Annotated in this window: 59 protein-coding genes and 1 riboswitch (2 of these 60 running past the window's edge); of the genes, 32 read left to right on the top strand and 27 right to left on the bottom strand. The window is 65.7% G+C overall.

All coding sequences use genetic code 11. The features are described from left to right. The 4 genes from gcvPA to NV382_RS17420 form a co-directional block, all read right to left on the bottom strand. On the bottom strand, positions 1–938 hold the 5' portion of the coding sequence (gene gcvPA, locus NV382_RS17435) for an aminomethyl-transferring glycine dehydrogenase subunit GcvPA (RefSeq protein WP_260598011.1). 421 nt of this gene lie to the left of the window's left edge; only the first 938 of its 1,359 coding nucleotides appear in the window; it begins with the start codon at positions 936–938; its stop codon lies beyond the left edge, outside the window. A 145-nt stretch (positions 939–1,083) separates the two neighbouring features. Next, entirely contained in the window at positions 1,084–1,455 is a 372-nt protein-coding gene (gene gcvH, locus NV382_RS17430; RefSeq protein WP_260598010.1) for a glycine cleavage system protein GcvH, read from the bottom strand. Then, the gene (gene gcvT, locus NV382_RS17425; RefSeq protein WP_260598009.1) at positions 1,452–2,603 is read right to left on the bottom strand and encodes a glycine cleavage system aminomethyltransferase GcvT; all 1,152 of its coding nucleotides are present in this window, start codon (positions 2,601–2,603) and stop codon (positions 1,452–1,454) included. Before gcvT ends, gcvH begins: the two co-directional genes overlap by 4 nt. 156 nt (positions 2,604–2,759) lie before the next feature. After that, a riboswitch (glycine riboswitch) is annotated at positions 2,760–2,860 on the bottom strand. 63 nt (positions 2,861–2,923) lie between these two features. Next, positions 2,924–3,577, bottom strand: a complete 654-nt coding sequence (locus NV382_RS17420) for a hypothetical protein (protein ID WP_260600464.1) — start codon at positions 3,575–3,577, stop codon at positions 2,924–2,926. Between the two features lie 110 nt (positions 3,578–3,687). On the opposite strand from NV382_RS17420, the gene ispH reads away from it, so the two are divergent. The 3 genes from ispH to rnhA all read left to right on the top strand — a co-directional run bounded on the left by ispH (position 3,688) and on the right by rnhA (position 6,229). Then, on the top strand, positions 3,688–4,644 hold the full coding sequence (gene ispH, locus NV382_RS17415) for a 4-hydroxy-3-methylbut-2-enyl diphosphate reductase (protein WP_418066706.1): 957 nt from the start codon (positions 3,688–3,690) through the stop codon (positions 4,642–4,644). A 173-nt stretch (positions 4,645–4,817) separates the two neighbouring features. Next, positions 4,818–5,774: a homoserine kinase gene (thrB, locus tag NV382_RS17410; RefSeq protein WP_260598007.1), complete on the top strand. Its 957-nt coding sequence runs from the start codon at positions 4,818–4,820 to the stop codon at positions 5,772–5,774. Further along, the gene (gene rnhA, locus NV382_RS17405) at positions 5,771–6,229 is read left to right on the top strand and encodes a ribonuclease HI (RefSeq protein ID WP_260598006.1); all 459 of its coding nucleotides are present in this window, start codon (positions 5,771–5,773) and stop codon (positions 6,227–6,229) included. Before thrB ends, rnhA begins: the two co-directional genes overlap by 4 nt. A gap of 111 nt (positions 6,230–6,340) precedes the next feature. On the opposite strand, the gene NV382_RS17400 is transcribed toward rnhA, so the two are convergent. Continuing rightward, positions 6,341–7,420, bottom strand: a complete 1,080-nt coding sequence (locus NV382_RS17400) for an NAD(P)/FAD-dependent oxidoreductase (RefSeq protein ID WP_260598005.1) — start codon at positions 7,418–7,420, stop codon at positions 6,341–6,343. A gap of 3 nt (positions 7,421–7,423) precedes the next feature. Beyond that, a complete protein-coding gene (locus NV382_RS17395; protein ID WP_260598004.1) occupies positions 7,424–8,368 on the bottom strand; it encodes an alpha/beta fold hydrolase in 945 nt (314 codons plus the stop codon). 47 nt (positions 8,369–8,415) lie between these two features. Here NV382_RS17395 and NV382_RS17390 point away from each other — a divergent pair, with 47 nt between their 5' ends. From NV382_RS17390 to NV382_RS17355, 8 genes are all read left to right on the top strand, one after another. After that, positions 8,416–8,892 carry an A24 family peptidase gene (locus NV382_RS17390; RefSeq protein WP_260598003.1) on the top strand — a complete coding sequence of 159 codons (477 nt, stop codon included), beginning with the start codon at positions 8,416–8,418 and terminating at the stop codon, positions 8,890–8,892. A 50-nt stretch (positions 8,893–8,942) separates the two neighbouring features. Further along, on the top strand, positions 8,943–9,977 hold the full coding sequence (cpaB, locus tag NV382_RS17385) for a Flp pilus assembly protein CpaB (RefSeq protein WP_260598002.1): 1,035 nt from the start codon (positions 8,943–8,945) through the stop codon (positions 9,975–9,977). Further along, positions 9,977–11,509 (top strand): type II and III secretion system protein family protein, encoded by a 1,533-nt coding sequence (locus tag NV382_RS17380; RefSeq protein WP_260598001.1) that lies wholly within the window; start codon positions 9,977–9,979, stop codon positions 11,507–11,509. Before cpaB ends, NV382_RS17380 begins: the two co-directional genes overlap by 1 nt. A gap of 23 nt (positions 11,510–11,532) precedes the next feature. Beyond that, on the top strand, positions 11,533–12,198 hold the full coding sequence (locus tag NV382_RS17375; protein ID WP_260598000.1) for a CpaD family pilus assembly protein: 666 nt from the start codon (positions 11,533–11,535) through the stop codon (positions 12,196–12,198). A 3-nt stretch (positions 12,199–12,201) separates the two neighbouring features. Next, positions 12,202–13,479: a CpaE/TadZ family protein gene (locus NV382_RS17370; RefSeq protein ID WP_260597999.1), complete on the top strand. Its 1,278-nt coding sequence runs from the start codon at positions 12,202–12,204 to the stop codon at positions 13,477–13,479. 58 nt (positions 13,480–13,537) lie between these two features. Beyond that, positions 13,538–14,515, top strand: coding sequence for a type II secretion system F family protein (locus NV382_RS17365; protein ID WP_260597998.1), 978 nt, complete (start codon positions 13,538–13,540; stop codon positions 14,513–14,515). Positions 14,516–14,555: 40 nt separating this feature from the next. After that, positions 14,556–15,548, top strand: coding sequence for a type II secretion system F family protein (locus tag NV382_RS17360; protein ID WP_260597997.1), 993 nt, complete (start codon positions 14,556–14,558; stop codon positions 15,546–15,548). 86 nt (positions 15,549–15,634) lie between these two features. Next, a complete protein-coding gene (locus NV382_RS17355; protein ID WP_260597995.1) occupies positions 15,635–16,342 on the top strand; it encodes a hypothetical protein in 708 nt (235 codons plus the stop codon). Between the two features lie 54 nt (positions 16,343–16,396). Here the strand turns inward: NV382_RS17355 and ppdK are convergent, their stop codons facing one another. The 3 genes from ppdK to NV382_RS17340 form a co-directional block, all read right to left on the bottom strand. Continuing rightward, positions 16,397–19,060 carry a pyruvate, phosphate dikinase gene (gene ppdK, locus NV382_RS17350; RefSeq protein WP_260597994.1) on the bottom strand — a complete coding sequence of 888 codons (2,664 nt, stop codon included), beginning with the start codon at positions 19,058–19,060 and terminating at the stop codon, positions 16,397–16,399. Between the two features lie 73 nt (positions 19,061–19,133). Further along, positions 19,134–21,530 (bottom strand): glycine--tRNA ligase subunit beta, encoded by a 2,397-nt coding sequence (gene glyS, locus NV382_RS17345; RefSeq protein ID WP_260597992.1) that lies wholly within the window; start codon positions 21,528–21,530, stop codon positions 19,134–19,136. Next, on the bottom strand, positions 21,527–22,393 hold the full coding sequence (locus NV382_RS17340; protein WP_260600462.1) for a glycine--tRNA ligase subunit alpha: 867 nt from the start codon (positions 22,391–22,393) through the stop codon (positions 21,527–21,529). Before NV382_RS17340 ends, glyS begins: the two co-directional genes overlap by 4 nt. Positions 22,394–22,572: 179 nt before the next feature. Between NV382_RS17340 and NV382_RS17335 the strand changes: the two genes are divergently transcribed. From NV382_RS17335 to NV382_RS17280, 12 genes are all read left to right on the top strand, one after another. After that, positions 22,573–23,490 carry a TraB/GumN family protein gene (locus tag NV382_RS17335; protein WP_260597991.1) on the top strand — a complete coding sequence of 306 codons (918 nt, stop codon included), beginning with the start codon at positions 22,573–22,575 and terminating at the stop codon, positions 23,488–23,490. An 83-nt stretch (positions 23,491–23,573) separates the two neighbouring features. Continuing rightward, on the top strand, positions 23,574–24,335 hold the full coding sequence (locus tag NV382_RS17330; RefSeq protein WP_260597989.1) for a TraB/GumN family protein: 762 nt from the start codon (positions 23,574–23,576) through the stop codon (positions 24,333–24,335). Positions 24,336–24,567: 232 nt separating this feature from the next. Further along, the gene (locus NV382_RS17325; RefSeq protein ID WP_260597988.1) at positions 24,568–25,266 is read left to right on the top strand and encodes a 50S ribosomal protein L25/general stress protein Ctc; all 699 of its coding nucleotides are present in this window, start codon (positions 24,568–24,570) and stop codon (positions 25,264–25,266) included. 198 nt (positions 25,267–25,464) lie between these two features. Continuing rightward, entirely contained in the window at positions 25,465–26,034 is a 570-nt protein-coding gene (pth, locus tag NV382_RS17320; RefSeq protein ID WP_260597987.1) for an aminoacyl-tRNA hydrolase, read from the top strand. After that, positions 26,031–26,636, top strand: coding sequence for a TIGR02466 family protein (locus NV382_RS17315; RefSeq protein ID WP_260597985.1), 606 nt, complete (start codon positions 26,031–26,033; stop codon positions 26,634–26,636). Before pth ends, NV382_RS17315 begins: the two co-directional genes overlap by 4 nt. 119 nt (positions 26,637–26,755) lie before the next feature. Then, entirely contained in the window at positions 26,756–26,932 is a 177-nt protein-coding gene (locus tag NV382_RS17310; RefSeq protein ID WP_260597984.1) for a hypothetical protein, read from the top strand. A 100-nt stretch (positions 26,933–27,032) separates the two neighbouring features. Further along, complete coding sequence (gene ychF / locus NV382_RS17305; RefSeq protein WP_260597983.1) at positions 27,033–28,130, top strand: redox-regulated ATPase YchF; 1,098 nt, start codon at positions 27,033–27,035, stop codon at positions 28,128–28,130. 3 nt (positions 28,131–28,133) lie between these two features. Next, on the top strand, positions 28,134–28,520 hold the full coding sequence (locus tag NV382_RS17300) for a hypothetical protein (RefSeq protein WP_260597982.1): 387 nt from the start codon (positions 28,134–28,136) through the stop codon (positions 28,518–28,520). Next, positions 28,517–28,837: a hypothetical protein gene (locus tag NV382_RS17295; RefSeq protein ID WP_260597981.1), complete on the top strand. Its 321-nt coding sequence runs from the start codon at positions 28,517–28,519 to the stop codon at positions 28,835–28,837. The genes NV382_RS17300 and NV382_RS17295 overlap by 4 nt, the downstream gene beginning before the upstream one ends. A gap of 324 nt (positions 28,838–29,161) precedes the next feature. Next, on the top strand, positions 29,162–30,319 hold the full coding sequence (locus NV382_RS17290; protein WP_260597980.1) for a hypothetical protein: 1,158 nt from the start codon (positions 29,162–29,164) through the stop codon (positions 30,317–30,319). A gap of 136 nt (positions 30,320–30,455) precedes the next feature. Next, a complete protein-coding gene (locus NV382_RS17285) occupies positions 30,456–31,712 on the top strand; it encodes an alkaline phosphatase family protein (RefSeq protein ID WP_260597979.1) in 1,257 nt (418 codons plus the stop codon). Between the two features lie 10 nt (positions 31,713–31,722). Next, positions 31,723–32,169: a MaoC family dehydratase gene (locus NV382_RS17280; RefSeq protein WP_260597978.1), complete on the top strand. Its 447-nt coding sequence runs from the start codon at positions 31,723–31,725 to the stop codon at positions 32,167–32,169. Between the two features lie 128 nt (positions 32,170–32,297). Here the strand turns inward: NV382_RS17280 and NV382_RS17275 are convergent, their stop codons facing one another. The 4 genes from NV382_RS17275 to petA form a co-directional block, all read right to left on the bottom strand. Continuing rightward, complete coding sequence (locus NV382_RS17275) at positions 32,298–33,020, bottom strand: hypothetical protein (RefSeq protein WP_260597976.1); 723 nt, start codon at positions 33,018–33,020, stop codon at positions 32,298–32,300. Positions 33,021–33,221: 201 nt separating this feature from the next. Further along, complete coding sequence (locus NV382_RS17270; protein ID WP_260597975.1) at positions 33,222–34,064, bottom strand: cytochrome c1; 843 nt, start codon at positions 34,062–34,064, stop codon at positions 33,222–33,224. A gap of 22 nt (positions 34,065–34,086) precedes the next feature. Continuing rightward, on the bottom strand, positions 34,087–35,385 hold the full coding sequence (locus NV382_RS17265; protein WP_260597973.1) for a cytochrome b: 1,299 nt from the start codon (positions 35,383–35,385) through the stop codon (positions 34,087–34,089). A 10-nt stretch (positions 35,386–35,395) separates the two neighbouring features. Continuing rightward, positions 35,396–35,980, bottom strand: coding sequence for a ubiquinol-cytochrome c reductase iron-sulfur subunit (gene petA / locus NV382_RS17260; RefSeq protein ID WP_260597972.1), 585 nt, complete (start codon positions 35,978–35,980; stop codon positions 35,396–35,398). A gap of 183 nt (positions 35,981–36,163) precedes the next feature. Here petA and NV382_RS17255 point away from each other — a divergent pair, with 183 nt between their 5' ends. From NV382_RS17255 to NV382_RS17245, 3 genes are read left to right on the top strand one after another with little or no spacing between them, the layout of a single operon-like run. Continuing rightward, positions 36,164–36,613 (top strand): tRNA (cytidine(34)-2'-O)-methyltransferase, encoded by a 450-nt coding sequence (locus tag NV382_RS17255; RefSeq protein WP_260597970.1) that lies wholly within the window; start codon positions 36,164–36,166, stop codon positions 36,611–36,613. Positions 36,614–36,652: 39 nt separating this feature from the next. Then, positions 36,653–37,492, top strand: coding sequence for an oxygen-dependent coproporphyrinogen oxidase (hemF, locus tag NV382_RS17250; RefSeq protein ID WP_260597969.1), 840 nt, complete (start codon positions 36,653–36,655; stop codon positions 37,490–37,492). 4 nt (positions 37,493–37,496) lie between these two features. Next, positions 37,497–38,090: a GNAT family N-acetyltransferase gene (locus NV382_RS17245; RefSeq protein WP_260597967.1), complete on the top strand. Its 594-nt coding sequence runs from the start codon at positions 37,497–37,499 to the stop codon at positions 38,088–38,090. Here NV382_RS17245 and NV382_RS17240 read toward each other — a convergent pair. Further along, positions 38,060–38,812, bottom strand: coding sequence for a hypothetical protein (locus NV382_RS17240; RefSeq protein WP_260597966.1), 753 nt, complete (start codon positions 38,810–38,812; stop codon positions 38,060–38,062). The two genes, NV382_RS17245 and NV382_RS17240, sit on opposite strands and share 31 nt — an antisense overlap. Then, positions 38,809–39,630: a hypothetical protein gene (locus NV382_RS17235; RefSeq protein ID WP_260597965.1), complete on the bottom strand. Its 822-nt coding sequence runs from the start codon at positions 39,628–39,630 to the stop codon at positions 38,809–38,811. The genes NV382_RS17240 and NV382_RS17235 overlap by 4 nt, the downstream gene beginning before the upstream one ends. A gap of 115 nt (positions 39,631–39,745) precedes the next feature. Here NV382_RS17235 and lipB point away from each other — a divergent pair, with 115 nt between their 5' ends. The 3 genes from lipB to NV382_RS17220 all read left to right on the top strand — a co-directional run bounded on the left by lipB (position 39,746) and on the right by NV382_RS17220 (position 41,700). Further along, the gene (gene lipB, locus NV382_RS17230; RefSeq protein WP_260597964.1) at positions 39,746–40,399 is read left to right on the top strand and encodes a lipoyl(octanoyl) transferase LipB; all 654 of its coding nucleotides are present in this window, start codon (positions 39,746–39,748) and stop codon (positions 40,397–40,399) included. A 102-nt stretch (positions 40,400–40,501) separates the two neighbouring features. Continuing rightward, positions 40,502–40,807 (top strand): hypothetical protein, encoded by a 306-nt coding sequence (locus NV382_RS17225; protein WP_260597963.1) that lies wholly within the window; start codon positions 40,502–40,504, stop codon positions 40,805–40,807. Positions 40,808–41,019: 212 nt separating this feature from the next. Beyond that, the gene (locus NV382_RS17220) at positions 41,020–41,700 is read left to right on the top strand and encodes a hypothetical protein (protein WP_260597962.1); all 681 of its coding nucleotides are present in this window, start codon (positions 41,020–41,022) and stop codon (positions 41,698–41,700) included. Positions 41,701–42,342: 642 nt separating this feature from the next. Here NV382_RS17220 and queE read toward each other — a convergent pair. The 6 genes from queE to NV382_RS17190 all read right to left on the bottom strand — a co-directional run bounded on the left by queE (position 42,343) and on the right by NV382_RS17190 (position 48,159). Then, positions 42,343–42,975: a 7-carboxy-7-deazaguanine synthase gene (gene queE / locus NV382_RS17215; protein WP_260597961.1), complete on the bottom strand. Its 633-nt coding sequence runs from the start codon at positions 42,973–42,975 to the stop codon at positions 42,343–42,345. 2 nt (positions 42,976–42,977) lie between these two features. Then, complete coding sequence (queC, locus tag NV382_RS17210) at positions 42,978–43,661, bottom strand: 7-cyano-7-deazaguanine synthase QueC (protein ID WP_260597959.1); 684 nt, start codon at positions 43,659–43,661, stop codon at positions 42,978–42,980. Between the two features lie 187 nt (positions 43,662–43,848). Then, positions 43,849–44,760 carry an Hsp33 family molecular chaperone HslO gene (gene hslO, locus NV382_RS17205; protein WP_260597958.1) on the bottom strand — a complete coding sequence of 304 codons (912 nt, stop codon included), beginning with the start codon at positions 44,758–44,760 and terminating at the stop codon, positions 43,849–43,851. A 32-nt stretch (positions 44,761–44,792) separates the two neighbouring features. Continuing rightward, entirely contained in the window at positions 44,793–45,716 is a 924-nt protein-coding gene (gene argF, locus NV382_RS17200; RefSeq protein ID WP_260597957.1) for an ornithine carbamoyltransferase, read from the bottom strand. A 139-nt stretch (positions 45,717–45,855) separates the two neighbouring features. Further along, positions 45,856–47,034 carry an aspartate aminotransferase family protein gene (locus NV382_RS17195; RefSeq protein ID WP_418066801.1) on the bottom strand — a complete coding sequence of 393 codons (1,179 nt, stop codon included), beginning with the start codon at positions 47,032–47,034 and terminating at the stop codon, positions 45,856–45,858. 261 nt (positions 47,035–47,295) lie between these two features. Next, complete coding sequence (locus tag NV382_RS17190; RefSeq protein WP_418066705.1) at positions 47,296–48,159, bottom strand: ABC transporter permease; 864 nt, start codon at positions 48,157–48,159, stop codon at positions 47,296–47,298. Between the two features lie 62 nt (positions 48,160–48,221). On the opposite strand from NV382_RS17190, the gene NV382_RS17185 reads away from it, so the two are divergent. Next, complete coding sequence (locus NV382_RS17185) at positions 48,222–48,929, top strand: GcrA family cell cycle regulator (protein WP_260597954.1); 708 nt, start codon at positions 48,222–48,224, stop codon at positions 48,927–48,929. 393 nt (positions 48,930–49,322) lie between these two features. Here the strand turns inward: NV382_RS17185 and NV382_RS17180 are convergent, their stop codons facing one another. Beyond that, complete coding sequence (locus NV382_RS17180) at positions 49,323–50,162, bottom strand: outer membrane protein (protein ID WP_260597953.1); 840 nt, start codon at positions 50,160–50,162, stop codon at positions 49,323–49,325. A gap of 147 nt (positions 50,163–50,309) precedes the next feature. Here NV382_RS17180 and parE point away from each other — a divergent pair, with 147 nt between their 5' ends. Both parE and NV382_RS17170 read left to right on the top strand, forming a co-directional pair. Continuing rightward, a complete protein-coding gene (gene parE / locus NV382_RS17175; RefSeq protein ID WP_260597952.1) occupies positions 50,310–52,292 on the top strand; it encodes a DNA topoisomerase IV subunit B in 1,983 nt (660 codons plus the stop codon). Positions 52,293–52,362: 70 nt separating this feature from the next. Continuing rightward, positions 52,363–53,682, top strand: coding sequence for a serine hydrolase (locus tag NV382_RS17170; RefSeq protein WP_260597950.1), 1,320 nt, complete (start codon positions 52,363–52,365; stop codon positions 53,680–53,682). 3 nt (positions 53,683–53,685) lie between these two features. On the opposite strand, the gene NV382_RS17165 is transcribed toward NV382_RS17170, so the two are convergent. The 5 genes in view from NV382_RS17165 to NV382_RS17145 are tightly spaced (each overlapping or abutting the next) and all read right to left on the bottom strand, a layout consistent with a single transcriptional unit that may run on beyond the window. Next, positions 53,686–53,943 carry a hypothetical protein gene (locus NV382_RS17165; protein ID WP_260597948.1) on the bottom strand — a complete coding sequence of 86 codons (258 nt, stop codon included), beginning with the start codon at positions 53,941–53,943 and terminating at the stop codon, positions 53,686–53,688. After that, positions 53,940–54,467, bottom strand: a complete 528-nt coding sequence (locus NV382_RS17160; RefSeq protein ID WP_260597947.1) for a GNAT family N-acetyltransferase — start codon at positions 54,465–54,467, stop codon at positions 53,940–53,942. The genes NV382_RS17165 and NV382_RS17160 overlap by 4 nt, the downstream gene beginning before the upstream one ends. Then, complete coding sequence (locus NV382_RS17155) at positions 54,464–55,258, bottom strand: LysR family transcriptional regulator (protein ID WP_260597945.1); 795 nt, start codon at positions 55,256–55,258, stop codon at positions 54,464–54,466. The genes NV382_RS17160 and NV382_RS17155 overlap by 4 nt, the downstream gene beginning before the upstream one ends. Next, a complete protein-coding gene (gene apaG, locus NV382_RS17150; RefSeq protein ID WP_260597943.1) occupies positions 55,255–55,653 on the bottom strand; it encodes a Co2+/Mg2+ efflux protein ApaG in 399 nt (132 codons plus the stop codon). The genes NV382_RS17155 and apaG overlap by 4 nt, the downstream gene beginning before the upstream one ends. Further along, a protein-coding gene (locus tag NV382_RS17145) for a trans-sulfuration enzyme family protein (protein ID WP_260597942.1) crosses the window boundary here: on the bottom strand, positions 55,650–56,004 show its 3' end. 854 nt of this gene lie beyond the right edge of the window; 355 of the gene's 1,209 nt are visible here — the last part of the coding sequence; its start codon lies beyond the right edge, outside the window — the gene reads right to left on this strand; its stop codon occupies positions 55,650–55,652. Before NV382_RS17145 ends, apaG begins: the two co-directional genes overlap by 4 nt.

Raw genomic sequence — 56,004 nt, 5'->3', positions numbered from 1 at the left:
AGCGTGAGCACGAAACCGCGGCGGCCATCGGCATCCACCGTCTCGCCGCACAGCCGGCCAGGCATCTGGCGGACATATTTGTCCTTGCAGCCGAACAGGCCGACATACGGCCCGCCGAATTGCAGGCCAACGCCGAGCGACTGGCCCTCGCCGACGACGATGTCCGCGCCCATCTCACCGGGCGACTGAATCGCGCCGAGCGCCACCGGCTCGGTGACGACGGCGATGAGCAGCGCCTTGTTGGCCTGGCAGGCGGCGGCGAGATCGGTGAGATCTTCGATCCGGCCGAGGATGTCGGGATATTGCACGACGACGCACGACGTATCGCCGTCGATCCGCGCGATCAGGCCAGCGATGTCGGTTTCTGCGGCCAGCGTCGGCGCCGTGGTTTCCAGCTGATCGCCGGTGAACTTGGCCATCGTCTGGGCAACGGAGACGTAATGCGGGTGCAGGCCGGACGACAGCAACGCCTTGCCACGCTTGGTGATGCGCCGCGCCATGCCGATCGCTTCCCAGCATGCGGTAGAGCCGTCGTACATCGAGGCGTTGGCGACATCGGTGCCGAGCAGGCGCGCGACCTGCGTCTGGAACTCGAACAGCATCTGCAACGTGCCCTGCGCGATTTCCGGCTGGTACGGCGTGTATGCGGTGAGGAACTCGCCGCGCTGGATCAGGTGATCGACGCTGGCCGGCACGTGATGCTTGTACGCGCCGCAGCCGAGGAAGAACGGGCCATCGCTGGCAGCGACGTTCTTGCGCGACAGCGCGGTCATGTGCCGTTCGACGGCGAGTTCGCTGGCGTGCATCGGCAGGCCCTCGATCGGTCCATCGAGCTGGGCGGCCTCGGGTACGTCGACGAACAGGTCGTCGATCGAGCCGGCGCCGATCACGGCAAGCATGTCGGTGCGGTCGTGGGATGTCAGGGGCAGGTAGCGCATTGAAACTACTCCTCCCCTCCCTGGAAGGGAGGGGGCGGGGGTGGGTAGCGTCCGGGAGTTACGGCTGACGCGGCACACGCGGTTGACGTGCCGCGGTCATCCACCCACCCCCAGCCCCTCCCTTTTCAGGGAGGGGAGCGAGAAGTTACAGTCCGGCGACGAAGGCGGCGTAGGCGGTTTCGTCCATCATCTGGTCGAGCTCGCTCGGATCGCTGAGCGTGAGCTTGAAGAACCAGCCGTTCGTCTCCGGCTCTTCGTTGACCAGGTTCGGCGTATCGGCGAGCGCGGCATTGCCTTCGAGCACGGTGCCGCTGGCCGGCGCATAGACGTCCGACGCGGCCTTGACCGATTCGACCACGGCGGCGTCGTCGCCCTTGGTCAGTGTCTTGCCGGCTTCGGGCACGTCGACGAACACGATGTCGCCCAATTGGCTCTGTGCATAGTCGCTGATGCCGACCGTGCCGACATCGCCGGTAACATCGATCCACTCATGATCTTGCGTGAAATAACGGCTCATTTTGGACCTCCTGCACGGACGTATTTGTGGGGGATGAAGGGCATGGCGGTGACGGTGCCGCTATGCAGCTTGCCGCGCTGCGACAGCTGGACGACGGTGCCGATCTCGGCCAGCGCCGGCGGCACATAGGCCATGGCGATGGCCGCGTTCAGCGAGGGCGCAAAGCCGCCGCTGGTGACACGCCCGATCTCGGCGCCGCTTTGATCGACGACCGTGCCGCCTTCGCGAACCGGCTGGCGGCCCTCGATGACCAGGCCGACGCGGCGCAGCGGCGGACCGCTTTCGCGCTCGGCCAGGATACGCGCGGCACCGGGAAAGTTGGCTTCCTCGCGGCGGCGCTTGCTGCCGATGGCGAAGTTCAATGCGGCCATGATCGGCGTCGTCTCAGGATCGAGATCGTGGCCGTATAGCGGCAGATCGGCCTCCAGCCGCAGCGAATCACGCGCACCAAGGCCGATCGGCCTCACCTCGGGCTCGGCGGTCAGCGCATCGGCAAAGGCGGCGGCATGTTCGGCATCGAGCGAAATCTCGTACCCGTCCTCACCGGTATAGCCCGAGCGGCTGATCCACAGATCGACATCCTGCCACGTGAACCGCCCGCCGGTCATGAACACGAGGGCCTCGACGCCGGGCACGAGCCGCGACAGCGCGGTGACCGCCTCAGGCCCCTGCAACGCGAGCAAGGCAGCATCGGCCATGTGATTGATCGTCACGTCATCGGGCAGATGATCGAGCAGGTGCGCAATGTCGTCATATTTCACCGCGCCATTGACGACCATGTAGATGCCGTCGTCCCAACGCGTGAACATCAGATCGTCGAGGATGCCGCCATTGTCGGCGAGCAGCAGCGAATATTTCTGCGCATTAAGCTTCACGCTGACCACGTCGGCCGGGATCAGCGCCTCGAGCGCGGCATCCAACCCATCGCCGGACAGGAACAGCTGGCCCATGTGGGAAACGTCGAACAGGCCGGCATGCTCGCGCACCCACAGATGCTCGGCCATGATGCCCTCATATTGGACCGGCATTTCGTAACCGGCGAAGGGCACCATGCGCCCGCCACGCGCGCGATGCCACGCATCGAGCGGGAGCAGCTCGTTCTCGATCTCGGGGCCTTCTTCGCCGCCGCCATTATCGTAATCGCTCAATCTCTGTCTCCGCAGCGGTGCAACGGCATTCCGGCGCGCGTGGCGCCCGCAATGCGTTGCCCCCTCTGTCACGGAACCTGAGAGCTTTGACCGTATGTTCGAGCATACGGCTTACACCTTCGGTGGCGCCCTTGCGGGCGCGCTTTCCAGAGTGTCTTGGCCCGCGCGGTCCTTGGTGCCTGAGAGATTCCGGGGCGGTTGCTCCTTCGGCGGCCAGCCGCCCTCAAAGGACGCCAGCACTCTCCCGCGCGTGCCCATGACGGTTGCCCGTCATCGACGCGACCGATGTGACGCGCCACGGCAAACGAGTCAACGCGGACTTAGCGGGTGGCGTTGTATTTCAGCTGCTCGTCGGTCAGCTGGAAACCGACCAAAGCCTCGAAACTGGCGCGCAGCACGGCCTGGCGCACATCGGGCGCGCTCAGCGGATCGATCGCCGCCGTGCTGTCGCCTGCCTTGCGCTTGGCGGTCAGCTTCTGACGCACGTCGTCGGGCAAGGTCGCGGCGCTACGCGCGACCACGGTGCTTGCCTGGCCGCTCGTCTGGCTGCGCGTCTGGCCCGCGTCGAAATGGACGGCGACCCGACCGATGCGCTTGGCCACCACGGCCGTGCCGCCGCGCACCACGGTGATGAAATAGGGAATCGTCACGTCGCGCGCCGCCGCGCCGCGCATCCGGTTGGCGCGCACGTCGAAGGTGACCGCGGTGACGATGTCGTTGCCGGATTCGGTGCAGGTCGATCGCACGTTGGTCATCAGTGCCGTCACGTCGATCGCGGCGGCATCGCGGCTGGCGGGCGGATCGAACAAGGTGATGTCGCCGGTCGATGCGGGAATGCCCACCGTCGGGCAAGCGGAACGCACGGCGGTGATGCCGACGCCTTCGGTGACGTCGATCTGGCCCTTGCCGGCGCACCCGGCCAGGGCGAGCGCGAGCATGATGGGGGCAAGAGTGTTGCGGGCTGTCACGGGCATGCGCACCTTGAAATAGAGAAAGGCGGGTGCCGTACCGGCTCCGCCACGATGATGCGGCACCATAGGAACCGGCTTTCCTGCGCGCAAGCAATGGCGTAGGGATCACACCCATGACCATGTTGCAGAAACCGGCGCTTGAATTGCTCATCGCCGCTCCGCGCGGCTTTTGCGCGGGGGTCGATCGCGCGATCCGCATCGTCGAACTGGCGATCGAGAAACATGGCGCACCTGTCTATGTGCGCCACGAGATCGTGCACAACAAATATGTCGTCGATACGCTGAAGGGCCAAGGCGCGGTGTTCGTCGAGGAACTGGACCAAGTGCCCGAGGGCGTGCCAGTGGTATTCTCGGCGCACGGCGTGCCGAAATCCGTCCCGGCCAATGCCGAGGATCGCGGCCTGACCTATCTCGACGCGACCTGCCCGCTCGTCTCCAAGGTGCATCGCCAGGCCGAACGGCTGGTGGCGCAAGGCAAGCACATCGTCTTTATCGGCCATGCCGGGCATCCCGAGGTGATCGGCACGTTCGGCCAGGTGCCCCCGGGGGCGATGACGCTGATCGAAACGGTTGCCGATGCCGAGACGTTCATGCCGCAGGACCTGACCAATATCGCGTTCCTGACGCAGACTACATTGTCGGTGGACGACACCAGGGACGTGGTCACCACGCTGCAGCGGCGCTTCGCCGCGATCCAGGCACCGCGGCCCGACGACATCTGCTACGCCACCTCCAACCGCCAGAATGCGGTCAAGGCGATCGCCGCGATGTGCGATGCGATGCTGGTGATCGGCGCGCCCAATTCGTCCAACTCGGTGCGGCTGGTGGAGGTGGCCGAGCGCGAAGGCACGCCGGCACGGCTGATCCAGCGCGCAGCGGACCTTGATCTGGCGTTTCTGGCCGGGGTCGGCACGCTGGGGATCACCGCGGGCGCCTCGGCGCCGGAAGTGCTGGTGCGCGAGTTGGTCGCGCGGCTGGGCGAGCATTTCACGATCAACGAACGCGAGGTCGAGACCAACCGCGAGACGATCTCGTTCAAGCTGCCGCGCGGGCTGGAAGCGGCTGCCTGAGGTCAGCCCCTCCACCCATCGTCACCCCGGACTTGTTCCGGGGTCCACTGCCGGGCAAGGGATGACGATGGAAATTTCAGCGCACGCTTTGCGGCACGGTGGCCGCCGGACCAAGTCCGGGGTGACTACCAGTGATTTTGGAACGCGCGCCTTGCGCAGCACTTTACGCTGAAATGGCCGTCTACACCCACGTCTCCGCCGAAGCGCTCGGCACCTTCCTGGCGCGCTACGATGCCGGCGACCTGATCTCCGCCAAAGGAATCGCTGAGGGAGTCGAGAACAGCAATTATCTCGTCGATACGACCACCGGCCGCTTCATCCTTACGCTGTACGAAAAGCGCGTCGAGACCGGCGACCTGCCGTTCTTCTTCGCCATGCTCGATCACCTAGAAGCGCGCGGCAGCCCGGTGCCGCCGGCAATCAAGGATCGCGACGGCGTGGCGATCCAGCACCTCGAAGGCCGATCGGCGTGCCTGATCAAATTCCTGCCCGGCGTGTCGCTGTCCAATCCCACCGCCACGCAGGCGCTGTCGGCCGGCAAGGCGATGGGCGCGATGCATGTCGGCCTTGCCGATTTCGCGATGGCGCGCGCCAACACGCTCGGCATCGACGACTGGCGCCCGCTGCTCGATCAATGCGGCCGCGCGATGGACGAGATCCGGACCGGCCTGTTCGATCGCATCTCGACAGCGCTCGATACGATCGAGGCACACTGGCCGCGCGCCCTGCCCGTCGCCACGATCCATGCCGATCTGTTCCCCGACAACGTGCTGATGCTTGGCGACCGGGTGACCGGGCTGATCGACTTCTACTTCGCCTGCACCGATATCCGCGCCTACGACCTCGCCGTGATGCACACGGCCTGGGCGTTCGATGCCGGTGGCCTGCCACTCGCCGCTGACGTCGGCCGCGGCGTGATCGCCGGCTATGATGCCGCGCACGGCCTCTCGCCAGAGGAGCGCGCCGCGCTGCCGATCCTGGCGCAGGGCGCGTGCATCCGCTTCCTGCTGACGCGCGCCTGGGACTGGCTCAACACGCCGTCCGATGCGTTGGTGACACGCAAGGATCCCTTGGCCTATCTGCGCCGGCTCGACACCTATATCGAACAAGGCGACAGCATCTTCGCATGACCGACACGACTGAAATGACCAAGGTGGAGATCGCCACCGACGGCGCTTGCAAGGGCAATCCGGGACCCGGTGGCTGGGGCGCGCTGGTGCGCTCGTCCACCGCGGAGAAGGAGCTTTCCGGCGGCGAGAAGCTGACCACCAACAACCGCATGGAACTGACCGCCGCGATCGAGGGGCTGAACGCGCTGAAGCGCCCGTGCCGCGTGACGCTGTCGACCGACAGCCGCTACGTGATGGATGGCCTGACCAAGTGGATCAAAGGCTGGCAGAAGAACGGCTGGAAGACCGCCGCCAAGCAGCCGGTGAAGAATGCCGATCTATGGCAGGCACTGCTGGATGCGGCGAAGCCGCACCGCATCGAGTGGGTGTGGGTCAAGGGCCATGCCGGCCACCCCGACAACGAACGCGTCGATAAGCTGGCCAGCGATGCCGCGATGAAGGCCGGACGCAGCTAAACCCTCCCCGTTACCGGGAGGTGGCAGCCGCAGGCTGACGGAGGGGGTGGGCCGGCTAAGCAACGATGCGTGTGCGGAGAGCCCCCTCACCACTGCCGAAACCCGGAGGATTTAGAACCTGAACCGGCCCGGCGCGTACATCATGGCGTCGATATCACCTACGAGATCCGTCGGCGGCGCGCCGAGCAGCAACGCCGCGGCCAGAGCGGCCGCCGCGGGCGCGGTCTGGATGCCGAAGCCGCCCTGCCCGGCGCACCAGAAGAAATCACCGCGCCCGGGCTCGAACCCGTAGACCGGCAGGCGATCGGGCGCGAAGCTGCGCAACCCTGCCCAGCGCCGCTCGACCGCCGCGACACGCCAGTCCACGACATGTTCGAAACGGTCGATCGCGATCGCGACATCCAGTTCTTCGGGCTGCACGTCGTGAGGATCGACCGGGGTCTCGTCATGCGGGCTGAGCCATAATCGGCCGCCGGGCTCCGGCTTGAAATAGAATTCGCCCGATATGTCGGCAACGTGCGGCAAGCCGGCGTCCGCCGGCGGATCGGTGCGCAACTGCACCATCGTACGGCGATACGCCTGGATGCCGAGCGACGCGATGCCGGCGATCTGGGCCACCCGGTCCGCCCAGGCACCTGCGGCGTTGACGAGGATCGTCGCATCGAAGTGGCCGGCGCCCGTCTCCAGCCGCCAGCCGGGCGTCGCCGACAGCAACGGCGCGCCGGTCACCAGCGTGGCACCCGACCGCCGGGCACGCGCGAGGCAATCGGCATGCAGCGCGGCGACATCAATATAGGCGCAACTCGCCTCCATGACGCCCAGCGACCAATCGGGCCGCAGTCCGGGAACGAAGCGCGCCGGATCGACGGGCGTCAGCTCGACCGCAGTGTCGGCGAACGTGGCGAGGAAAGCGTCGATGGCGGCAGCATCATCCGCGCGCCCGATATGCAGCGAGCCCAGCGGCGCGAGGAACCCGCCTGCGCGAAGTGCTGGCCCCGACGCGGTGGTGAGTGGCTGCACGCCGGGCCCGCCATAGCTTTCCGACCAGAATGCCGCCGATCGGCCGGTGGCATGATAGCCGGCCGCATCCTCCCCCTCCAGCAGCACGACACGCGCGCGATCCCCGATCGCAGCGGCTAGGCTAGCGCCCGCGATCCCCGCACCGATGATCGCAATGTCGTATCTCGCCACGCGTCAGCCGCCCTTCAGGCGGGACGTCAGGAAACCGTCGATCTCGTGCAACGCCCGGTCGCGCACCGTATCGGCCTCGCGCAAGATTTCATGCGCCGATTCGGCCCCGAAGCGGACCACGCTCGCGTCCGGCAGCTTGGCCGCCACCTGCAATGCGGCGGCCGGGCTGACCAGCTTGTCGGCCTCGGCCACGATCAGCAGCGTCGGGACCGCCATGGCCTGCAGCCGCCGGTCCCCATTCAGCACCCGGGTCGATTCGAACGCGCGGATCAGCCATTGCCAGCTCGGCGGCCCCATCCGCAGTTCCGGTTGGGTCTGCTGCCAGTAAAGTTCATCCTCGTAGCGACTGTGATCGTGCGTCAGCAACGCTTCGCGCGTCGTCGTGGTTGCGGGACGCTCATTCCCTTTCCAGGCCGGGCGCGCCGGATCGCCGATCGCGCCCATTATCTTGGCCAGCCGCTCGCTCAAACCGGCACCGATGGGGCTGTGCAGCCCGAGCATCGGCGCGATCAACACCGCCGCATCGGCTCTCACTGCGCCTTCCACCAAGGCGCGCAATGCCAAATGCCCGCCCATCGAATGGCCCATCAGGACATGCGGCCCGGGAACCTCGGCCGCCCAATCGCGCCAGAACGCGGCCAGATCGGCGATGTAGGTGGCGAAATCGTCGATATGGCCGATATGAGGATCGCTCAGCAGCCGGCCCGAGCCCCCCTGCCCGCGCCAATCGAGCGAGGTCACGTGCCAGCCTCGATCATGCCAATGGCCGAACGCCTCGAGATACTTCTCGAACACATCGCCGCGACCGCCCTGGAACATTATGCTGCCGCGGCATGCCCGCGCCACCGGCCAGTCGAACCGGCGCAATTTCCAGCCGTCCGGCGCTCGCCATGAGGTGATACGCGCGTCCTCGGGAATGGCACGCCGATACGGTTTTGCTAAGCCCATGGGTCATCGTTACTTTTTGGAAAGCCATACCGTCTAGACAATTCCGGATGGGCTGGGGGAATCCGACGATCTGGTTATTGGGCGTGCTCGCGCTGCTTCTCGTTTCGGCGGGAATCGAAGACGCACGCACGCGTGAGATCGCCAATTGGAAGAATGCTGCCATCGCCCTGCTCGCCCCCTTGTGGTGGTGGGCGAACGGCCTGGGATTGTGGCCCGACATCGCCGCGCAGATCGGCATCGCGCTGGTCGTGTTCGGCTTGTTCTGTGTTGCCTTCAACTTCGGTTGGATGGGCGGCGGCGACGTCAAGATGATCGGCGCGCTGGCACTTTGGTGCCTGAAATTCGACGTGCTGGCATGGATGCTGATCATCATGTCGCTGGTCGGCGGCGTCCTGACGATGGTGATGCTGGTCGAGCATCGGCACGTCGGCAGGAAAGGCGAAATCGAGATCCCGTACGGCGTGGCGATTGCGATCGCAGCCCTCGTGGCGATCCGCCAACCGATACTTAACCATTTTATGTGAATGATTAACCGCGGATCAACCGATTCGCGTCCGAGAGGTTCGAAAGCGTCATGGATACCCGTAAGATCGTATTGCTGATCGGCGCGTTGCTTGTCGCGGCAATCACCGCGTTCATGGCGCGCAGCCTGATTTCGGGCAGCCCTGCGCCTGTCGCGGGAGCGGCCGTGGCCGCGCCGATCGACGGCCCCGAAGTGCTGGTCGCAACCCGGGCACTGCCCGTCGGCACGATCCTGGATGCCACTGCGCTGAAGTTCCAGCCGTGGCCAAAGGAGCTGGTGCAGGGCGCTTATTACATCAAGGCGGACACCAACGTGCAAGCGCTGCAAGGCACGGTGGTGCGCAGCGCGATCACTGCCGGTCAGCCGATTACACAGGGCGCGCTGGTCAAACCCGGCGATCGCGGGTTCCTGGCCGCGGCACTGGGTGCCGGCATGCGTGCGGTGACGATCCCGATCTCGGCGCAGGCGGGCGTCGCCGGCTTCGTCTTCCCAGGCGACCGCATCGACCTGATCCTGACACAGGAAGTTCCGGGCGGCGGCGATGGTCCGGCGCTAAAAACTTCGGAGACCATCATGCGCAACCTGCGCGTACTGGCGACCGATCAGCGCACCGACAACACGGTCGGCGAAGACGGTAAGACCCAGGTGCGTGGCTTCTCCAACGTAACGATCGAGGCAACGCCGAAGATCGCCGAGCAGATTGCCGTGGCGCAGACGCTTGGCACTCTATCGCTGTCGCTACGCTCGATTGCGGACAACAATACGGAACTCGAACAGGCCATCGCCAACGGCGACATCAAGGTGCCCGAGACCGATGATCCGAAGGCCGAAAAAGCCATGATGGCGCGCCTCGCCGCGCAACCGGTGACGGGTAACAACACCTATGCGGTGGGCGCCGACGTATCGCGCTTCCAGCGCCGCAGCGTGCCCGGCAAGCCGGCCGAAGCACAGACTTCGGCGCCCGCTGCGCCGATGGTGACGGGCCCGGCATATCCCGGAGCGCCGCCGCCGGTGGCGGCTGGACCGGTAGTGCGCGTGGCACGCGGTAATACGGTGACCCAAGTAGCGGTCGGGGGAAAGAACTGATGCGTACCAGTCAAGCGATGGGCTGGCCGCTGGCCGCCGTGATGATGACCGCGACAATGGTGGACTTCGCCGTTCCGCTGCGCGCGCAGACCCGCATACCGGTCATGGCGAGCGCGCCGGTGCTGCAGATCAACACGGGCCGCGGACGCCTGATCAACCTCGAACGTCCGATGAGCGACGTGTTCGTGGCCAGCGATGCGATCGCCGACGTGCAGGTTCGCTCGCCGACGCAGCTCTACATCTTTGGCAAGGCGCAGGGCGAGACGACGATCTCGGCGACCAGCAAGACAGGTGCCGTGGTGTATTCCGCGACCGTTCGCGTCGGCAACAATTTCGACTCCATCCAGGGGATGCTCAACCTGGCCATGCCCGAATCGCAGATCACGGCGACGTCGATGAACGGCCTGATCCTGCTGACCGGCACCACCGCGTCCCCAGCGGACGGCGCCGAGGCGGAACGGCTCGTCCAGGCCTTTGTCGGCGATTCGACGAAGGTGCTCAGCCGGCTGCGCACCGCGACGCCGTTGCAGGTCAACCTGCAGGTCAAGTTTGCCGAGGTGAGCCATAGTTTCTTCAAGAATGTCGGTGTGCGGCTGACGACGAGCGACGGCCCCGGTCGAGGCACGCTCTTCCGGTCCAATTCCGGCTCGGCGGGAACGATCACCTACAACCCGACCACTGGCGCCAAGACATCGACGGTGACCGACGGCTCCTTCCGCTCCACGCTCGGCTTGGCCGGCCGTGCGCTGGGCACCGACTTCCTTGCCGCGCTCGATCTGGGCGAAAGCGTCGGGCAGGTCTCGACACTCGCCACCCCGAACCTCACGGCATTGTCGGGCGAGACCGGCAACTTTCTTGCCGGTGGCGAGGTTCCGGTGCTGATCAGCCAGGGGCAAGGTGCCGTTTCGGTCGAATACAAGCCGTACGGCATCAGCCTGACCTACACGCCCACCGTGCTCGCCGACGGCCGCATTTCGCTGCGCCTGCGGGCCGAAGTGTCGCAGTTGACCGCACAAGGTGCCGTCACGCTGGGCAACACGGTCATCCAGGGGATCAGCACGCGGCGTACCGAAACCACGATCGAGCTAGGCTCCGGCCAGAGCTTCATGACCGCGGGTCTGTTGCAGAACAACCATGACAATAACATCGACAAGACGCCGGGCTTGGGCGACGTGCCCATCCTGGGGGCACTGTTCCGCTCCAACGGCTTCCGGCGCAGCGAAACCGAATTGGTGATCGTCGTGACGCCATATCTGGTGAAGCCGGTCAACGCGAACGAGATCGTCTTGCCCACCGACGGGTATAAGGCGCCGACCGATCTGGAACGCCTCCTGCTCGGCAAGATCGGTGGAGGAACGACCGGCGGTGACCGTCCCAAGCCGAGCATGGCGCCATCCGGTACTGCCGCGCCCGCCTTCGGAGCCGTCGCCCCCGCTCTGCCCGCACCGAAGCCCGATGTGCGCCGCGAGGAGAAGGCACCGCCAAAGCAGAAGAAGGGTGCGGCCCCCGCCCCCGGCTTCTCGTTCAATTGACGCCCGCAGCCAGGAAGAAATCCATGTTCATGCGTACTATCCTGATCGCATCCGCCCTCGGCTCGGCATTGTCGCTGGGGGCGTGTGCCGGCACGGAAAACCGCGGCCTTGAATCGGTCCACCAACCCGTTGTCGCCCGCACCGATTACGTCTTCGATCTGGCGACGAGCGGCAACGGCATCGCTCCAGGCGAGGCACAGCGCCTGGCCGGGTGGATGCAGTCGATCCGGGTCGGCTACGGCGACAAGATCGCCGTGGATGATCCCAACGCCTATGGCGGCAGCGGCCTTCACGACGACATTCAGCAGCAGGCGGCACGATACGGCCTGCTCGTCTCCGATGATGTGCCGATCACCGCAGGCCCGGTCACGCCCGGGACCGTGCGGGTCGTGGTCAGCCGCATGAAGGCGACGGTGCCAGGTTGCCCGGATTTCTCGCGCTTTGCGGGTACCGACTTCGAGAGCAACACATCGTCCAACCAGGGATGCGCCATCAACGGCAATATCGCAGCGATGGTCGCCAATCCGACCGATCTCGTACGTGGCCAGCCGGGGGCGGATGTCACCGATCCCGCCCAGGCGACGAAGGCGATCGACGTTTATCGCAAGGCCGTGCCGGGCAGCGGTTCGGGCGGCTCCGGCAGCTCGGGCGGCGCCGCCGCCAGCGGCAGCAACACGGGGAGCAACTGAGCCATGAACGCACCCTTCAGTGCCAAGGGCGCCAGTCACCGTGAACCGTTCGTCGCCTATGTCTGCGACGAGACCACGGTGGAGGCGCTGCGCCCGGTGGTCACCGAAATGGGCTGGGCCGCCGAGAAAGTGAACAAGGGCGGATTGCGCAACGCGGTCCAGTCCCTGTCGGTCTCCGCATCGCCCCAGATCCTGTTCGTCGATCTGTCGGAAAGCGGCGATCCGCTGAACGACATCAACGCGTTGGCCGAAGTATGCGAACCAGGCACGGTGGTGATCGCCGCCGGGCAGGTCAACGACGTGCGCCTGTACCGCGACCTGGTCGTCAGCGGCATCCAGGATTACCTGTTGAAGCCGCTCAGCCCCGATATGCTGCGCGAAGCCTTCACTCACGCACAAGCCATGCTCAACGCGCCCAAGATGACCGAATCAGGTGTCGAAAAGGCGCATTGCTCGACCGCCGTCATCGGCGCGCGGGGTGGCGTCGGTGCCTCGACTGTCGCGACGTCGGTGGCGTGGATCCTGAGCGAGCGCAGCAAGCGGTCCACGGCATTGCTCGACCTCGACGTCCATTTCGGCACCGGCGCCTTGGCGCTCGATCTGGAGCCCGGGCGCGGACTGACCGACGCGATCGAGAATCCCAGCCGCATCGACGGGCTGTTCATCGAACGTGCCATGGTAAGATCGAGCGACACCCTGTCGGTACTGTCGGCCGAAGCGCCGATCAATTCGCCGATTCTGACCGATGGAGCAGCGTTCGTTCAACTCCAGGAGGAGATGCGGGCGGCATTCGAATGCACCATCGTGGATTTGCCGCGCGGCATGCTGGTGCAGCACCCGCAATTGATCACCGACGTCCAGATCGCGGTCGTGGTGACCGAGCTGACCTTGGCCGCCGCCCGCGACACGATCCGAATCCTGTCGTGGCTGAAGTCGAACGCCCCGCAGACGCAGGTTTTCGTCGTTGCCAACCGAATCCATGCGACCGGCCTGACGGAGATCACACGGCGCGATTTCGAGGGCTCGATCGAACGCCGGATCGATTTCCTCATCCCCTTCGATCAGAAGCTCGCCGCGCAGTCGGCCAAGCTCGGCAAGCCGATGGCCGAAGCAGGCAAGGGATCGAAAACAGTCGCACCGCTCGGCGATTTGTCGAGCAAGCTGATGACCTGCGGCGACCAAGCGGATGACGAGCGCGGCAGCGCGCCTGCAGCTGTTAAGGGCGGATCACTGATGGGCAAGTTCGCCTTCAAGTCGATCCGGCCGAAGGCCAAGAAGTAACCGGTTGCGAAACGGTCGATTGACCCTTTCGTAACCAAGCGGAGCGCTAAGTAGTGCGATGGACCTGATGTCGTTGATCATCCTTGCCGCAGGCGTTCTTGTCTTTTTGGGACTGATCCTGGCTGCCTTTTCCGGGCCATCGGCAGGACGCGCCCAGGCACGTCGCCTGACCACGCTTCGTGCCCGTCACAGTGGCAGTGGCGAGGGCGTCATCGAAGCGCAGATGATGCGCCGCATCTCGGCCTCGCGCGACAACAAGATGGACGGCGTCGCGATGCGCTTCCTGCCGCGGCCCGCATTGCTCAAGAAGCGCCTCGCCATGACCGGCAAGAGCTGGACCGTCGGCCAATACGCCTTGGCCTCGCTTGGCATTACCGTCGTCGCCAGCGTGCTGCTCGTGCTCAAAGGCTTGCCGCTCGTGCTCGCATTGTTCGTCGGGCTTCTGCTCGGCGCCGGTATCCCGCACAAGGGCGTGAGCATCTTCATCAACCGCCGCGTGACCAAGTTCACCGCCAAGCTGCCGGACGCGATCGAATTGCTCGTCCGCGGTCTGCGCTCGGGCCTGCCGATCACGGAGACGATCGCCGTGGTCGGCAATGAGGTGCCGGGGCCGGTAGGCGACGAATTCCGCATGGTGACCGACAAGATGAAGATCGGTCGCACGATGGACGCGGCCTTGCAGGAGACTGCCGACCGGCTGGGGACACCGGAATTCCAGTTCTTCGTCATCTCGATCGCGATCCAGCGCGAGACCGGTGGCAACCTTGCCGAGACACTTGCCAATCTAGCCAACGTGCTGCGCATGCGCGGGCAAATGAAGCTGAAGATCAAGGCAATGTCGTCCGAGTCCAAAGCCTCGGCCTACATTATCGGAGCCCTGCCCTTTATCGTATTCGGCCTGATCTGGTTTATCAACGGCACATACATGCAGAACTTCTTCATCGACCAGCGGCTGATGGTCGCCGGCATGGGCGGTATGTGCTGGATGGCGATCGGCGCCTTCATCATGGCCAAGATGATCAATTTCGAAATCTGACCTTCGATCTTCGAACTCTCAAGGGAACGCAACGAACATCATGGGCGAGACGGCCGGTCCGACGATCTTAGGGGTCGATGTTTTCATGGTGGCGACGTTGCTCGCCGGCGTTGCTGCGTTCGCGGTACTGCTGGCGGTCTACGCCGCAATGACCGTCCGCGACCCGATGACGAAGCGCGTGAAGGCGTTGAACGAGCGACGCGAGCAATTGAAGGCCGGCATTACGGCCTCCACCAAACGCCGCGCGAAGCTCGTCACCAAGAACGAGACGACCGATCGCATGAAGGCGCTGCTGTCGGGCATGAAAGTGCTGCAGGACAGCCAGGTCAAAGCCGCGCAGATTAAGCTGATGCAGGCAGGCATCCGGTCCAAGGAATATGCCGTCGCCGTCATCTTCGGGCGCCTTGTCCTGCCGATCGTGTTCGGAGCGCTGGCGATCTACCTCGTCTACGGCACCGACATGTTCCCCACTTATGGGCCGCTAAAGCGTTACGCGATCGTCGCCGGGACGCTGATCCTGTCCTACAAAGCGCCCGACATCTTTCTCAAGAACAAGATCACCAAAAGGTCGCACGCGATCCGCAAAGGTTTGCCCGATGCGCTCGACCTGCTGGTGATCTGCGCCGAGGCTGGCCTCACGGTGGATGCCGCCTTCCACCGCGTCGCCCGCGAACTCGGCCGCGCCTATCCCGAACTGGGCGATGAGTTCACGTTGACCGCTATCGAACTCGGCTTTCTGTCCGAACGGCGGCAGGCGTTCGAAAATCTCGCCATGCGGGTCAATCTGGATGCGGTCAAAGGCGTGGTCACGACGATGGTGCAGACCGAGAAATACGGCACGCCGCTTGCCTCGGCATTGCGCGTGCTGTCCGGCGAGTTCCGCAACGAGCGCATGATGCGCGCCGAGGAAAAAGCCGCCCGCCTGCCAGCGATCATGACCGTGCCGTTGATCCTGTTCATCCTGCCGGTGCTGTTCGTCGTCATCCTCGGACCGGCGGCTTGCTCGATCTCGGACGCGTTCAAGGGGATGTAACCCGCTTGATCCCGCTGCGACAAAGGATCAGGATCGGGGTCTAGCCGGTTGCCCGGCGCGTAATTTCGGCAAAGGTCTTCGCAACGATGCTGTTCACCACCTTCTCCCAGCTGATCGTTCTGGTGATCCTGTTCTTTGGCGGGCTGCTGCTCGGGCTTGGGCTGCATCCCGGCGGCCGCAAGTGGCGGCAGCGTTTCAAGGACGAGAGCGACAATTACGCTCAGTTCCGCCGTGACGCCGATCTCCGCCTGCGCGACGCCAACCGGCGCATCGCCGAACTGGAGCGGGAGAATGCGACGCTACGGGACAGCGCGACCGAGCGCGCATCCTTGGTCGATCACCAGGCGAGCCAAAGCGCGCCGTCGTTGGCGCCTGCCGTGTCGGACGCCACCCCGGCGGTTCAGCATCCGATCCGCGAGCCTCACGCTGAAAGCACGCACAAGGTCGCTGCTTCCGCCGCCGTACCGGCATTTCCCGCGCCGACTCTGGCGCGCGATACGCCCGATGTCGTTCCCGCAGCCGAGCCAGCGACCAAAAGCTGGTTCCGCAATGGCCATACAGCGGATCTGGAGCGGATCAGGGGCATCGATCATGCGCTGAAGACCAGCCTGTTCGCACTGGGCGTCACGCGATATCAGGACATCACCGAGATGTCCGCAGTCGACGAGATGGCGCTGGAGCAGCGGCTGTCGCTGCCGGTGGGCACCATCACCCGCGAGCAATGGCGCGATCAGGCGGAATTGCTGCAGGCCGGACGGGACACCGAGCATGCGGAGCGCTTTCCGCCGCGCTGACCTTCCTCACTGCTTCCACCCCGGGGAACGCCGGGGTGGTGCTCAAGGCGGTGGCTACGCCTTCGCCAACGCGGCCTGTGCCGCGGCCAGGCGAGCGATCGGCACGCGGTAAGGCGAGGCCGACACGTAATCGAGCCCGACCTTCTCGCAGAACGCGATGCTGGCCGGATCGCCACCATGTTCGCCGCAGATGCCGAGCTTGATGCCAGGGCGCGACGCCCTGCCCCGCTCCGCCGCCAGCTCGATCAACTGCCCGACACCCTCGACGTCGAGGCTGACGAACGGGTCCTTGGCGTAGATGCCACGCTCGACATAGGCGGTCAGGAAGCGGGCGGCGTCGTCGCGCGATACGCCCAAGGTGGTCTGGGTCAGATCGTTGGTGCCGAAGCTGAAGAACGCCCCGACCTCCGCGATCTCGCCGGCCATCAGGCACGCGCGCGGCAGCTCGATCATCGTGCCGACGAGATACTCGATCTCGCGGCCCTTATCCGCGAACACGGCCGCGGCCGCCTTGTCGACGACCTGCTTCATCAGCTCCAGCTCACGCCGCGTGCCGACCAGCGGGATCATCACTTCGGGGATCGGCGCGGCGCCGGATTTTACCGCCACTTCGATCGCCGCCTCGAAGATCGCCCTAGCCTGCATCTCGTAGATCTCGGGATACGTCACGCCCAAGCGGCAGCCGCGATGGCCGAGCATCGGGTTGAACTCGTGAAGCTCCGCCGCGCGGCGCTTCAACACCTCGACGTCAACCCCTGCCGCCGTCGCCACTTCGGCGAATTCGGCTTCCTCGTGCGGCAAGAATTCGTGCAGCGGCGGATCGAGCAGGCGAATCGTGACGGGCAAGCCGGCCATCACCTCGAACAGCTCGACGAAATCGCTGCGCTGTTCGGGGAGTAGTTTCTCCAGCGCGACGCGGCGGCCGGCTTCGTCTTCGGCGAGGATCATCTGACGCACGTTGGTGATGCGCTCGGCATCGAAGAACATGTGCTCGGTGCGGCACAGGCCAATGCCCTCGGCGCCGAATTCGCGGGCGACGCGGGCGTCGAGCGGCGTCTCGGCATTGGCGCGCACCTTGAGGCGGCGGACGCCGTCAGCCCAGGCCATCAGCGTGCCGAAATCGCCCGACAGTTCGGGCAGCACCGTCGGCACCGCGCCGGCCATCACTTCGCCGGTCGAGCCGTCGATCGTGACGATGTCGCCGGCATGGATCTCCCGACCGGCGACGCGCATCACGCCGGCCTTGGCGTCGATCGAGATCGTGCCGGCGCCCGAGACGCACGGACGGCCCATGCCGCGCGCGACAACCGCGGCGTGGCTGGTCATGCCGCCGCGTGCGGTGAGGATGCCCTTGGCGGCGTGCATGCCGTGAATGTCCTCAGGGCTGGTTTCGGTGCGGATCAGGATGACGCTCTCACCCGCGGCGGCGCGCTTCTCGGCGGTGTCGCTGTCGAACACCGCCATGCCCGAGGCGGCGCCGGGCGAGGCCGGCAGGCCCTTGGTGAGCACGTCGCGCTTGGCCGACGGGTCGAGCGTCGGGTGGAGCAGTTGATCGAGTGCCTGCGGGTCGACACGTGCGACGGCTTCCTCGCGCGTGATCAGGCCCTCCTCGGCCATGTCGACGGCGATCTTGAGCGCGGCCTTGGCGGTGCGCTTGCCGCTGCGGGTCTGCAGCATCCACAGCTTGCCCTGCTGCACGGTGAACTCGATGTCCTGCATGTCGCGGTAATGCGTCTCGAGCAGGTCGAACACACGGGCGAGCTCGCCATATACTTCGGGCATCGCCTCTTCCATCGAGGCGGGCTTGGCGCCTGCTGCCTCGCGCGCCGCGACCGTCAGATATTGCGGGGTGCGGATGCCGGCGACGACGTCTTCGCCCTGCGCGTTGATCAGGAACTCGCCGTAATACGCGCGGTCACCCTTGGCGGGATCGCGGGTGAAGGCGACGCCGGTGGCGCTGGTCTCGCCCATATTGCCGAACACCATCGCCTGAATGTTGACCGCGGTGCCCCAGGCGGCGGGAATGTCGTTGAGTCGGCGATAGACTTTCGCGCGCTCCGACTGCCATGAACCGAACACCGCGCCGACCGCGCCCCACAATTGATCGTGCACGTCCTGCGGGAACGGCTTGTTCCACTGCTGCTCGACCAGGATCTTATACTCGGCGACGAGCTTCTGCAGGTCCTCGGCGGTGAGATCCGTGTCGAGATAATAGTCGTTATCTTCCTTGGCGATCTCCAGCGCATCCTCGAACGCGGCGTGATCGAGCTCGAGCACGACATCGGCATACATCTGGATGAAGCGGCGATAGCTATCCCACGCGAAGCGAGCGTCGCCGGAGGTTTCCGCCAGGCCCTGCACGGTCTGGTCGTTGAGGCCGAGATTGAGCACGGTATCCATCATGCCCGGCATCGAGGCGCGCGCGCCACTGCGGACCGAGACGAGCAACGGATCGGCATTGTCGCCGAACTTCTTGCCGGTGACGCCCTCGATATGCGCGATGCCGGTGGCGACTTCGTCACGCAGCCCTTGCGGGAAGGCGCGGCCCTCCTGGTAGTAGACGTCGCAGAATTCGGTCGAGATGGTGAAGCCCGGCGGCACGGGCAGGCCGATCGAGGCCATTTCCGCCAGGTTCGCGCCCTTACCGCCGAGCAGGTTGCGGTCGCCCTTGCCACCATCCGAAACGCCGCCACCGAAACGATATACGTACTGCGTCATTGCTCAGTCCCTTGTGAGTGTCGTGGGCCTGGGGAGGCGGAAGGTCAGGCGAAGGTCAGGCCAAGAACGGCGCTCAACCCTCGATCTTGGAAAAGTCGGCGACCTGGTGCACCGCGGCCCGCACGCGCGCGAGCAGCGCGAGCCGCGCGGTACGTTTGGCGGGTTCGGGATCGTTGACGGTCACGGCTTCAAAGAACGCATCGATCGGCGCGCGCAGCGTGGCCAACGCCGCCATCGCGCCTTCGAAGTCTTCGTCTTCGACGGCGGATGCTGCCTGGGGGGCGGCCATATCGAGTGCGCGGATGAGATCGGCTTCTGCTGGTTCGGGGGTGTAGCTAATGCCCTCTCCCTCCGGGAGAGGGTGGCCGAGCGCAGCGAGGTCGGGTGAGGGTGACGCTTCGCCGTCGCCCTCACCCCGCGGCGCTCGCGCGCCTTGCCCCTCTCCCAATGGGAGAGGGGTGGAAGAAACCCCTTCCTTCTTCAGAATATTCGCCGCACGCTTGTACCCGGCGAGCAGGTTCGCGCCATCGGGCGTGCCGACGAACGCCTGCAGCGCGTGGACGCGGGCGAGCAGGCGGACGAGATCGTCCTCCTTTCCTCGATTCCCGTCGACAATTTGCGCTGCACGAATGATGTCGGCTCTTACGCCCTCCTGACGCTCAGAAACCTCAAGGCGATCAAGTAGAAAGTCCCTCACCTCGGCGGATGCTCGAAGCGCGGGCTCAAACATCTTAAAGTCGAGCTGGCGTGGGTCCGGCATGTCCTCAACCGCGGCGATAATGCCGCGCATGAAGTGCTCAGCTGTACTTTTGCTAACCAACTCCGTAATCGCTGGAAGGGCGCTCAGAAGTGGAGCGCGATCAATCTCTCTTTGCTGAGCGATAAGTCTAGGCGCGATTGCGTGAAATGCGGCGAACACAACTCCGACCCTGCACCTATTGCTCTTCACGATAGCAATGATGCCCAGCGCGGCGCGACGTAACGCGAATGGGTCTTTCGACCCAGTAGGTTTCTCGCCGATGCTGAAGAAACTGACGATAGTATCCAGCTTGTCCGCCAGCGACACCGCCACCGTGACCGGATCGGTCGGCACGTCGTCGCCCTGCCCGACCGGCTTGTAATGATCGCGGATTGCGGCGGCGACGGCGGGGTCTTCGCCCTGCGCTGCCGCGTAATAGCCGCCCATCAGGCCCTGCAGCTCAGGGAATTCGCCGACCATGCCGGTGACGAGATCCGCCTTGGCGAGACGGGCGGCGTGTTCGGCTTGCGCAGCCAAGTGCTCCTGCGAACGCAGGAGCCCAGGGTCGGATAGCGCTACATCACCCTGGGCTCCTGCGTTCGCAGGAGCACGGATAATCCCCTCTTCCACCAGCCATCTCGCCAGCTTCGCCACGCGGTCGACTTTGTCGGCAAGCGTGCCAAGCTTTTCGTGGAACACGATCTGCCCGAGCTTCTCGGCCTGCATGTCGAGCGGCACCCTGAGATCAGTCTCGTAGAAGAACTTCGCGTCCGACAGCCGCGCGGCAAGCACCTTGCGGTTACCCTCGACGATCTTCTGCCCGCCGTCTGCGGCATCGATATTGGCGGTGCAGACGAACGCATTGGCCAACTTGCCGTCAGCATCACGGCAGACGAAATACTTCTGGTTCACGCGCGCGGTGAGCTGGATCACTTCCGGCGGCACATCGAGAAACGCCTCGTCGAAGCGGCCGAGCAGCGGCACCGGCCATTCGGTGAGGCCGGCATTCTCGATCAGCAGGCCCTCGTCCTGGATCAGTTCGAGCCCGGCCTTCCGCGCGGCCATCGTCGCGCCGAGCGCGATGATCTGGCGGCGTTCCTCGTGATCGACGATAACGTGGCAGGCGCGCAATTTCTCGGCATAATCGGATGCCGAGCCGATCGTGATGACGCCCGGATGATGGAAGCGATGGCCGACCGTCGCGGCGCCGCTGGTCACGCCGGCGATCTCAAAGGGCACGATCTCCTCGCCGAGCAGGGCGACGATGCCCTGCAGCGGGCGGACCCATTTCGGGCTTTCGGTGGTGGTGCTTGAGCTGCCCCAGCGCATCGATTTCGGCCAGGGGAAGGCGCGGACGATCGCCGGGATGGCTTGCGCGAGCACGTCAGCGGTGGCGCGGCCGGGCTTGTCGATCACGGCGAACAGCACGCCGTCGCGTTCGACCAGTTGATCGCGGGTGAGGCCGGTCTTGCGCAAAAAGCCTTCCAGCGCCTGCGGTGGCGCGCTGGTCTTGGGGCCCTTTGTCTCTTCGCTGACCGCGACGGTTTCCGTGGGAAGATCGCGGGCGATCAGCACCAGGCGGCGCGGCGTGGCGTAGGTGACGAGTTCGGGCGCGGACAGGCCGGCCTTGGTCAGCTCGGCAGCGAACAAGCGGGCGAGATCCTCGCGCGCCTTGTCCTGCATGCGCGCGGGGGTCTCTTCGGAACGGAGTTCGAGGAGGAAATCGGTCATGCCGTCCACCCCGGATACTTTGCTTGCCAGGTGGGCGTGTTGCCTTCGATCCAGGCCTGGCAGCTGCCTTTCGCGAGATCGCGGACGCGGCCCATATAGGCCTGGCGTTCGGCGACCGAGATCACGCCGCGCGCCTGCAGCAGGTTGAACACGTGGCTGGCCTTGATCGCCTGCTCGTATGCCGGGATCGGCAGCTTGGCCTCCAGCGAGTTCTCGCATTCGGCGACATGCTTGCGGAACAGATCGAACAACGCATCGGTGTCGGCGATCTCGAAATTCCATTTCGACATCTGCTTCTCATTCTCGAGGAAGACGTCGCCGTAACTGACGCCCGCATCATTGAACGCGAGATCGTACACGCTGTCCTTGTCCTGAATATACATCGCCAGCCGCTCCAGCCCGTAGGTCAGTTCGCCCGCCACCGGCTTGCAATCGAAGCCGCCCATCTGCTGGAAATAGGTGAACTGCGTGACTTCCATGCCGTCGCACCACACTTCCCAGCCCAGCCCCCAGGCGCCGAGCGTGGGGCTTTCCCAATCGTCCTCGACAAAGCGGATGTCATGCTTGGTGAAATCGATGCCGATCGCGGCGAGGCTGCCGAGATACAATTCCTGCAGGTCGGACGGGCTGGGCTTCAGGATCACCTGATACTGGTAATAATGCTGCAGCCGGTTGGGGTTCTCGCCGTAGCGGCCATCGGTGGGGCGGCGGCACGGCTGGACGAAGGCGGCATTCCACGGCTCAGGGCCCAATGCACGCAGCGTTGTCGCAGTGTGGAACGTGCCGGCACCCATTTCCATGTCATAGGGCTGGAGGATCAGGCAGCCGCGTTCGCTCCAATAGTCATGGAGCTTGAGGATCATGCGCTGGAAACTGAGCGGTTGGCTCAAGGAAGATACCTCTGGCAGATGCGGAAAAGCTGGGGTGCGCTTTGGCCTACCGGACATTTAGGGTCAACCTGCGGACGGATGCGTAGTGGTCCGGCCGCGATTAGACGCTATCTACGCCGGGCCGGCATGCTTGCCGCAATGGAGATACGACCTTGCGATCCCTGAAGTTCCTTGCCGGCCTGGTCGGTTGCCTCACCGCCGGCGCATCGGTCGCCCAGGCACCAGCCGCGCAAACCCCGGCGTCGGTGCCGGTCGCCACCGTCGATGCCGATCCCGCTTTGTGGGTGGTGAAGGATGCCGACACCACAATCTACCTGTTCGGCACGATCCATGTGCTGAAGCCCGGGCTCAGCTGGTTCGACGAGGCGGTCAAGAACGCGTTCGATTCCAGCCAGCAATTGGTGCTGGAGATGGTCCAGCCCGAACCGGCGGCGATGCAGGGCATCATCATGAAGGCGGGCTTCACCACTGCGGGCAAGACGCTGACCGAGAAGCTGCCGGCGGCGGATCGAGCGCCCTATCTGGCGGCACTGGCCAAGCTCGACCTGCCCGCGGCCGCACTCGACCGCGCCGATCCGTGGCTGGCGGCGACGCAATTGTCGCTGATCCCGGTACTGCGCTCGGGTTATGACGTGACCAACGGCCCTGAGACGGTGCTGGCCGCGGCGGCCAAGGCGGCGGGCAAGCAGATCACCGGGCTGGAGACGGCGGAGCATCAGATCGGCTATTTCGACAATCTGCCCGAAGACCTGCAGATCAAGTTCCTGGCAAGCACGGTCAAGGAACTGCCCAAGGTCAACGAAACGCTGGCGACGATGGTGGCAGATTGGTCGGCGGGCAAGCCGGATCGGCTGGGCAAGACGCTGAACGAAGGCATGCGCGAGACGCCGGAGATCGGCCGCGTGTTGCTCGCCGAACGCAACGTGCGCTGGGCAGATTGGGTGGCGGCGCGGATGGCGCAGCCGGGCACCGTCTTCGTCGCGGTCGGGGCCGGGCATCTGGCGGGCAGGGACAGCGTGATCGCGCAGCTCAAGCGCCGCCGATTGCAGGCCAAGCGGGTCAAATACTGATCCGCTGCCGGATAGTACTCGCCGCGCTGCTGCTGACGGCGTGCGGGCAGCGCACGATCGAGGCGCGGCCGCCGCTGTGGCACGTGCGCGACGGCGATACCGATATCTGGCTGCTGGGCACAATCCATGCGCTGCCGCCCGGCGTGCGCTGGGCAACGCCCGCGGTCACGCGGGCGATCGACGGCGCCGATCTGCTGGTGACGGAAATCCCCGCCGCCGATCCGCGCCACGCGGCGGCGATGTTTCAAGACTCTGCCGCCGTGCCCGGCTTGCCGCCGCTTGCCGCGCGACTCCCGCGGACGATGGGCGGCGCGCTGGAAAAGGCAGTGGCGGCGTCCGGCGTTCCGGCCGCGACGCTCGACGGCATGCGGAGTTGGGCCGCGGCAGTGACGATCGGCGCCGGCCCCATGCGATTGGCCGGCGCTTCCCCCGAATTCGGGGTGGAAGCGGGGTTGGCGCAGCGCTTCGCGGGGCGGCGGCGGGCGGCGTTCGAGACACAGGCCTGGCAGCTCGGGCAGTTCGCCGCGCTGCCGGAAGCGGCGCAGCGCGTGATGCTGGCCCGCGCCGTGCAGGACAGTGGAGGCTATGCCACCACGCTAGCGGCATGGACCCGCGGCGATGCGGCAGGGTTGGCGGCGAGCGTCGACCCCGGTTTTCACGGCGCGCCGATCGTGCGCGCGGTGCTACTAACACGGCGCAACGCGCGCTGGTCGGGCTGGATCGCGCGGCGGATGGCGGCGCCGGGCCGCGTGCTGGTGGCGGTCGGCGCGGGGCATCTGGTCGGGCGCGACTCGGTGGTCGCGATGCTGCGCGCACGCGGGCTGAAGGTCGAGCGCGTTCAGTGACTCCCCTCCCTGAAAAGGAGGGGTTGGGGATGGGTCGATATACGCGGCACGGCTCCGACGAAAATTGCACTTGCCGTAGCTTACGACGCGACCCTCCCCCGGCCCCTCCCTTCCAGGAGGGGAGCAGTAAGGATTGCCAGACACACCCCTTTCCCCTATAGGCGCGCGCTTCGCGTCAGGGTCATCCCTGGAGGCTTGGCGCGATTTTGACCCTGCATTTCGGAGCACTGACATGAGCGAACAATTGACGCTCGCAGCCGAGACGCGTGGACAGGTTGGCAAGGGAGCCTCCCGTTCGCTGCGTCGCGAAGGCCGCGTACCCGCCGTAATCTACGGCAACAAGCAAGAACCCGTCTCGATCCATCTCGAGGAAAAGGCGCTGATGCGCGCCCTGATGACCGGGCATTTCATGAATTCCACGGTGATGATCGATGTCGGCGGCACGCCGATGCTGACGCTGCCGAAGGACGTATCGTTCCACGTCGTGACCGAGCGCCCGCTCCACGTCGATTTCCTGCGCATCGGCGAGCACACCACGGTGCACGTCTCGGTGCCGGTCGTGTTCACCGACGAGGAAGAATCGAACGGCCTGACCACCGGCAACGGCGTGCTGAACGTCGTGATGCACGAGATCGAACTGGTCTGCGACGCGTCGGCCATTCCGGGCGAGATCAGCATCTCGCTGGCGGGTCGTGAGATCGGCGATTCGATCCACATCTCGAACATCACCCTGCCGCAGGGCGTCGAGCCGGCGATCACCGACCGCGACTTCACCATAGCGACGATCGTGCCGCCGACCGTGCCGACGGTCGAGGACGAAGAGCTGGATGCCGCAGTGGCCGAGTCGAACGCCGAAGCCGCTGCCGAAGCAGAGGCTGAAGCCGCCGATGGCGATGCTGACACTGCCGAAGACGAAGACAAGGGCGAATAAGCCTTAAGCCCTCTCCCCATCGGGGAGAGGGTTGGGAGAGGGGAGTACCGAGCGGCGACGCTTGTGGCTGCCCCTCTCCCCGGCCAGTTTCGAAGATACGGGGGTGGAAACTGCCCCCGGCGGTTTTCAGATCGTGCCGGGGGCACGATCGCCCCCCCGCATCCCTCGAAACTCCCCGGAGGGGAGAGGGAGATTTGCATGCAGCTTTGGGTCGGCCTGGGTAATCCCGGCACGCAATATGCGCTCAACCGGCACAATGTCGGTTTCATGGTCGCCGATACGATCGCCGACCTGTACGGGTTCTCGCCCGTCAAGAAACAGTTCCAGGGCTGGACGCAGGAAGGCCGCGTCGGCACGGCGAAGGTGCTGCTGCTGAAGCCCGCCACCTTCATGAACGAAAGCGGTCGCAGCGTCGGCGAAGCGCTGCGCTTCTACAAATTGGGCGTGGATGCCCTCACCGTGTTCCACGACGAGCTCGATCTCGCGCCGTTCAAGGTGAAGGTGAAGACCGGCGGCGGCACTGCCGGCCATAACGGCCTGCGCTCGATCGACCAGCATCTCGGGCCGGATTTCCGCCGCGTGCGCCTGGGCATCGGGCATCCCGGCCACAAGGACCGGGTCCATGGCTATGTGTTGGGCAATTATGCCAAAGCGGAGATGGATCCGCTCGCCGACCTGCTGGGCGCGGTGGCCGCCGAGGCGCCGTGGCTGGCGGACGGCAACGAAGGACGATTCATGAGCGACGTGGCAACAAGGCTGGCAGCATGACGAGCAGAGCGCTTTTCGCGACGCAATTCTACGAGGGCCAGCTCGGCGACGATGCGCTGCTCGCCGACCTCGAACATTCGTGCCTGACGCTGAAGGAGGACGACCGGGCCGGTCGCGCCTGGTCCAAGGAGCATGGCTATCGCGGCTATACTTCCTACGCCTCGCTCGACGATCTGCCTTACCGCGACCCGGCCTTTGCCGATCTGGTCAAGAAGCTGAACCGACACGTCGCGGCCTTCGCCGAGGATTGCGGATTCGAACTCGGCGGGCGCAAGCTGAAGCTCGACAGCCTGTGGGTCAATGTCTTGAAGCCCGGCGGCACGCATTCCGGCCATCTGCATCCGCATTCGGCGGTGTCGGGCACGATCTATATCACCGTGCCGCCGGGTGCCGGCGGCTTGAAGATAGAGGATCCGCGCCTGCAGATGATGATGGCCGCCCCGCCCCGCCGCAGCGAAACGCCGGGAACCGTCGGCAGCTTCGTGTACGTCACGCCGACCGACGGCACGATTCTATTGTGGGAAAGCTGGCTGCGGCATGAAGTGCCGGCCGGCACGGCCAAGGAAGAACGGATCAGCATCAGCTTCAATTACCGCTGGTAGCGCCGGCAGCGGCCTAATTGCATCCTACGGACTATTGATTTAGCCGTTTAAAGTTGAGCCAGATCAAAGACTTCTCTCGCCGAAACGTTACCTTGTTGCCGACAGGGGAGCTGAACATGATGGACGACGTCTCATATCATGAACACCGCGCGGCGACGGAGCGGATGCTGGCACAATCAAGCGGCAATGTGACCGCAGCGGAGGCGCACCTGATGCTTGCCGCCCTGCACGAGGAACGCGCGCATCGATCGCGCGCTACCCGGCCGGTGCTGCGGATGGTGGTCTCGGCCAGCTAAGGCGCGGCGCACGCCGGACTGGCGTTGCCGCCTCTCATCGCCTATCGGCCTTTGCGCAGTCGCCGGCGTGCCGGCTCCATCCAAGACCATAGGCGATATAATGGGTTTCCGTTGCGGTATCGTCGGCCTGCCGAATGTCGGCAAGTCGAGCCTGTTCAATGCTCTGACGGAGACCGCCGCGGCGCAGGCGGCGAATTATCCGTTCTGCACGATCGAGCCGAACGTCGGCAATGTTGCGGTGCCCGATCCGCGGCTGCAGCAGCTGGCGACGATCGCCGGCTCGCAGAAGATCATCGAGACGCAATTGGGCTTCGTCGATATCGCCGGGCTGGTCCGCGGCGCGTCGAAGGGCGAAGGCCTCGGCAACCAGTTCCTCGGCAATATCCGCGAGGTCGATGCGATCGTGCACGTGCTGCGTTGCTTTACCGAGACCGACGTGACGCATGTCGAGGGCACGGTCGATCCGATCGCCGATGCCGAGACGGTCGAGACCGAATTGATGCTGTCAGATCTCGAATCGCTCGAGAAACGGGTCCCCGCCGCCGCCAAGAAGGCGACTCAGGGCGACAAGGAAGCCAAGATCGCCGCCTCGGTACTGGGCCAGGCGCTGGAGCTGCTGCGCGACGGCAAGCCGGCGCGGCTGACCCAGCCCAAGGACGAAGACGAGGCGCGCGTGTTCGCGCAGGCGCAATTGCTTACCGCCAAGCCGGTGCTCTACGTCTGCAATGTCGACGAGGGCGATGCCGCGAACGGCAATGCGCTGTCGGCCAGGGTGTTCGAGAAGGCCAAGGCCGAGGGCGCGCAGGCGGTAGTCGTCTCGGCGGCGATCGAGGCGGAGATCGCCACGATGGCGCCGGACGAACGCGGCGAGTTTCTCGGCGAGCTCGGGCTGGAGGAAACCGGCCTCGCGCGCGTGATCACCGCGGGCTATTCGCTGCTGCAGCTGCTGACCTTCTTCACCGTCGGCCCCAAGGAAACGCGTGCCTGGACGACGCATGTCGGCGCGACCGCGCCGATGGCGGCGGGCGAGATCCACAGCGATTTCGAAAAGGGCTTCATCCGCGCCGAGACGATCGCGTTCGAGGATTTCATCGCGCTTGGTGGTGAATCCAAGGCGCGGGACGCGGGCAAGCTGCGCGCCGAGGGCAAGACCTATGTCGTGCAGGACGGTGACGTCATGCACTTCCTGCACAGCTGAGCCATGACTCGCCGGCCGATCGAACGCGTGCTGCTGGCCGTGATCGGCCTGTGCTTCGCCATCGGCTGCATCGCGCATGCGCTGGATTTCTGGTCGTTCGGCTGGGCGCCGTACAATTTCGGCCCGCCGGTGTTGAACGCATTCTGGAATTCGCTGGTCGCGCTGGATGCGGCGGTGATCGTGCTGCTGCTGCTCGGCTGGCGCCGCTCCGCACTGGGCCTCGGCCTCGCGATCATGCTCTGCGACGTGGCGGCCAATTCCTATGCGTGGAGCGGCTTGGGCCTGCGCGAGTTCGCGCCCGCGCTGGTCGCGCAGAGCGGGTTCCTCGGGCTGTTGCTCGGCTCGCTGGGCTTCTTATGGCCACCGCGCGTCGCTAGACCGCCACGATGATCGCGCGCCTGATCCTGATGCTGCTACTCGCCTGCCTGGCCTTGCCGGCAATGGCGAGCGCGCCGTGCCATGACGGATCGGGCGAGATGGCCGGGATGGCGATGCCGCACACGATGCCGGCGCCGGTCGAGAATCAAGAGCGCCAGGCATTGGCCGTGCATGCCTGCATGGGCTGCATCCCGCCCGCGACCTTGCTGCGCGCAGGCGTGGCCGCACCGATGCCGCTGGCCGCCCTCCCCGCCGGCCGCGCGCTCATCCGCTTCGACCGCGGCCGGATGACGCCCCCCGCCACGCCCCCGCCGCGCGCCGAGGCATGATCGACCGGAGGCATCGCGCCTCCGCCTGCTCATGATTCGACGAAAGATCTCACGATGAAGAAGTATCTGCTCGCGGCTGGCGCCGCGATGGTTTGTCCTGTGCCGGTGATGGCGCAAGGGCATGACATGCATGGCATGGAGATGCCGGCGCCCGCCACGGCCCCTGCCAGTTCCCCGGCGAAGGCCGGGGCCCAGGCGGGAGACAAGCGTAACGACGCGCAGCCCCTGCCAACATCCACCTTGCCGACTGGGCCCCGGCCTGCGCCGGGAAATACGCTCGGGAGAGACGCAGACCACACCGCCATGGCTCATGATATGACCGCCATGCCCCGCATGACCATGACGCCCACCGGCTATGCCGCCGGTTCCGGCACCTCCCGCCTGCCTCAGAACGAAGGCATGATGCAGGGCGTCATGCTGCACCGGGGTGACTGGATGCTGATGCTGCACGGCTATGCCTGGGGGGTCTATACCGATCAGGGCGGCAAGCGCGGCAGCAACGAGGCGTTTGTCGAGTCGATGGCGATGGTCACCGCGCAACGCCCGCTCGGCGAGGCTGCGCGGATCAAGCTGCAGACGATGCTGAGCCTGGAGCCGCTGATGGGCGCACGCGGCTATCCCAACCTGCTGGCGACGGGCGAAGTGGCCGACGGCCGGCCGCTGGTCGACCGCCAGCATCCGCACGATCTGTTCATGGAATTGTCCGGGCGGATCGACGTCGATGTCGCCCCCGACACCAGTCTGTTCCTGTACGGCGGCCCGGTGGGCGAGCCGGCACTGGGGCCATCGGCGTTCATGCACCGCAAGTCGGCGCAATATCAGCCATTGTCGCCGATCACGCATCACTGGTTCGACAGCACGCACATCACCTATGGCGTGGCGACGGCCGGGATCTCGGCGCCCACCTTCCAGCTCGAAGCATCGGCATTCCGCGGGCGCGAGCCGGACTCGCGGCGCTGGAACATCGAGACGCCGCGGCTCGATTCGTGGAGCCTGCGCGCCACTTGGACGCCCTCCCCTGCCTGGGCGGTGCAGGCGAGCTATGGCTGGCTGAAATCGCCCGAGGAACTGGAGCCGGACAGCAACGAGAGGCGCACCACCGCCAGCATCAATTACGCCAATGGGCCGCTCACCACGACGTTCGCCTTCTCCAACAAGGACAAGGGGCCGGGTCGGACGCTCACCGCGTGGCTGGGCGAGGCCAATTACGACCTGTCCGCGCGGCACAGCGTGTTCGGCCGGATCGAGAACGTCGCCAATGACGAGCTGTTTCCGGACCACGCCGATCCGCTGCACGACCGGCGCTTTCGCGTGACGAAGCTGGAGGGGGGCTATGCCTATCGCCTGCCAGTCGTCGGGCCGCTGGGGCTGGCCGTTGGCGGCACGGTCGGCACCTACGTGCTGCCGGATGCGCTGGACGCAGCGTATGGCAAAACACCAGTCAGTTTCACGCTGTTCGCCAAGCTTGCCTTGGGGCAATAGCGCACCGCCGTGCTCCTGCGAACGCAGGAGCCCAGGGTAGTGAGGGCAGCACCGCGCAACCCTGGGCTCCTGCTTGCGCAGGAGTACGGAGGGGGTATGGGCCGGGGCTGATCGCTATCCGGGACGACCGTCTGTAATGAAGAAATTGCTCGCACTCGCTGCGTTGGCCCTGTCGGCCTGCGCCACCACAGCCCCTCCGCCACCGCCGGCGCAGGCGGCGCCACAGGAAGCCCGCGCGCCCGTCACGATCCTCGTCTCGATCGATGGCTTCCGCCCCGATTATCTCGGCCGCGGCGTAACCCCGAACCTGTCGCGGCTCGCCGCCGAGGGGGCGACCGGGCCGATGCACCCGAGCTTCCCGTCCAAGACCTTCCCCAACCATTATACCCTGGTCACCGGGCTGCGGCCCGACCGCAACGGCATCGTCGGCAACAAGATGGAGGATGCCCGCCGCCCGGGCGAGGTCTTCACCATGGCGAGCGACGATCCGTTCTGGTGGAACGAGGCCGAGCCGATCTGGGTCACCGCCGAGAAAGCAGGAATCAGGACCGCGACGATGTTCTGGCCCGGCGCCAATGTCGCGATCGGCGGCAAGCGCGCCGACACATGGCCGAACGCGCTGACCGGAGGGGTGCGCCCCGATGACTGGCAGCAATATAACGAGGCAGTGACGGGAACGCAGCGCGTCAACGGCGTGCTCGATTGGCTGCGGCGCCCGGCGGCGATCCGGCCGGCCTTCCTGACGCTCTATTTCGACACAGTGGATACCGCCGGGCATCGCTTCGGGCCCGGCGATGCGCGCACCACGGCGGCCGTGGCGGAGGTCGATGCGCAAATCGGCGATCTGCTGCGCGGCCTCGCCACGCTCGGCCAGCCGGCCAATATGGTTATCGTCGCCGATCACGGCATGGCCGCGACGAGCAGCACGCGCACCATCGCGCTCGATCGCGTGGCCGATCCGGCGGATTACCGCATCGTCGAGAGCGGCCCCTATGCCGCGCTTGCCGCTGTCCCCGGGCATGAGGCGGCGCTGGAGAAGCGGCTCCTGCGCAAGGCCGATCACATGAACTGCTGGCGCAAGGCGGAAATCCCGGCGCGCCTGGCCTACGGCAAGAATCCGCGTGTGCCGCCCTATCTGTGTCTCGCCAATGACGGCTGGACGATCGCCGCGAGCGCCCCGAAGGAAGCCTCTAGCGGCGGCAGCCATGGCTATGACAATATGGCCGACGACATGACCGCCTTGTTCATTGCCAGCGGCCCGGCCTTTGCCCGCGGTCGCACGATCGCGGCGTTCGACAATGTCGATATCCAGCCGTTATTGGCATCCGTGCTGGGTATCGCGCCGCGTGCCGGCGATGGCACCCTGGGGACATGGAACGCCGTAAAGAGATAGGAGAGCGCGCGTGCAGTATTTCGAGGATATTGAGGTCGGATCGAAACAGAGCTTCGGCCATTACGCGGTCACGCGCGACGAGGTGATCGCCTATGCCGAGAAGTTCGATCCCCAGCCGTTCCATCTCTCCGACGAAGCCGCCGCGCAGACCCATTTCGGGCGTTTGTCGGCCAGTGGCTGGCATACCTGCGGCATGGTGATGTCGATGGTGGTGGCCAATCTCAAGGCCAACGAGCAGGCCGGGCTGGGATCGCCGGGGATCGACGAACTGCGCTGGCTGAAGCCGGTCTATCCCGGCGACACGCTACGCTGCGAAACCGAGATCGTGGACAAGCGCGCGTCGCAGAGCCGGCCGGAAATGGGCAGCTATCGATCCAGGATGACGGTGCTCAACCAGGATGACGTCGCCGTGCTGACCTTCGTGTCGATCGGCCTGATCCGCACGCGCCCAGCCTGAGCTAATTACCCCCTTAAGCTCCCCGGCGGAGGCCGGGGCCCAGTAGCGATGAAGCGGGTTATGACGCGCCGCCAACCAACTACTGCATCCGTACTGGGCCCCACCCGTCGCCGGGAGCAGTGACGGTTTTACTCCGGCCGCCCACCACGACGGCCACCACCACCGCCCCCGCGCATGCCGCCACGGTTCTGCCCGCCCCATTGGCGGAACGTCGGACGTCCACCTTCCGGCCGTGCCTGCGGCTGACGTACCGCACCGGCGTCTGCGCTACCCGGCTGAACCGCCGGGCGCTCGCCACGGTTGCCCTGATGGCCCGGCCGGGGTCCGCGATTACCCTGATATCCTTGGCCCGGTCGCATGCCCTGGAATCCCTGTCCCTGGCCTTGCCCCGGGCGGTTGAAGCCCTGCCAATTGGGCCGGTTCGGTCGGCCGGTGTTGCCGGCCTGGCCATTGCCGCCGGGGCGGCCTTGCCAATTGCCCGGACGACCATCACCACCAGGGCGCCCTTGCCAGTTGCCACCGGGGCGGCCGTTGCCACGCCGGCCTTCCCAATAGCGGCGCTGATTGTCGTTCCAGCGATGCGGGCGGCGATAGCGATCGTAGACGTAATAGCCGGAACCCGGATAATAATAGTCGCCGAACCAACCGTAATAACTGTTGCCGAAGCCGCCATAGCCATAGCCGGCGTCGCCATAGCCGTAGCCGCCATCGTAATAGCCATCACCATAGCCATAGCCGCCGGCACCATAGCCGGCGGAGAGGCCGCTATAGCCATAGCCGTCGGTGCACCCACCAAGGCCGAGCGCCGCGATCAGGCCGAGCGCGGCCAACTTGATACCCGAAAATGCCATTTTCCAACTCCCGAACGCGGAGAGCGGCCTGCCGAAGCGCCGCTGATGGAAAACAAACGGAGGGCGGAACATATTCGTTCCACCCTCCGGATGTAGGCTCAAGTGACCGACGCGGCGTAGCCGCGCCGTCGGTCGGGCTGCGCCCGCCGGCCGGGCCTGGCCCGAGACGCGGATTAGCGATGCTAATCCGCTGGCCGAGGCTCAATGCTTAACGTTGCGCCATACGTTCTGGTACGCACCGTACGCCAGGAAGCTGAAGATCAGCAGGAAGATCATCGCCGCCACACCGGCGCCATGGCGTGCCTGCAGCTTGGGTTCTGCCGTCCACACCAGGAACGCCGAGACGTCCTTGGCCATCTGGTCGACGCTCGCCTTGGTGCCGTCGGTATAGCCGACCTGGCCATCGCTGGTCAGCGGCGGCGGCATCGCGATGTTCAGGTTCGCGAAGTACGGGTTGTAGTGCAGCCCGGTCGGAGTCTTGGCATCCGGGAAATGCTTGAGCAGTTCCGCCGGCTGGTTCCGGTAGCCCGTCAACAGCGAGTAGATATAGGCCGGGCCGTCGTGACGCGCCTTGGTCATCAGCGAAAGGTCTGGCGGCAGCGCATTGTTGTTCGCGGCTCGGGCCGCGATTTCGTTGGGGAAGGGCGACGGGAACTTGTCCGACGCGATGTTCTTGCGCGTCGCGGCTTCGCCGGTGTCGGGGTTGATCGACGGCTGCTCGATCACCCACTGGTTGGCGATCGCCTTCACTTCCGGCTCGCTATAGCCGATCTCGCCGAGATCGCGGAACGCCACCAGACGCAGCGAATGGCAGGCGGCGCATACTTCCTTGTACACCTGGAAGCCGCGCTGGACCTGGCGGTTGTCGAACTTGCCGAGCGGCCCGTTGCTGGACAGCGCCAGCTCCTTGGGGTGCAAGTGGAATTCATGCTCGGCGGTTGCCGCCGGCGGATCGGTGATCACGCCCGAGACACTGGCGATCAGGGCGAGCGCCAGGACGCCGGCAAAGGCGATCCCGACGAGCATTGCGATGAAGCGAACCATGGTCGTATTCCCTCTTGTTCGCTTACGACTGCACAGCGGGGGTCAAGGCGGTGTGCGCCGGGCTGGTGCCGCCATGCTTGGCCAGCACCGCTTCGGTGATCGAGTTGGGCAACGGCGTCGGCCGTTCGGAGCGCGAGATCATCGGCAGGATGATCAGGAAGTGCGCGAAATAGTAGATCGCGGCGATCTGGCTGGCGATGACATAGGCCGGGTCCGCGGCCGAACCACCGCAATAGCCGAGCACCAGCACGTCGAGCACCAGGATCCAGAACGCGATCCGCGCCTTGGGGCGATAATTGTTCGACCGCACCGGCGAATTGTCCAGCCAGGGCAGGAAGAACAGCAGCAGGATCGAGCCGAACATCGCGAGCACGCCCCACAGCTTGGCGGGCAGGATGAAATCGACCGTGAAGGCGCGCAGGATCGCGTAGAACGGCCAGAAATACCATTCAGGCACGATGTGCGCCGGCGTCGAGAGCGGGTTGGCTGGTATGTAATTGTCCGGATGGCCGAGATAGTTCGGGTAGAAGAACAGCAGCCCGGCAAACACCAGCAGGAAGATGCCGAGCCCGAAGCCGTCCTTGGCCGTGTAATAGGGATGGAACGGCACGGTATCCTGCTCGCCCTTCACTTCCACGCCGGTCGGATTATTCGATCCCGGAATGTGCAGCGCCCAGATGTGCAGGATGATGACGCCGGCGATCACGAACGGCAGCAGGTAGTGGAGCGAGAAGAAGCGGTTGAGCGCGGCATCGTCCGGCGCGAATCCGCCGAGCAGCCAGATGCGGATCGTCTCGCCGACCCCTGGTATGGCCGAGAAGAAGCCGGTGATGACCTGCGCGCCCCAGAAGCTCATCTGGCCCCATGGCAGCACATAGCCCATGAAGGCGGTCGCCATCATCAGCAGGAAGATCGTGACGCCCAGCAGCCAGATCATCTCGCGCGGCGCCTTGTACGATCCGTAATAGAGGCCGCGGAAGATGTGCAGGTAGACGACGATGAAGAACATCGAGGCGCCGTTGGCGTGCGCATAGCGCAGGAACCAGCCGGCATTCACGTCACGCATGATGTGCTCGACCGAATCGAACGCCACGCCGCCATTGGCGGCATAGTGCATCGCCAGCACGATGCCGGTGATGATCTGGATGCCAAGGGCCGCACCGGCGAGGACGCCGAAGTTCCAGAAATAGTTGAGGTTGCGCGGCACCGGATAGCCGGCGCCGACCGCGTTGTAGACGAGGCGCGGGAGCGGCAGCCGTTCGTCCACCCACTTCATCAGCGGGTTGGTCGGCGCGTAATGCTTGGCCCAGGGGAAGCTCATATCTTGATCCTCAACCGACCGTCACGGTCGTGTCTGACGAGAAAGCGTAATCCGGCACGTGCAGGTTGAGCGGCGCCGGCCCCTTGCGGATGCGGGCGGCGGTATCATAGGCCGAACCGTGGCACGGGCAGAAATAGCCGCCGAACGGGCCCTTGTTCTCGCCTTCGCCCGCGCCTAGCGGCACGCAGCCCAGATGGGTGCACACGCCCATCGTGATCAGCCAGTTTTCCTTGCCGGGCTTGGTGCGCTCGGCCAGCGTCTGGGGGTCGCGCAACTCGCTGACGGGCACGGCGTTGGCGGCGGCGATCTCGGCCGGGGTCAGGTTGCGCACGAACAGCGGCTGCTTGCGGAAAGCCGTCTTGATCGCTTGGCCCGGCAGGATCTTCGACAGATCGATTTCGGTGGTCGCCTGCGCCAGCACGTCGGCGCTCGGGTTCATCTGGTTGATCAGCGGCAGCACGATCGCGACCGCGCCGACGCCGGCAAACGACACGGCGGCAATGTTGATGAAATCGCGACGCCGGGGGTCGGAGACCTCCTCATGAAACGGGGCCGGATCCTCACCAGGTGGGACAGCGGTATCAACACTTGCCATTCACTTGCCCTTGCAACTTAGCGCGGCGTTCAATTGGAGCCGCACCTCGCGACGTAAAGATACGCGTCCCCAATCCTCCGTTCCCGCGGAGGCTGGCGGTCTGATAGACGGGGGAACAGCGCTTTGCCAACAGCATTTTAGGGCGGTTGCGATGCACCCGCCGGACGTGCCAGGGATCGCGGGATGCGGATCGCCCTGTACCAACCCGATATCGCCGGCAATGTCGGTGCCATCCTGCGCACCGCCGCGTGCCTCGGGCTCGGCGTCGATCTGATCGAACCGATGGGCTTCACCTGGAGCGACAAGGCGCTGGCGCGATCGGGCATGGATTATGTCGGCGCGGTCGATGTCGTGCGCCATGTCGACTGGGCCGCGTTCGAGGCGCAGGTCGCGGGGCGCATCGTGCTGCTCACCACCAAGGGCGCCGTACGGCTCGACGGCGCGGCCTTCGCGCCCGACGACGTGCTCCTGATGGGCAGCGAGGGGGCCGGCGTCCCGGAGGACGTGCATGCGCGGGCGGACGTGCGCGTGCTGATCCCGATGCGCGCCGGCATGCGCTCGATGAACATCTCGGTCGCCACCGGCATCGTCGCCGCCGAGGCGCTGCGGCAAACGGGTGGCTGGCCACTCTAGCCTCTCCCCGTACCGGGGATGATCAGTTAAGGGCCGCCCATGATCCTCGACGAACAACAAACCGCCGCCCGCACTTGGTTCGAACATCTGCGCGACCTGATCTGCGCCGAATTCGTCGCGATCGAGCGCGAGGCGGGGTCGGCGGCCGCCTTCGACTTCATTCCCTGGGACCGCGTCGATCCCTCCGGGGGCCCCGGCGGCGGCGGGGTGCGCGGGGTGATGAAGGGGCAGGTGTTCGAGAAGGTCGGCGTCAACGTCTCGACCGTCGGCGGCACGTTCGAGGGCGATTTCGCGAAATCGATCCACGGCGCCAGCGACGATCCGACCTTCTTTGCCACCGGCATCAGCCTGGTCGCGCACATGGCCAATCCGCACGTGCCCGCGGTGCACATGAACTGCCGCTTCCTCATCACCACCAAGCGCTGGTTCGGCGGCGGCGCCGACCTCAACCCGCCCTTGCCGCGCGAGGAGGACACCGCCGATTTCCACGCCACGCTGAAGGCGGCCTGCGATGCGCATGTACCGGGCGACTATCCGCGTTTCAGCAAATGGGCCGACGATTATTTCTTCATCCCTCACCGCCAGGTGCATCGCGGCGTCGGCGGCATCTTTTACGATCATCTGGAAGGCGATTTCGCGACCAATTTCGCCTTCACCCAGGATGTCGGCCGCGCGTTCCTGGATGCCTATCCCCGCATCGTGCGGCGGCGGATGAACGATCCGTTCGACGATACCGACCTCGCCCGCATGCGCGCCTGGCGTGGCCGCTATGCCGAATTCAACCTGGTCTATGATCGCGGCACGCTGTTCGGCCTGAAGACCGGCGGCAATATCGACGCGATCCTGATGAGCCTCCCGCCGCTCGCGACGTGGGAGTAACCGCGTGGCGCTGATCCCGGTGGCCGACGACCAGGTGGCGACGATCGTCACCACGCTGGAGATGACGCGGCGCCCCGCCGCCCGGCCGCTGCCGCCCTCCCCGCTCCGCCTGGTGCGCTGGTCCTCCCCCGCGCCGGACAAGTACCGCGCGCTGTTCGCCCGCGTCGGTGCGCCCTGGCTGTGGTTCTCGCGGCTGGTGATGGACGATGCCGCACTCACCCGCATCATCCACGATCCCGCCATCACCATCCACGCCGCGGTCGATCGCCAGGGGATCGAGGTCGGCCTGCTGGAGCTCGATTTCCGCAAGGCCGGCGCGTGCGAACTATCCTATTTCGGGCTGATCCCCGAACTCGCCGGGCAAGGCCATGGCCGCTGGATGATGGCGCAGGCGCTGGCGATGGCGTGGCGCCGGGATGTCTCCCGGGTCTGGGTGCACACCTGCACGCTCGATCACCCCTCGGCGCTCGGCTTCTACCGCGCGTCGGGCTTTACCGCGATCTCGCGCACGATCGAGACCTTCGCCGATCCGCGGGCGACCGGCGCGCTGCCGGCCGACGCAGCGCCTCAGGTGCCGCTGTTCTCCAGCCGGCGATAGACCGCGATCTGGACCAGCGCCGTCGCCAGCAAGGCGGCGGCAGCGACCGCCGCCCCCGCCGCATCGGCCAGCGTGATCGCCACGACGTTGGGCGCGGCCGCCCGCAGCCCCTTGTCGATCATCGTGAAGGGCGCCGCCATCAGCGCGCCACCCAGGATCGTCAGCGATACCAGCCCCGCCAAAGGCAGCCCGTACCCACGGGTCATCGCCCAGCTCCGCGCCACGCCGCGCCCGACGCTGATCGGGCGTTCGGCAACCAGGATCGGCCCCAGCGCGATCATCCGGCCGAGCACGTACAGGCCGGGCAGCAGCAGAATGAGCGTCAACACGCCCACCCCCAGCGGCAACCCGACCAGGATCATGGCCAGCAGGTAGCGCGGAAAAAGCTGCGCCGCGCTGCGGATCGCACCGCCCAGATCGGGCCGGTCGCGTCCCAGATAGGCCGTCAGCACGATCAGCGTGCCGGCCTGCACGATCAACGCAGCGAGCAGATACCAGCCGCCATAAGCCGAGATCCAGGCGACGATGCTTTCCGCCAGCGCCATTTGCGCCGCCTGGCTCATCTCCGCCGTCACCACCATCGGCGGGATCGGCGGCAGCAGCAGCAGGGTGGCGAATTGCGGCAGGAACAGGAACAAGGCGGCGATGCGGACCAACAGGTCGCCGTCCGTGCGCCACATCGCCCAGGCATCGCGCAACGCGCCGGCCATATCGATCTTCATGATGCCGTGGCGATCGGCTCGCGTGCGGCGCGCGCCGCTAGGTACAGCTTGGCGGTGAACGCATCGGCCAGCACCGTGAACACCGTCCCCACCAGGCTGACGATCATCGCCGTCAGCACCGTGGCGATGGTGATGTCCCCGTCGCCGCCGGCGATCAGTTGCAGGATCGATCCGAACACCGTCCGGGCGGCCAGCACGGAGACCATCGCCACGATCAGCAGCAGCACCAGCACGCCGATGATCTTCCACGCAATGCCGCGGGTCAGCGCGAAGGAGCGCGCGAACACGCCGGTGCCGCGCCGTTCCGCCACCACCAACGGCGTCACCAGCGCCAGGCGCGATCCGAGGAACAGGAAAATCGGCAGCAGCGCCAACGTGTACAGCACGATGAACCCCGCGGCATTGGGCGGCACTTCCCCCTGCTGCCCGTTCATCGCCGCCTGCAGGTCATAGCCCGACAGGCCGAGCACGACCGGGATCGGCGCGATCAGCAGCAGCATGCCGAGCAGTAGCAGCAAGGCCACGCCGATCATCGGCAGCAACCGTCGGCTCGCCACGCGCATCGCGCCGCGCCCGCCGGCAGGATCGAGCGCCCAGGCGACGATCGCCAATTGCCCCCAAAGCGACAGGATCGACAGCAGCAGCGATGCGCCGTTTACCGACAGCCGCGCGGTTTCCGATTGTGTAGCCAGCGGCGCGATGATCGACTGGATCGCGGAGGGCAGCAGGATCGCCAGCAACGCGACCGGCAGGATCGCCGACAGATGCTCGCTGAGGAACGCGGTCGTGCGATCCCACACATTTCCCATCGTCACCATGTCGCCACCTGCTTCCCGATTATACCGGGCGGAGCGTTAGCCCATGGCGCCGTCGCTTGCCAATGGCCGCAGGCGCGGACTTGCACGACGGGGTCCGGTGGCCCAATTGCCAGGGGTGAGCTCAGACGACGAACCCGAATGGCGTAGCGACCCCGCGCAGATCGATTATGCGCGGGCCCTGGCCGAGATGGAGGCGCGCGCCGCGGCGGTCGCCGCCGGCACCGCGCGCGAACTGCTGTGGCTGCTGGAACATCCGCCGGTCTACACCGCGGGCACCAGCGCCGATGTCGCCGAGCTGATCGATCCGCGCTTCCCGGTGATCTCGGCCGGGCGCGGCGGGCGCTACACCTATCATGGGCCGGGGCAGCGGATCGGCTATGTCGTGCTCGATCTCGGCAAACGCGGGCGCGACGTCCGCCATTTCGTCCATTCGCTCGAAGGCTGGGTGATCGCGGCGCTGGGCGAGATCGGCATAGAGGCGTTCCGCGCGGCCGGCCGGATCGGCATCTGGACGTTCGATCAGGCCGGGCGCGAGGCGAAGATCGGGGCGATCGGGGTGCGCGTGAAGCGCTGGATCACGATGCACGGCTTCTCGGTCAACCTCACGCCCGATCTATCGCATTTCGACGGCATCGTGCCATGCGGCATCGCCGAATATGGCGTGACCAGCGCTGCCGCACTCGGCCGGCCGAGCGACCACGCAACTTTCGACGCCGCTTTGGCGTTGCATGCCGATGCGTTCCTGAAAACAGTTTCTTCTCAGCGGTAAAACTATGCTTGAGGCGTTTCTGTAATCAGACTAATGTCTACGTCGGTTTGGGTATTTTAGGCCAGCAGGCGTTTCCAAATCCGTTATCTAGGGAGCTTCCAAATGCGTGCACTCATTTCCAAGGTACTGACCGGTTCGATGATCGCTGGCGCGGCGCTGATGGTTTCGGCCTGTGGCCCGAAGACCGAGACGACCACCGACAACACGATGGTCACCGATCTCAATGCGACCGAAGGCATGGACACGATGTCCGACAACATGACCGCTGTTGACGGCGCGATGAGCGACAACGGCAGCATGATGTCGAACGACAGCTCGATGTCGAACGGCTCGATGATGTCGAACGACAGCTCGATGATGTCGAACGACAGCTCGATGTCGAACGGCACGACCACGAACGCGATGTAATCACCCCTTTCGGGTTGATTATAGGGGCCGTCCGGACAACCGGGCGGCCCTTTCGATTCAAGGCGTTGGGCATCATGGCGTTCGGATCGGGCAAATGCGTCGCACGGTGATGCGACAGCGCCCGATGGTTGAGAACGATCACGAAAGGGCTTGGGTACGCGGGCGAAAAGCCCTAATCGCCAGTCAATTAGGCGAATGCAGGTGAGGTTGTGATGACGGTGTTGCGTACGATTTTTGCAGGCCTGCTTGCCACGTGCGCGCTGGCGCCGGTCCCCGCCTCGGCCCAATTCTACATGCGCTCGCACGATTTCAGCGGTGAGCCGGTGCGCGGCGACGAACCGGGGATCGGCGTCGACCTGCCCGGCGCGACGGATGCGGAATTGCAGGCCGGCATGGTATGGAACCTGCGCGCCGCGCTCAACATCGCCGCGCTGCAATGCCAGTTCGAACCTACGCTGTTGACGGTTCCGAACTACAACATGGTCATGCTCGATCACGCCGCCGAGCTGAAATCGACCTATGCGACGCTGACCAAATATTTCCAGCGTACCAACAAGACGCCCAAGGCGGCACAGACCGCGCTCGATCAGTTCGGCACGCGTGTCTATGGCAGCTTCTCGACCTCGGCCGCACAACTCGGCTTCTGCCAGGTGACGTCGTCGATCGGCCGCGACGCGATCTTCCACCCGCGCGGCTCGCTGCACATCATCGCCCGCCAGCGGCTGCGCGAATTGCGCAACAGCCTGGTCCCTTACGGCGAGCAGCGCTTCCCCCGCGGCAGCGGCTTCGACCGCTACGTCCTGACCCCCCGGCTCGATGCGCAATGCTGGAACCGCAAGGGCGACTGGAACGCCGGCAAATGCGGCAGCAACGTGCAATGGATCATGCGCTGACCCGCTAGGCGCGGCCCGTGAACGTCACCCCGGACGAGTTCCGGGGTCCACTGCTCCGCAAACCCTCACCTGTCCGACGCCAGGCACCGTGGCCCCGGAACAAGCCCAGGGCGTCCCCGTCGGACATATCTCGTCATCCCCGCGCAGGCGGGGATCCATAGCGGCTGGCGTCGCGGTCAAAGTCCCAGCGTCCGAGTTTATGGATCCCCGCCTACGCGGGGATGACCAGGTGAGAAGTGTCCTGGCGGTACAATCACCGAAGATATCCGGGTGACGGCTAGTGCGACGGCCGTGCCCCACGCGGGCTCGAGCTGCATCAACCCACCCACGCGGGCTAGACCTGCACCAACCACCCGTTCGTGTCGAGCGAAGTCGAGACACCCCCCACGTCCGCCAGCCCCAGTGCCCCGCTCCCACCCCCCGTTCGTCCTGAGTAGCCATCGAGTAGCGCGAAGCGCGTATCGAGAGGGCGTATCGAAGGACACGCGATACCGCGCTCCAAGCTGCTTCGATACGAGCCCTCGATACGGCCTTCGGCCTACTCGGTCTCTACTCAGCACGAACGGGAGGGAAAAGTAATCACCTAGGACCGTGTCTCGACTGCGCTCGACACGAACGGGCTCGTAGAAAATCGCCGCAACCCTAGCGCAGCCCAAGCAGCTTATGCGTCTGGATCGTCAGCCGCCATTTCGGCCGCTCTATCACCAGGTCGATCGCCGCCGCATGGTTGGCCGCGCCGCGCGCATCGTCCATCGGCTGCAGCAGGAAATGGGCGAAGTCCCAGCTTTCCATCTCCGCCACGTCGCTGCCCGGCTGCGGCCACACCAATTTTAGTTCGTGGCCCGAACGCTGCACCACCAGGCTGCCCGCCTTGGGGCTGATGCAGATCCAGTCGATGCCGGGATGTGCGGCGATCGTCCCATTGCTCTCGATCGCGATCTCGAAGCCATGGCCATGCAGCGCCTCCACCACGGCATCATCGACCTGCAGCATCGGCTCGCCCCCGGTGAGCACGATGAAACGATTGTCCTGGCCCTCACCCCAGAACGCCGCCGCCTCCGCCGCTAGGCTTGCCGCATCGGCGAACTTGCCGCCGCCTAAGCCGTCCACGCCGACGAAGTCCGTATCGCAGAACCGGCAGATCGAGCTTGCGCGATCCTGCTCGCGGCCCGACCACAAGTTGCAGCCGGCAAAGCGCACGAACACCGCACGACGCCCGGCATTGACCCCCTCGCCCTGCAGCGTGAGGAACATTTCCTTGACGGCATACGACATGGCTAAGCGGCGGCGTAGATCGTCGGATCGGGCAGGCCGGCATCCTCAAAGCCCTTGGCGCGCAGGCGGCAGCTGTCGCACGTGCCGCAATGCGCCGGGCCCGGGGCCGGATCGTAGCACGACCAGCTGATTCCGGCGTCCAGCCCGAGCCGCGCCGCCTCGCGCACGATATCCGCCTTGGTCATGTCCTGCAGCGGCGCGTGGATCTTGAACGGCGCGCCCTCGACCCCGGCCTTGGTCGCGATCTCGGCGAGCTTTTCGAACTCGGCGATGAATTCGGGGCGGCAATCGGGATAGCCCGAATAATCCAGCGCATTGACGCCGATATACAGATCGCGCGCGCCCATCGCCTCGGCCCAGCCGAGCGCCAGGCTGAGGAAGATCGTATTGCGCGCCGGCACGTAGGTGATCGGGATCCCCTCGCCGACGCCGGTCTTCGGCACGTCGATATCGGCGGTCAGCGCCGAGCCGCCGAAGGCCGACAGGTCGAGCGGCAGCACGATGTGCCGTTCCGCGCCGAGCATCGCGGCGACGCGGCGCGCGGCGGCGAGTTCGATATGGTGGCGCTGGTTATAGTCGATCGACAGCGCGAGCACGCGGTGCCCGTCTTCCTTGGCGCGCGCGGCGGAGACCATCGAGTCGAGCCCGCCCGAGACCAGGACGACGGCATATGTTTCTGATACCATGATCCGCGCCAGCTAGGCCCCTGCGCTTGCTATCGCAAGGCTTGCCCGAAAAATCGGGCCGCCCGTGAGCGGCCCAGGGGAAGCTCATGCGAGCCATTCTAGGGAGAAGCACATCCATGCAAAGACATGCGACGATCCCGTCTACCCCGGCCTGCCTAACGATCGCTTAACTCGGGGTCTGCGCCGTTCAGGAAACGACGGCGGTGACGGGCACCGGAAACTTGGTCGCGCAGAACTGGCAATCGACATAGATCATGCCGTCGGCATCGGCCATTTCGCGCTGCTCCTCGACCGGAAACTGCCCCAGCACCTGCGCGATGTAATCGGGCGAGCAGCGGCATCCACGCGCCAGCGATACCTCGGACAGCAAACGGACCTCGGTTTCCTCGTTGAACAGCCGCCACACCAACGTCTCGAGCGGCAGCGTGGGATCGGCCAGTTCGTCCGCCCCCATCGTGCCCCCCAGGATCGCGACATGCTCCCATTCCGGATGGTCGAGCCGCACGTGCAGCCGCTCGCGACCGTCCTCGCCCTCGGGCAGGTGCTGCAGGAACAGGCCGCCCGCGACATGCGTACCATCCGCCCGGCGCGCGATGCCGAGCTTCACCAGGCTCGGTATCTGTTCGGACTGCACGAAATAGCTCTGCGCCGCATCCGCCAGCGAATCGCCGTCCAGCGGCACGATGCCCTGGTACCGCTCCTTGGTCGCCGCCTGGTCGAACGTGATCGCCAGATACCCCGCGCCGAACAGCGCGAACAAGGACGGGTTTTCCGGGCACTCGGCCAACCGCTCGGCATCGTACTGCACGTAACCGCGCAGCTCGCCGCCCTTGTAATCGCACACCAGCAGCTTCACCACGCCGCCATCGGTCTGCGCCTGCAGCGTCAGCTGCCCGCCGGCATCCTTCAGCGTCGAACCCAGCAACGCGGCCAGCGTCAGCGCCTCCGCCAGCAGCGCCTCGATCGGCGCCGGATAGGCATGCGCCGCCAGCACGGTGTCGAGCACGGCGCCCAGCCGCACCACGCGGCCACGCGCATGCCGCGCCGGGATGGTAAAGCCGAGCGCGCGGTCGGTATCGATAATCTTGGGATCTTCCATCCGGGTCCAGATAGGAACCCCGCCCGATCAACTCAACCGATCTGCCCGAAACACCAACGCAGCACCGATTTCTGCGCGTGCAGCCGGTTCGCCGCCTCCGCCCAGATCAACGATTGCGGCCCGTCGATCACCTCTGCCGTCACTTCCTCGCCGCGATGCGCGGGCAGGCAGTGCAGGAACGCGGCGTCGGGCTTGGCCAGCGCCATCAGCGCGGCATCCACCTGATACGGCATCATCGCCTTCAGCTTGGTCTCGGCATGCGCCTGCCCCATCGAGATCCAGCTGTCAGTGACGATCACGTCGGCCCCCGCCACCGCCTCGCGCGGATCGGCGACGACCCGTGCCCGGCCCGATGCCCGCACGATCGCCTCTTCCTCCGGCTGGAACCCCTGCGGACAAGCCGCGACGACATCGAACCGCATCAGCGTCGCGGCCTCGACGATCGAGGCCAGCACGTTGTTGCCATCGCCCAGCCAGGCCAGCTTCAGCCCGGGCAGCGCCTTGCCGCTCTCGATGATCGTCAGCAGGTCGGCCATGATCTGGCACGGGTGCGACGCATCGGTCAGGCCGTTGATCACCGGGACGCTGGCATGATGCGCCATCTCCTCGACCTTGGCATGATCGTCGGTGCGCAGCATGATCGCGTCGCAATAGCCCGACAGCACGCGCGCCGTATCAGCCACCGTCTCGCCGCGCCCGAGCTGCGTGGTGCCGGCATCGAGCACGACGCACGATCCGCCCAGCTGCCGCATCGCCATGTCGAACGACACGCGGGTGCGGGTGGAATTCTTCTCGAACACCAGCGCCAGCGTATGCCCGGCAAGCGGCGCATCGTCATCGGCCCGGCCCTTGGGGAAGCCCGCACGCGCCGCCTTGCGATCGAGCGCGTCGGCCAGCATCGCGGCGATGCCGTCGGCTCCGGCGTCGGACAGGTTGAGAAAGTGGCGGTGACTCATCGGATCGACCTTGTTGCTCCGTTCGTCCTGAGTAGCGGCTGAGCTTGTCGAAGGCGCGTATCGAAGGACGGGTGCTTCGATACGGGGCTTCGATACGCCGGCGGCTACTCGGCCCCTACTCAGCACGAACGGTAATTGGTTATTCGTCCATCGCCGGCACGAAAACCCGCGCCGCTTCGCTCATCTTCTCGACGAATTCCGCGATGTGCGTCTCATCGATGATCAGCGGCGGCAGGATGCGCACCACATTCTCGCCCGCCGCCACCGTCAGCAGCCCGTGATGATCGCGGCAATGCGCCACGAAATCGCGCGATATCACCGCATCCTTCAGCTTCAGACCGAGCATCAGGCCATGCCCGCGCACCGAATCGAACACGGCGTCGTGATTGGGGATCATCTGCTCGAGCGACTGGCGCAGCCGCGCGCCCATCATCGTCACGTTCTCCAGGAACCCCTCTTCCAGGATCACGTCGAGCACTGCCTCGCCCGCCGCCATTGCCAGCGGATTGCCGCCATAGGTGGAGCCATGCGTGCCGAACACCATGCCCTTGGCCGCTTCTTCGGTGGCAAGGCAGGCGCCGAGCGGAAAGCCGCCGCCAATGCCCTTGGCCACCGCGATGATGTCCGGCGTCACGCCGTACAGCTCGTGCGCGAACAATTTGCCGGTCCGGCCATAGCCTGCCTGCACCTCGTCCAGCACCAGCAACAAGCCATACTCGTCGCACGCCTTGCGCAGCCCTTCGAGGAACTCCTGGCTCGCCGGGCGGATACCGCCCTCGCCCTGGATCGGCTCGACCAGGAAGCCGGCGGTATGTTCGTCGATCAGCGCCAGCGCCCCGGCCAGATCGTTGAACTGCGCATATTTGAAGCCCGGCAGCAGCGGCTCGAACCCGTCGCGCATCTTCGCCTGGTTGGTCGCGCTGATCGTGCCGAGCGTCCGGCCATGGAAGGCGGTGTCGAACGTGATCAAGTCATGCCGCTCGGGATTGCCGTTGACGAAATGATAGCGCCGCGCGGTCTTGATCGCGCACTCGACTGCCTCGGCGCCCGAATTGGTGAAGAACACCGTGTCGGCGAAACTCGCATCGACCAGCCGCTGCGCGAAATGCTCGCCCTGCGGGGAGCCATACAGGTTCGACACGTGCATCAGCGTCGCCGCTTGCTTGGCGATCGCCTCGACCAGCTTGGGATGGCCGTGGCCTAGCGCATTCACCGCAATGCCGCTGGCGAAATCGAGATACTGCTCGCCTTGTTCGCCGTACAGATACACGCCCTCGCCGCGCACCGGGCGCACGCCGCAACGCGGGTACACAGGCATTAGCGGGGTGATCGGCACAGGAAGTCTCCCGAAAAGCAACGGGCGACCAAAGCGGCCGCCCGGAACGCGCTGATACCGGGGTTGTCCGGTGCGCGTCAAACCCTGCGTGTTGCGGGGCTACAGTGCGTAGCCCCTACCCCAAACGCCCCGTCACCCCGGACCTGTTCCGGGGTCCACTGCGCCACACACTCTCAGGCTTCCGATTTTGCGGCACGGTGGACCCCGGAACGGGTCCGGGGTGACGGAAGGTTGCGTCGCCCCCTAATTCTTCAACCGCCAGCCACCCTTCAGCAACGCATAGCAGAGCGCCCCCAGCGCCACGTCGATCGCCAGGATCACCAGACTCCCGACCCATACCGGCGAATCGGCCGCGCCGAGGAACCCGTAACGAAAGCCCGAGATGATGTAGAAGAACGGATTGGCATGGCTGATCGCCTGGAAAGCCGGCGCCAGCCGATCGACCGAGTAGAACGTCCCCGACAAGAGCGTCAGCGGCCCGACCACGAAATTGCTCACCGCCGCGGCATGATCGAATTTCTCCGCCCAGATCGACGTCAACACGCCGAGCAACCCGAGGAACACCGAACCCAGCAGCCCGAACCACAGGATCGCCAGCGGATTGTGCGGCAGCACGTGCACGCCCGGCCACACCAGCATAGCCAGCCACACCGCAAAGCCGACGCAGAACGCCCGCGTCACCGCGCCGCCCACCAGCGCCGCCAGCAATTCGGCGGTCGACAGCGGCGGCATCAGATAATCGACGATCGTGCCCTGGATCTTGCCCACCAGCAGCGAGAAGCTCGCATTGGCAAAGGCGTTGGTCAGCATGCCCATCACGATCAGGCCCGGCGCCAGGAAATCGGCGAACGCCACCGTCTCGCCGCCGACATGCACCGCGCTGCGTCCGCCCATCGCGACCGTGAAGACGATCAGGTACAATAGGGTCTGGATCGCCGGCGCCCAGATGGTTTGCAGCTGCACCTTGAAGAAACGCCGCACCTCCTTGATATAGAGCGTGCGAAGACCGCCCCAATTGACGTTCCGGATTACGGGCACGCCGGGGGCGTTCATCACCGTCCCGTGGGCGGTGTCTGGAATTTGGCCGATTGGGGGCTGGCTGGTCATGGCTGACGCGCTAAAGCGTGGACGCGCTGGCCGCAACCCGGCAGTAGAGAATGGGATAACGAATGAGCTGGACCGACGAGCGTATCGATACGCTGAGGAAGATGTGGGAAGGCGGCAGCACCGCCAGCCAGATCGCCGAGGAACTGGGCGGCGTCAGCCGTAATGCCGTGATCGGCAAGGCGCACCGTCTGGGGCTGCAGTCGCGCCCGTCGCCGGTCAAGCCGAACGAACCCGCAGTCGAGAAGGTCGCAGCGCCCGAGCCCGTCGCACCGGTCGAGGTTGCGGCCGCCCCCGTCCGCGAGCCTGTCGCACCACGCCCTGTCGAGCAGGTCGCGGCGCCCACGCCGGCGCCGGTCGCCGATATCGACGACGAGGATGAAGACGAAGACGAGATCGACGAGGTCGTGGCGGCAGCACCTGCCGCCCCCGCACAGCCGGTCATGCGCTCGGTCGGCCCCGGCGGCTTCCTGCGTCAGGCGCCCGGCGAGCAGCAGGCACCGATCACCCCTGCCCCGCCGCGGCGCCTGGTCCCGGCCAAGCCCTCGGCCGAGATGGCCGACAAGACCAGCCTGCTCGATCTCAACGACAAGGTTTGCAAATGGCCGCTCGGCCATCCCGGCGAGCCCGACTTTCACTTCTGCGGCGACAAGGTGAACCCTGGCTTCCCCTATTGCGTGGCGCATTGCGGCCACGCCTATCAGGCACAGCTGCCACGCCGCGACCGCCGCCCGCCGCCACCCCTGCCCTTCGGCGGCGCCCGCGCCCGCTAAGGCCCGACCACCGTCCCCCGGCCTTGAGCCGGGGTCCCGCTTCTTGAAGCCGGCGGAAACAGAACCCTGGTTCAAGCGTGACGAACCAACCCTGACCGTTCGTGTCGAGCGCAGTCGAGACACCTTCCCAAGCGCGAAGTGTCTCGACTGCGCTCGACACGAACGGGAAGGTGACGGGCCGTTCCAATGTCGTGCATCCAAAACCGTCTGGCCCAGACATTAAAAACCCCGCCATGGCTGATGCCGTGGCGGGGTTTTTTGTGCCTTGTGACACGGGTCGTCCGGGGAGCTAGATTGCTGTCCGAGCCATGATCCCGGGGCCGTGTCGGTCGGGCGGCACATCGCCCGACCAAGAGCCCGCCCCCGCCGAAGCGGGAGCGATCTCGTACATTCTTAGAAGCGGAACGCCGCGGTCGCGCGGACGCTGTGCCAGCGGAACTGCTGGTCGCTACGCGTCAGATCGGTGCCCGTGGTGTTGGGTGCCGAGATGAAGGGATTGTCGATGGCTGCCGTACCGCGTGCCGCACGCACGGTGTAGTCGTCGTCCTTGTACTGGTTGTACAGATATTCGAGACCGACCGAGAAGTTGCGACCGATCTTCTGCTCGATGCCGCCGCCGGCAACGAAGCCCCACGTGTCGCTATCGCCGTCCGAAGAGAAGGCGTTGAGCGCGTTGGTCGTGGTGAAGGAGTGACGCAGCTTGGCATAGCCAGGGCCGCCGGCTGCATAGAACAAAGTGTTGTTGGCAGCATAGCCCAGACGGCCACGGATGCTGGCATCATACTTCAGCTTGCGCGTGAAGGTGTACGCAGCAGGGGTCGAGCTGAAGCCCGAGACGCTGTCGCGAATTTCCGACTTGCCGAATTCACCGACGACACCGAACACGATGTGACCGATCTGCTGGTCGATACCGACGCGCGCGGCATAGCTGAGGCCGTCCTTGTCGTTGGCGCAGCTGGTGTTCGCGGTCGACGTCGCACGACCGTTGCAGAAGCCGTTGGCGAAGGCATTGGTACCCGCGCCGCTGGTGACCGCGTCGCCGAACGTGCCGTCGAGGTTGCGATCGAACGAGATGCCGCTGCCGACGTCATTCGGCTGCGCGTCGAAACCAATCGAGCCGCCGACATAAACGCCCGAGAACGGCGCCTCTTCGGTCGACTGCGCAAAGGCAGGAGAGGAGAGCGCCAGAGCGGCAGTGCCGGCGGCGAGGGTAACGAGAAACTGGCTGCGCATGGTAAAAACTCCAAATGGTGCGTTGCAGCGGTCAAACAGTCGGACCGCCGTAAAGATGCATCGTCCGTCACATCAATCTGCGGTGTGACATTCGCGTCACACCGCCGGGCGCTTGCCCGAACCGCGGCCCTGTCGCTATACCGCCTAATGGCTAACGACTTGTTCGCATCCACCACCCCCAACACATCCGACTATAATGCATCGTCGATCGAGGTGCTCGAAGGCCTTGAACCGGTCCGGCGTCGCCCGGGCATGTACATAGGCGGCACGGATGAACGGGCGCTGCATCATCTGGCCGCCGAAGTGCTCGACAATGCCATGGACGAGGCGGTGGCCGGCCATGCCAGCCGCATCGAGATCACGCTGGAACCGGGCAACCGTCTGACCATCGTCGACAATGGCCGCGGCATGCCCGTCGATCCGCATCCGAAATTCCCCGAAAAGTCGGCCTTGGAGGTGATCCTCACCATGCTGCATTCGGGCGGCAAGTTCGACGGCAAGGCCTATGCGACGAGCGGCGGGCTGCACGGCGTAGGCGTATCGGTGGTGAACGCGCTGTCGAGCGACACGACGATCGAGGTCGCCCGCAACAAGACGCTGTATCGTCAGCGCTTCTCGCGCGGGCTGGCGCTCGGCCCATTGGAGGCACTCGGCCCCACGCCCAACCGGCGCGGCACCTCGGTCAGCTTCGTCCCCGACGACGAGATCTTCGGGCGCGAGATGCATTTTAAGCCGGCGCGCCTCTACAAACTCTGCCGCTCCAAGGCCTATCTGTTCGCCGGCGTCGAGATCCGCTGGAAATGCAGCCCGGAACTGATTTCGGACGACACGCCACCCGAGGCGATGTTCCAGTTCCCCGGCGGCCTTGCCGATCACCTGCGCGAACAGGTTGGCGGGCGCGAATGCGCGACCAGCGACTTCTTCGCGGGGTCGCAGGATTTTCCCGGCGAGAACCAGGGCCGGGTCGAATGGGCGGTCGCCTGGCCGCTGTGGAGCGACGGCAGTTATTCCTGGTATTGCAACACCATCCCCACGCCCGACGGCGGCACGCACGAGGCAGGCCTGCGCGCCGCGCTCGTCCGGGGCTTGCGCGGCTTCGGCGATCTGGTCGGCAACAAGAAGGCCAAGGAGATCACCGCCGACGACGTGATGATCGGCAGCGAATTGATGCTCAGCGTCTTCATCCGCGAACCGCAGTTCCAGAGCCAGACCAAGGACCGCCTGACGAGTCCGGAGGCGACGACCCTGGTGGAAAAGGCGATGCGCGACCATTTCGATCACTGGCTCAGCCGCAACATGGAACGCGGCAAGGCGCTGCTCGGCTATATCCTCGAACGCATGGACGAACGCCTGCGCCGCAAGGCCGAGCGCGAGGTCAAGCGCAAGACCGCGACCAGCGCGCGCAAGCTGCGCCTGCCCGGCAAGCTCACCGATTGCTCGTCGGACGATCCCAGGGGCACCGAGATCTTCATTGTAGAAGGTGACAGCGCCGGCGGCTCGGCCAAGCAGGCCCGCGACCGCAAGACCCAGGCAATCCTCCCCATCCGCGGTAAGATTCTAAACGTCGCAAGCGCGACCTTGCAGAAAATTGCCGCCAATTCCGAAATCGCCGATCTGATCCAAGCGCTCGGCTGCGGCACCCGCAAGGATTGTGTGCCCGACAACCTGCGCTACGAACGCATCGTCATCATGACCGACGCCGATGTCGACGGCGCGCACATCGCCACGCTGCTGATGACGTTCTTCTTTCAGGAAATGCCCGAACTCGTCCGCCGCGGGCACCTCTATTTGGCGCAACCACCGCTCTACCGCCTGACCGCGGGCACCAAGAGCCTGTACGCCATGGACGACACGCACCGCGCCGCGCTCGAGGCCAAGGAGTTCAAGGGCAAGAAGGTCGACATCGCGCGCTTCAAGGGCCTCGGCGAGATGAACCCGATGCAGCTGCGCGAGACGACGATGGATCCGAAGACACGGAGCATGCTGCGCATCACCCTGCCGCAGGAATATGAAGAACGCGCCGGCGTGAAGGATCTGGTCGACCGCCTGATGGGCAACAACCCCGCGCACCGCTTCGCCTTCATCCAGGAAAACGCTGCGAGAATAGACGAGGAAACGATCGACGCCTGACCACTTTGGCTGTTGTCGCCTGCTCGCCGATGCATCATCCTGATAACGGAACTCCGGGGGATGCCACGCCATGCGCCACTTGATCGCCGGCCTGACTGCACTGCTGCTCGCCGCGCCTGCACTTGCACAGACCGCGCCACCCGTAACTGCGCCGGCGCCAATCAAGGCCGCGCCGGAACTCGATCGTCGCATCGGCGAAGTCACTGCCATCATTAACGGTGGCGGCGACTATGCCGCGACCTTTGCACCGGCCTTCATCGCCGCCGTGCCGAAGCCGGCGTTTGACCGCATCTCCCAACAGCTTGTTACCGCTGCCGGCAAGGCGCTGAGGGTGGAAGACGTGCGGCCCGCCAACCCGCATGCCGCAACCATCGTCATCGTCTTCGAACGGGGCCGGGCGGCGGCAGAGATATCGGTCGAGGCGACTGGTGCGCAGTTGATCAACGGGCTGCGGATTACCGGCCTGTCCGCCAGCGAGACATCACTTTCGGCAGTCGATGCCGAGCTTGCCAAGCTGCATGGCAAAACCGGCTTCGCGCTGGCCAAGCTGGGCGACACCAAGCCCGAGACGCTCATCGCGCGCGGCGTGGATGTGCCGATCGCGATCGGATCCGAGTTCAAGCTCGTGATCCTTGCCGAACTGGTGCGTGGCATCGCCGCGGGCGAGCGGACCTGGGAGGACATCGTGACGCTGGACGGCAGCCCGCTGCCGGGTGGCGCCTACACGGCAAGCCCGGCCGGCACTAAAGTCACACTGTACGATATCGCCAAGAAAATGATCTCGATCAGCGACAACAGCGCTACCGACATCATGCTGAAGACTTTAGGTCGCGAGAAGGTCGAAGCCATGCTGCCGGTGGTCGGCGTGACGAACCCCAAGGGCATGCGCCCGTTCCTCGCTACGCTGGAGGCGTTCAAGCTGAAGAGCAGCCCGCTTGGCGCACGATGGGCCATGGCCGACGAGGCGGGCCGCCGTACGCTGCTCGCGGGAGGGGTGGCGGCCATGCCAATCAGCGCGATCGACAATGCCGTGTTCGCCGCCGGCACGCCGCTGCAGATCGAAAGCGTAGAATGGTTCGCCGCACCGGGTGATATGGTGCGAATCATGGATTGGCTTCGCCGTCACAGCGAGACCGGCGCAGCGGCGCGGGCCCGCACGGTTCTGGCCAAGAACTCCGGTGTCGGTGCCGCCGCGGCCGGCAATTGGCGTTATCTCGGGTACAAGGGCGGTTCGGAGCCGGGCGTGATCGCGATGACCTTCTTGCTGCAGAGCAAGGCCGGCACTTGGTATGCGATGTCGGCCAGTTGGAACGACGCAGCGGCCGCGGTCGATGACGCGCGCTTCGCCGGCTTGATGACCCGTGCAGTGGAGTTGGCGGCGAGCAATTGAGCCCTAGTCACCCTTCACTCGCCGCGCGTGGTAGACGGTCTTCAAGCCGATGGCCGCGAGCATGTTGATCGCGCCCAACACGAGTGCGGCGAGCGGGATGGCGACCGGCATGGGCGGCCACCAGATCAGCCGCGCCACGCCGAGCAACAGCCCAAGCAACAGGAACGCGATGCCGGTCAGCCGCAACGGGCGCCCGACACGTCGCAATTCGCGCTGATAGGCTCGGCGTTCGGCCGGATCCTTCAGGTTGGGCGCTGTCATCGCGCCCACTCCTCGGCCAGCAAGCCCCACAAGGCCGTGTCCCGCACGCCGATATGCGTCTCCCATTCCGCGCGCAGCAGCCCCTCGCGCCGGAAGCCGAGCGCCGCCAGCAGCGCGTTCGATGCCGCATTGTCAGGATCGGTATCGGCGAACACGCGGCGCTGCCCTTCCTCATGCACGAGCAGGTCGATCAGGCGGCTTACCGCCTCGCGCGCATAGCCTCGCCCCCAGGCGGAGCGCACCAGCAGATAGCCGATCTCGCTGACGCTGGGCCGTTTCTGGCCGGCCGCGAGTGTTCCGATCACGCGATCGTCATGCTTCAAGGTCACCGCCCAGCCGCGCCACTGCGCCTGATCGAGCCGCGGCGTCAGATAGGCGCGCGTCTCGGCGATGTCGGCATGCGGGCCGCTCGACCAATAGCGCATCAGTTCCGCGTCGCTGTAAGCCTCGAACAGCGCGTCGGCATCCTCGATCCGCTGCGGCCGCATCCGCAGCCGCTCGCTGTCGAACGCCGCCGCGCTCATGCCGTGGCCAGCGCCTCGACCAGCGCCTTCACCTTGCGCTGGCGCCATTGCGGCAGTGGTGCGACCAGCCAATAGCCCTTGGTGGATGGCTGCGCAGCGCCGACCTTCACCACGCGCCCGGCCGCCATGTCATGCGCGGCGAGCAGCTCCGGCACGGTGGCGCGGCCCAGCCCTTCGGCCGCGGCGTCGAGCGCGAGACCAGCATCGCCGACCCGGACCAGCGAGATCGCATCGTCATTGCCGCAGCCTGGCCAGGAGATGTGCGTATCCACGCCGCCCCCGGGCCGCTCCACCGTGACGAGCCCTTCGGACTCCAGAGCCTCGCCCTCGTGCGCGCCCGGCCCGTCGCCCCAGCGGATCGCAAGATCGAGATTAGCCTCGGTGAAATCGATATCCTCGTCGGCGGAAACCAGGGCAAAGCGTAGCTCGCCGTCCCCACGCGCGATCTCGGCAAGGCGTGGCATCAGCCATTTCTCTGTGAAATCGCGCGGTGCGGCGATGGTCAGCGACTTGCTGGTCTGCCCGGCCTGCATCGCCCGCACGGCTTCCTCGAACTCGAGGAACCCCTGGCGCAGCGGCCCGAGCCCCGCTGCACCTTCGGGGGTGAGTTCGAGCCCCTTGGTCGTGCGGCGGAACAACACGACGCCCAGCGTATCCTCCAGCGCGCGGATCTGCTGCCCGACCGCCGCCGGCGTGACGGCAAGTTCGTCGGCCGCGCGCGTAAACGACAGATGACGCGCGGCGGCATCGAGCACGCGGAGGCCGTTCAGCGGGAGATGCGTGCGCTTCATGCGCCCACCGCCGGCGCCAGCAGCGCGAATTTGGGGATCTCCACGTCGAAAGCCTCGCCGTCCTCGCCCATCATGCGATAATTGCCCTGCATGCGGCCGGTCGGGGTCGTCAGCGGGCAGCCCGAGACATAGTCGAAGCTTCCGCCCGGCGCGATCAGCGGCTGTTCGCCGACGACACCCTCGCCTTCCACCGAATGCCGGGCGCCGCGTCCATCGGTGATCACCCAATGCCGCGTGAGCAATTGCACGGCCTGGTCGCCCTGGTTCTCCAGCCGTACGTGATAGGCCCAGAACCAGCGCCCCCGTTCCGGCTCCGACTGTTCGGGCAGGTAGCTCACCGATACGCGCACGACGATCCCCCGTGTCTCGGCGACATTGGGGAACAGCGCCTTCACAGGCCCACCGCCGTCAGTGCCTGATCGAGATCGGCGATCACGTCCACCGGATCTTCCAGCCCGACGTTGAGGCGCAGCAGATTTTCCGTGACGCCCATCTCGATCCGCTTTTCCTCCGCCACGCCATAATGCGTGGTCGAGGCAGGATGCGTCATCAGCGAGCGCGAGTCGCCGATGTTGTTGGAAATGTCGACCAACTCCAATGCGTCGAGCAGGCCGTGTGCCTGGGTGCGGCCACCCTCGATCTCGAACGCGAAGATCGGCCCGCACGCGTCCATCTGCGACATAGCGAGGTTGTGCTGCGGGTGGCTCGGCAGTCCGGGATGCAGGATACGTGGCACACGCGCTTCC

It is taken from the genome of Sphingomonas endolithica (genome assembly GCF_025231525.1).
Classification (GTDB): domain Bacteria; phylum Pseudomonadota; class Alphaproteobacteria; order Sphingomonadales; family Sphingomonadaceae; genus Sphingomonas; species Sphingomonas endolithica.
Note: the sequence above shows the minus strand (reverse complement) of the source record. Positions and strands in the feature narration are given on the sequence as shown.

Coding starts and splice junctions, on each gene's coding strand:
- NV382_RS17155 (WP_260597945.1), bottom strand. CDS start 55,258: ATGAAGCGCACGCATCTCCCGCTGAACGGCCTCCGCGTGCTCGATGCC.
- ychF (WP_260597983.1), top strand. CDS start 27,033: ATGGGTTTCCGTTGCGGTATCGTCGGCCTGCCGAATGTCGGCAAGTCG.
- NV382_RS17290 (WP_260597980.1), top strand. CDS start 29,162: ATGCCCCGCATGACCATGACGCCCACCGGCTATGCCGCCGGTTCCGGC.
- NV382_RS17380 (WP_260598001.1), top strand. CDS start 9,977: ATGCGTACCAGTCAAGCGATGGGCTGGCCGCTGGCCGCCGTGATGATG.
- gcvH (WP_260598010.1), bottom strand. CDS start 1,455: ATGAGCCGTTATTTCACGCAAGATCATGAGTGGATCGATGTTACCGGC.
- NV382_RS17315 (WP_260597985.1), top strand. CDS start 26,031: ATGACGAGCAGAGCGCTTTTCGCGACGCAATTCTACGAGGGCCAGCTC.
- petA (WP_260597972.1), bottom strand. CDS start 35,980: ATGGCAAGTGTTGATACCGCTGTCCCACCTGGTGAGGATCCGGCCCCG.
- pth (WP_260597987.1), top strand. CDS start 25,465: ATGCAGCTTTGGGTCGGCCTGGGTAATCCCGGCACGCAATATGCGCTC.
- NV382_RS17365 (WP_260597998.1), top strand. CDS start 13,538: ATGGACCTGATGTCGTTGATCATCCTTGCCGCAGGCGTTCTTGTCTTT.
- queC (WP_260597959.1), bottom strand. CDS start 43,661: ATGGTATCAGAAACATATGCCGTCGTCCTGGTCTCGGGCGGGCTCGAC.
- NV382_RS17240 (WP_260597966.1), bottom strand. CDS start 38,812: ATGAAGATCGATATGGCCGGCGCGTTGCGCGATGCCTGGGCGATGTGG.
- NV382_RS17180 (WP_260597953.1), bottom strand. CDS start 50,162: ATGCGCAGCCAGTTTCTCGTTACCCTCGCCGCCGGCACTGCCGCTCTG.
- rnhA (WP_260598006.1), top strand. CDS start 5,771: ATGACCGACACGACTGAAATGACCAAGGTGGAGATCGCCACCGACGGC.
- ppdK (WP_260597994.1), bottom strand. CDS start 19,060: ATGACGCAGTACGTATATCGTTTCGGTGGCGGCGTTTCGGATGGTGGC.
- NV382_RS17300 (WP_260597982.1), top strand. CDS start 28,134: ATGACTCGCCGGCCGATCGAACGCGTGCTGCTGGCCGTGATCGGCCTG.
- parE (WP_260597952.1), top strand. CDS start 50,310: ATGGCTAACGACTTGTTCGCATCCACCACCCCCAACACATCCGACTAT.
- NV382_RS17395 (WP_260598004.1), bottom strand. CDS start 8,368: ATGGGCTTAGCAAAACCGTATCGGCGTGCCATTCCCGAGGACGCGCGT.
- NV382_RS17170 (WP_260597950.1), top strand. CDS start 52,363: ATGCGCCACTTGATCGCCGGCCTGACTGCACTGCTGCTCGCCGCGCCT.
- NV382_RS17195 (WP_418066801.1), bottom strand. CDS start 47,034: ATGCCTGTGTACCCGCGTTGCGGCGTGCGCCCGGTGCGCGGCGAGGGC.
- NV382_RS17220 (WP_260597962.1), top strand. CDS start 41,020: ATGACGGTGTTGCGTACGATTTTTGCAGGCCTGCTTGCCACGTGCGCG.
- NV382_RS17310 (WP_260597984.1), top strand. CDS start 26,756: ATGGACGACGTCTCATATCATGAACACCGCGCGGCGACGGAGCGGATG.
- NV382_RS17360 (WP_260597997.1), top strand. CDS start 14,556: ATGGGCGAGACGGCCGGTCCGACGATCTTAGGGGTCGATGTTTTCATG.
- ispH (WP_418066706.1), top strand. CDS start 3,688: ATGACCATGTTGCAGAAACCGGCGCTTGAATTGCTCATCGCCGCTCCG.
- NV382_RS17285 (WP_260597979.1), top strand. CDS start 30,456: ATGAAGAAATTGCTCGCACTCGCTGCGTTGGCCCTGTCGGCCTGCGCC.
- NV382_RS17340 (WP_260600462.1), bottom strand. CDS start 22,393: ATGATCCTCAAGCTCCATGACTATTGGAGCGAACGCGGCTGCCTGATC.
- NV382_RS17265 (WP_260597973.1), bottom strand. CDS start 35,385: ATGAGCTTCCCCTGGGCCAAGCATTACGCGCCGACCAACCCGCTGATG.
- NV382_RS17390 (WP_260598003.1), top strand. CDS start 8,416: ATGGGCTGGGGGAATCCGACGATCTGGTTATTGGGCGTGCTCGCGCTG.
- argF (WP_260597957.1), bottom strand. CDS start 45,716: ATGAGTCACCGCCACTTTCTCAACCTGTCCGACGCCGGAGCCGACGGC.
- thrB (WP_260598007.1), top strand. CDS start 4,818: ATGGCCGTCTACACCCACGTCTCCGCCGAAGCGCTCGGCACCTTCCTG.
- NV382_RS17225 (WP_260597963.1), top strand. CDS start 40,502: ATGCGTGCACTCATTTCCAAGGTACTGACCGGTTCGATGATCGCTGGC.
- queE (WP_260597961.1), bottom strand. CDS start 42,975: ATGTCGTATGCCGTCAAGGAAATGTTCCTCACGCTGCAGGGCGAGGGG.
- NV382_RS17295 (WP_260597981.1), top strand. CDS start 28,517: ATGATCGCGCGCCTGATCCTGATGCTGCTACTCGCCTGCCTGGCCTTG.
- glyS (WP_260597992.1), bottom strand. CDS start 21,530: ATGACCGATTTCCTCCTCGAACTCCGTTCCGAAGAGACCCCCGCGCGC.
- NV382_RS17275 (WP_260597976.1), bottom strand. CDS start 33,020: ATGGCATTTTCGGGTATCAAGTTGGCCGCGCTCGGCCTGATCGCGGCG.
- NV382_RS17355 (WP_260597995.1), top strand. CDS start 15,635: ATGCTGTTCACCACCTTCTCCCAGCTGATCGTTCTGGTGATCCTGTTC.
- NV382_RS17375 (WP_260598000.1), top strand. CDS start 11,533: ATGTTCATGCGTACTATCCTGATCGCATCCGCCCTCGGCTCGGCATTG.
- NV382_RS17165 (WP_260597948.1), bottom strand. CDS start 53,943: ATGACAGCGCCCAACCTGAAGGATCCGGCCGAACGCCGAGCCTATCAG.
- NV382_RS17190 (WP_418066705.1), bottom strand. CDS start 48,159: ATGACCAGCCAGCCCCCAATCGGCCAAATTCCAGACACCGCCCACGGG.
- hslO (WP_260597958.1), bottom strand. CDS start 44,760: ATGGAAGATCCCAAGATTATCGATACCGACCGCGCGCTCGGCTTTACC.
- NV382_RS17370 (WP_260597999.1), top strand. CDS start 12,202: ATGAACGCACCCTTCAGTGCCAAGGGCGCCAGTCACCGTGAACCGTTC.
- NV382_RS17420 (WP_260600464.1), bottom strand. CDS start 3,577: ATGCCCGTGACAGCCCGCAACACTCTTGCCCCCATCATGCTCGCGCTC.
- NV382_RS17235 (WP_260597965.1), bottom strand. CDS start 39,630: ATGGTGACGATGGGAAATGTGTGGGATCGCACGACCGCGTTCCTCAGC.
- NV382_RS17160 (WP_260597947.1), bottom strand. CDS start 54,467: ATGAGCGCGGCGGCGTTCGACAGCGAGCGGCTGCGGATGCGGCCGCAG.
- cpaB (WP_260598002.1), top strand. CDS start 8,943: ATGGATACCCGTAAGATCGTATTGCTGATCGGCGCGTTGCTTGTCGCG.
- hemF (WP_260597969.1), top strand. CDS start 36,653: ATGATCCTCGACGAACAACAAACCGCCGCCCGCACTTGGTTCGAACAT.
- NV382_RS17270 (WP_260597975.1), bottom strand. CDS start 34,064: ATGGTTCGCTTCATCGCAATGCTCGTCGGGATCGCCTTTGCCGGCGTC.
- NV382_RS17255 (WP_260597970.1), top strand. CDS start 36,164: ATGCGGATCGCCCTGTACCAACCCGATATCGCCGGCAATGTCGGTGCC.
- NV382_RS17185 (WP_260597954.1), top strand. CDS start 48,222: ATGAGCTGGACCGACGAGCGTATCGATACGCTGAGGAAGATGTGGGAA.
- NV382_RS17325 (WP_260597988.1), top strand. CDS start 24,568: ATGAGCGAACAATTGACGCTCGCAGCCGAGACGCGTGGACAGGTTGGC.